General features: G+C 65.8%; 63 protein-coding genes (2 of these 63 running past the window's edge). 37 read left to right on the top strand and 26 right to left on the bottom strand.

Annotated elements, in window-relative coordinates:
* The 6 genes from GGR44_RS10275 to GGR44_RS10250 all read right to left on the bottom strand — a co-directional run.
* On the bottom strand, positions 1–190 hold the start of the coding sequence (locus GGR44_RS10275; protein WP_183955487.1) for a lysozyme family protein. 638 nt of this gene lie to the left of the window's left edge; 190 of the gene's 828 nt are visible here — the first part of the coding sequence; its start codon is at positions 188–190; the stop codon falls past the left edge of the window.
* A 90-nt stretch (positions 191–280) separates the two neighbouring features.
* Positions 281–589: a hypothetical protein gene (locus tag GGR44_RS10270; protein WP_183955486.1), complete on the bottom strand. Its 309-nt coding sequence runs from the start codon at positions 587–589 to the stop codon at positions 281–283.
* An 8-nt stretch (positions 590–597) separates the two neighbouring features.
* Positions 598–882: a flagellar biosynthesis anti-sigma factor FlgM gene (flgM, locus tag GGR44_RS10265; protein ID WP_183955485.1), complete on the bottom strand. Its 285-nt coding sequence runs from the start codon at positions 880–882 to the stop codon at positions 598–600.
* A gap of 47 nt (positions 883–929) precedes the next feature.
* Positions 930–1,481 (bottom strand): flagella basal body P-ring formation protein FlgA, encoded by a 552-nt coding sequence (locus GGR44_RS10260; RefSeq protein WP_183955484.1) that lies wholly within the window; start codon positions 1,479–1,481, stop codon positions 930–932.
* Between the two features lie 65 nt (positions 1,482–1,546).
* Entirely contained in the window at positions 1,547–2,032 is a 486-nt protein-coding gene (locus tag GGR44_RS10255; RefSeq protein ID WP_183955483.1) for a flagellar motor protein MotB, read from the bottom strand.
* On the bottom strand, positions 2,029–2,697 hold the full coding sequence (locus tag GGR44_RS10250) for a MotA/TolQ/ExbB proton channel family protein (protein WP_183955482.1): 669 nt from the start codon (positions 2,695–2,697) through the stop codon (positions 2,029–2,031). Before GGR44_RS10250 ends, GGR44_RS10255 begins: the two co-directional genes overlap by 4 nt.
* Positions 2,698–2,959: 262 nt before the next feature.
* Here GGR44_RS10250 and flgB point away from each other — a divergent pair, with 262 nt between their 5' ends.
* The 13 genes from flgB to GGR44_RS10185 all read left to right on the top strand — a co-directional run bounded on the left by flgB (position 2,960) and on the right by GGR44_RS10185 (position 13,211).
* Positions 2,960–3,322, top strand: coding sequence for a flagellar basal body rod protein FlgB (gene flgB / locus GGR44_RS10245; RefSeq protein WP_183955481.1), 363 nt, complete (start codon positions 2,960–2,962; stop codon positions 3,320–3,322).
* 2 nt (positions 3,323–3,324) lie between these two features.
* The gene (gene flgC / locus GGR44_RS10240) at positions 3,325–3,735 is read left to right on the top strand and encodes a flagellar basal body rod protein FlgC (RefSeq protein WP_183955480.1); all 411 of its coding nucleotides are present in this window, start codon (positions 3,325–3,327) and stop codon (positions 3,733–3,735) included.
* The gene (locus GGR44_RS10235; RefSeq protein WP_183955479.1) at positions 3,732–4,388 is read left to right on the top strand and encodes a flagellar hook assembly protein FlgD; all 657 of its coding nucleotides are present in this window, start codon (positions 3,732–3,734) and stop codon (positions 4,386–4,388) included. The genes flgC and GGR44_RS10235 overlap by 4 nt, the downstream gene beginning before the upstream one ends.
* A 33-nt stretch (positions 4,389–4,421) precedes the next feature.
* On the top strand, positions 4,422–5,258 hold the full coding sequence (locus tag GGR44_RS10230; RefSeq protein WP_183955478.1) for a flagellar hook-basal body complex protein: 837 nt from the start codon (positions 4,422–4,424) through the stop codon (positions 5,256–5,258).
* Between the two features lie 26 nt (positions 5,259–5,284).
* Positions 5,285–6,028 carry a flagellar basal body rod protein FlgF gene (locus GGR44_RS10225; RefSeq protein ID WP_183955477.1) on the top strand — a complete coding sequence of 248 codons (744 nt, stop codon included), beginning with the start codon at positions 5,285–5,287 and terminating at the stop codon, positions 6,026–6,028.
* Between the two features lie 16 nt (positions 6,029–6,044).
* Positions 6,045–6,833, top strand: a complete 789-nt coding sequence (gene flgG, locus GGR44_RS10220) for a flagellar basal-body rod protein FlgG (protein WP_183955476.1) — start codon at positions 6,045–6,047, stop codon at positions 6,831–6,833.
* Between the two features lie 8 nt (positions 6,834–6,841).
* Positions 6,842–7,522 (top strand): flagellar basal body L-ring protein FlgH, encoded by a 681-nt coding sequence (locus GGR44_RS10215; protein ID WP_183955621.1) that lies wholly within the window; start codon positions 6,842–6,844, stop codon positions 7,520–7,522.
* Complete coding sequence (locus GGR44_RS10210) at positions 7,522–8,646, top strand: flagellar basal body P-ring protein FlgI (RefSeq protein WP_183955475.1); 1,125 nt, start codon at positions 7,522–7,524, stop codon at positions 8,644–8,646. The genes GGR44_RS10215 and GGR44_RS10210 overlap by 1 nt, the downstream gene beginning before the upstream one ends.
* Positions 8,646–8,966 (top strand): rod-binding protein, encoded by a 321-nt coding sequence (locus tag GGR44_RS10205; RefSeq protein WP_183955474.1) that lies wholly within the window; start codon positions 8,646–8,648, stop codon positions 8,964–8,966. Before GGR44_RS10210 ends, GGR44_RS10205 begins: the two co-directional genes overlap by 1 nt.
* Entirely contained in the window at positions 8,963–10,297 is a 1,335-nt protein-coding gene (gene flgK, locus GGR44_RS10200; protein ID WP_183955473.1) for a flagellar hook-associated protein FlgK, read from the top strand. The genes GGR44_RS10205 and flgK overlap by 4 nt, the downstream gene beginning before the upstream one ends.
* 16 nt (positions 10,298–10,313) lie before the next feature.
* A complete protein-coding gene (locus GGR44_RS10195; protein ID WP_183955472.1) occupies positions 10,314–11,159 on the top strand; it encodes a flagellin in 846 nt (281 codons plus the stop codon).
* A gap of 132 nt (positions 11,160–11,291) precedes the next feature.
* On the top strand, positions 11,292–12,155 hold the full coding sequence (motA, locus tag GGR44_RS10190) for a flagellar motor stator protein MotA (protein WP_183955471.1): 864 nt from the start codon (positions 11,292–11,294) through the stop codon (positions 12,153–12,155).
* Positions 12,156–12,158: 3 nt separating this feature from the next.
* Complete coding sequence (locus tag GGR44_RS10185) at positions 12,159–13,211, top strand: flagellar motor protein MotB (protein ID WP_183955470.1); 1,053 nt, start codon at positions 12,159–12,161, stop codon at positions 13,209–13,211.
* 38 nt (positions 13,212–13,249) lie between these two features.
* Here GGR44_RS10185 and GGR44_RS10180 read toward each other — a convergent pair whose 3' ends face one another.
* The 4 genes from GGR44_RS10180 to GGR44_RS10165 form a co-directional block, all read right to left on the bottom strand.
* On the bottom strand, positions 13,250–13,633 hold the full coding sequence (locus GGR44_RS10180) for a hypothetical protein (protein WP_183955469.1): 384 nt from the start codon (positions 13,631–13,633) through the stop codon (positions 13,250–13,252).
* Positions 13,634–14,156: 523 nt separating this feature from the next.
* Entirely contained in the window at positions 14,157–15,497 is a 1,341-nt protein-coding gene (locus GGR44_RS10175) for an ATP-binding protein (RefSeq protein ID WP_183955468.1), read from the bottom strand.
* Positions 15,494–16,213 (bottom strand): response regulator, encoded by a 720-nt coding sequence (locus tag GGR44_RS10170; protein WP_183955467.1) that lies wholly within the window; start codon positions 16,211–16,213, stop codon positions 15,494–15,496. Before GGR44_RS10170 ends, GGR44_RS10175 begins: the two co-directional genes overlap by 4 nt.
* Before the next feature lie 123 nt (positions 16,214–16,336).
* Positions 16,337–16,975 carry an EF-hand domain-containing protein gene (locus GGR44_RS10165; RefSeq protein WP_183955466.1) on the bottom strand — a complete coding sequence of 213 codons (639 nt, stop codon included), beginning with the start codon at positions 16,973–16,975 and terminating at the stop codon, positions 16,337–16,339.
* Between the two features lie 232 nt (positions 16,976–17,207).
* Here GGR44_RS10165 and GGR44_RS10160 point away from each other — a divergent pair, with 232 nt between their 5' ends.
* Complete coding sequence (locus GGR44_RS10160) at positions 17,208–17,666, top strand: VOC family protein (RefSeq protein WP_183955465.1); 459 nt, start codon at positions 17,208–17,210, stop codon at positions 17,664–17,666.
* 6 nt (positions 17,667–17,672) lie between these two features.
* Here GGR44_RS10160 and hisA read toward each other — a convergent pair whose 3' ends face one another.
* The 3 genes from hisA to hisB are packed head-to-tail and all read right to left on the bottom strand — an operon-like array spanning position 17,673 to position 19,605.
* A complete protein-coding gene (gene hisA, locus GGR44_RS10155; RefSeq protein WP_183955464.1) occupies positions 17,673–18,410 on the bottom strand; it encodes a 1-(5-phosphoribosyl)-5-[(5-phosphoribosylamino)methylideneamino]imidazole-4-carboxamide isomerase in 738 nt (245 codons plus the stop codon).
* Positions 18,407–19,021: an imidazole glycerol phosphate synthase subunit HisH gene (gene hisH / locus GGR44_RS10150; RefSeq protein ID WP_183955463.1), complete on the bottom strand. Its 615-nt coding sequence runs from the start codon at positions 19,019–19,021 to the stop codon at positions 18,407–18,409. Before hisH ends, hisA begins: the two co-directional genes overlap by 4 nt.
* Positions 19,018–19,605: an imidazoleglycerol-phosphate dehydratase HisB gene (gene hisB / locus GGR44_RS10145; RefSeq protein WP_183955462.1), complete on the bottom strand. Its 588-nt coding sequence runs from the start codon at positions 19,603–19,605 to the stop codon at positions 19,018–19,020. The genes hisH and hisB overlap by 4 nt, the downstream gene beginning before the upstream one ends.
* Positions 19,606–19,691: 86 nt before the next feature.
* Between hisB and GGR44_RS10140 the strand changes: the two genes are divergently transcribed.
* Positions 19,692–20,171: an SspB family protein gene (locus tag GGR44_RS10140; protein WP_183955461.1), complete on the top strand. Its 480-nt coding sequence runs from the start codon at positions 19,692–19,694 to the stop codon at positions 20,169–20,171.
* A 280-nt stretch (positions 20,172–20,451) separates the two neighbouring features.
* On the opposite strand, the gene GGR44_RS10135 is transcribed toward GGR44_RS10140, so the two are convergent.
* Both GGR44_RS10135 and GGR44_RS10130 read right to left on the bottom strand, forming a co-directional pair.
* On the bottom strand, positions 20,452–20,766 hold the full coding sequence (locus tag GGR44_RS10135; RefSeq protein ID WP_183955460.1) for a type II toxin-antitoxin system mRNA interferase toxin, RelE/StbE family: 315 nt from the start codon (positions 20,764–20,766) through the stop codon (positions 20,452–20,454).
* A complete protein-coding gene (locus GGR44_RS10130; RefSeq protein WP_183955459.1) occupies positions 20,763–21,050 on the bottom strand; it encodes a CopG family ribbon-helix-helix protein in 288 nt (95 codons plus the stop codon). Before GGR44_RS10130 ends, GGR44_RS10135 begins: the two co-directional genes overlap by 4 nt.
* A 268-nt stretch (positions 21,051–21,318) precedes the next feature.
* Here GGR44_RS10130 and fumC point away from each other — a divergent pair, with 268 nt between their 5' ends.
* A complete protein-coding gene (gene fumC, locus GGR44_RS10125) occupies positions 21,319–22,704 on the top strand; it encodes a class II fumarate hydratase (protein ID WP_183955458.1) in 1,386 nt (461 codons plus the stop codon).
* Positions 22,705–22,743: 39 nt separating this feature from the next.
* Positions 22,744–23,100 (top strand): hypothetical protein, encoded by a 357-nt coding sequence (locus GGR44_RS10120; protein WP_246344529.1) that lies wholly within the window; start codon positions 22,744–22,746, stop codon positions 23,098–23,100.
* Positions 23,101–23,107: 7 nt separating this feature from the next.
* Here GGR44_RS10120 and GGR44_RS10115 read toward each other — a convergent pair whose 3' ends face one another.
* A complete protein-coding gene (locus tag GGR44_RS10115; protein WP_183955457.1) occupies positions 23,108–23,674 on the bottom strand; it encodes a DUF2585 domain-containing protein in 567 nt (188 codons plus the stop codon).
* Positions 23,675–23,719: 45 nt separating this feature from the next.
* Here GGR44_RS10115 and gmk point away from each other — a divergent pair, with 45 nt between their 5' ends.
* Both gmk and GGR44_RS10105 read left to right on the top strand, forming a co-directional pair.
* Positions 23,720–24,382: a guanylate kinase gene (gene gmk / locus GGR44_RS10110; RefSeq protein ID WP_183955619.1), complete on the top strand. Its 663-nt coding sequence runs from the start codon at positions 23,720–23,722 to the stop codon at positions 24,380–24,382.
* A 68-nt stretch (positions 24,383–24,450) separates the two neighbouring features.
* A complete protein-coding gene (locus GGR44_RS10105) occupies positions 24,451–25,017 on the top strand; it encodes a hypothetical protein (RefSeq protein WP_183955456.1) in 567 nt (188 codons plus the stop codon).
* On the opposite strand, the gene GGR44_RS10100 is transcribed toward GGR44_RS10105, so the two are convergent.
* Positions 25,011–25,913, bottom strand: a complete 903-nt coding sequence (locus GGR44_RS10100) for a histone deacetylase family protein (RefSeq protein WP_183955455.1) — start codon at positions 25,911–25,913, stop codon at positions 25,011–25,013. The two genes, GGR44_RS10105 and GGR44_RS10100, sit on opposite strands and share 7 nt — an antisense overlap.
* A gap of 58 nt (positions 25,914–25,971) precedes the next feature.
* Between GGR44_RS10100 and GGR44_RS10095 the strand changes: the two genes are divergently transcribed.
* The 3 genes from GGR44_RS10095 to GGR44_RS10085 are packed head-to-tail and all read left to right on the top strand — an operon-like array spanning position 25,972 to position 28,450.
* Positions 25,972–27,435: a L,D-transpeptidase family protein gene (locus GGR44_RS10095; RefSeq protein WP_183955454.1), complete on the top strand. Its 1,464-nt coding sequence runs from the start codon at positions 25,972–25,974 to the stop codon at positions 27,433–27,435.
* Between the two features lie 4 nt (positions 27,436–27,439).
* Positions 27,440–27,757, top strand: a complete 318-nt coding sequence (locus tag GGR44_RS10090; RefSeq protein ID WP_183955453.1) for a hypothetical protein — start codon at positions 27,440–27,442, stop codon at positions 27,755–27,757.
* A 45-nt stretch (positions 27,758–27,802) separates the two neighbouring features.
* A complete protein-coding gene (locus GGR44_RS10085) occupies positions 27,803–28,450 on the top strand; it encodes a murein L,D-transpeptidase catalytic domain family protein (RefSeq protein WP_183955452.1) in 648 nt (215 codons plus the stop codon).
* Here the strand turns inward: GGR44_RS10085 and GGR44_RS10080 are convergent.
* Genes GGR44_RS10080 through GGR44_RS10065 form a run of 4 tightly spaced genes read right to left on the bottom strand, consistent with a single transcriptional unit; the run spans position 28,408 to position 30,944 of the window.
* Positions 28,408–29,109: a winged helix-turn-helix domain-containing protein gene (locus tag GGR44_RS10080; RefSeq protein WP_246344528.1), complete on the bottom strand. Its 702-nt coding sequence runs from the start codon at positions 29,107–29,109 to the stop codon at positions 28,408–28,410. The genes GGR44_RS10085 and GGR44_RS10080 overlap by 43 nt on opposite strands.
* Entirely contained in the window at positions 29,096–29,998 is a 903-nt protein-coding gene (locus GGR44_RS10075; RefSeq protein ID WP_183955451.1) for a transposase, read from the bottom strand. The genes GGR44_RS10080 and GGR44_RS10075 overlap by 14 nt, the downstream gene beginning before the upstream one ends.
* The gene (locus tag GGR44_RS10070) at positions 29,986–30,810 is read right to left on the bottom strand and encodes a hypothetical protein (RefSeq protein ID WP_221214338.1); all 825 of its coding nucleotides are present in this window, start codon (positions 30,808–30,810) and stop codon (positions 29,986–29,988) included. The genes GGR44_RS10075 and GGR44_RS10070 overlap by 13 nt, the downstream gene beginning before the upstream one ends.
* Positions 30,807–30,944, bottom strand: a complete 138-nt coding sequence (locus GGR44_RS10065) for a hypothetical protein (protein WP_183955450.1) — start codon at positions 30,942–30,944, stop codon at positions 30,807–30,809. The genes GGR44_RS10070 and GGR44_RS10065 overlap by 4 nt, the downstream gene beginning before the upstream one ends.
* A 144-nt stretch (positions 30,945–31,088) precedes the next feature.
* On the opposite strand from GGR44_RS10065, the gene GGR44_RS10060 reads away from it, so the two are divergent.
* Complete coding sequence (locus GGR44_RS10060) at positions 31,089–31,694, top strand: response regulator (RefSeq protein ID WP_183955449.1); 606 nt, start codon at positions 31,089–31,091, stop codon at positions 31,692–31,694.
* Positions 31,695–31,710: 16 nt separating this feature from the next.
* Here the strand turns inward: GGR44_RS10060 and GGR44_RS10055 are convergent, their stop codons facing one another.
* Positions 31,711–32,604 carry an LOG family protein gene (locus GGR44_RS10055; protein ID WP_183955448.1) on the bottom strand — a complete coding sequence of 298 codons (894 nt, stop codon included), beginning with the start codon at positions 32,602–32,604 and terminating at the stop codon, positions 31,711–31,713.
* 55 nt (positions 32,605–32,659) lie between these two features.
* Positions 32,660–33,328, bottom strand: a complete 669-nt coding sequence (locus tag GGR44_RS10050; RefSeq protein ID WP_183955447.1) for an extensin family protein — start codon at positions 33,326–33,328, stop codon at positions 32,660–32,662.
* Positions 33,329–33,588: 260 nt separating this feature from the next.
* Between GGR44_RS10050 and GGR44_RS10045 the strand changes: the two genes are divergently transcribed.
* The 14 genes from GGR44_RS10045 (at position 33,589) to cobA (ending at position 51,974) form a co-directional block, all read left to right on the top strand.
* Positions 33,589–34,749, top strand: a complete 1,161-nt coding sequence (locus tag GGR44_RS10045) for a phosphoserine transaminase (protein WP_183955446.1) — start codon at positions 33,589–33,591, stop codon at positions 34,747–34,749.
* Positions 34,750–34,871: 122 nt separating this feature from the next.
* Positions 34,872–36,452, top strand: coding sequence for a phosphoglycerate dehydrogenase (gene serA / locus GGR44_RS10040; protein WP_183955445.1), 1,581 nt, complete (start codon positions 34,872–34,874; stop codon positions 36,450–36,452).
* Positions 36,453–36,551: 99 nt separating this feature from the next.
* Positions 36,552–36,902 carry an endonuclease domain-containing protein gene (locus tag GGR44_RS10035; RefSeq protein ID WP_183955444.1) on the top strand — a complete coding sequence of 117 codons (351 nt, stop codon included), beginning with the start codon at positions 36,552–36,554 and terminating at the stop codon, positions 36,900–36,902.
* Positions 36,902–38,038, top strand: coding sequence for an ATP phosphoribosyltransferase regulatory subunit (locus GGR44_RS10030; RefSeq protein ID WP_183955443.1), 1,137 nt, complete (start codon positions 36,902–36,904; stop codon positions 38,036–38,038). The genes GGR44_RS10035 and GGR44_RS10030 overlap by 1 nt, the downstream gene beginning before the upstream one ends.
* A gap of 90 nt (positions 38,039–38,128) precedes the next feature.
* On the top strand, positions 38,129–38,710 hold the full coding sequence (locus GGR44_RS10025; protein WP_183955616.1) for an ANTAR domain-containing protein: 582 nt from the start codon (positions 38,129–38,131) through the stop codon (positions 38,708–38,710).
* A gap of 2 nt (positions 38,711–38,712) precedes the next feature.
* Positions 38,713–39,912 (top strand): CmpA/NrtA family ABC transporter substrate-binding protein, encoded by a 1,200-nt coding sequence (locus GGR44_RS10020; protein ID WP_183955615.1) that lies wholly within the window; start codon positions 38,713–38,715, stop codon positions 39,910–39,912.
* A 313-nt stretch (positions 39,913–40,225) separates the two neighbouring features.
* On the top strand, positions 40,226–41,590 hold the full coding sequence (locus GGR44_RS10015) for a CmpA/NrtA family ABC transporter substrate-binding protein (protein WP_343052324.1): 1,365 nt from the start codon (positions 40,226–40,228) through the stop codon (positions 41,588–41,590).
* A gap of 142 nt (positions 41,591–41,732) precedes the next feature.
* On the top strand, positions 41,733–42,707 hold the full coding sequence (locus GGR44_RS10010; RefSeq protein ID WP_221214336.1) for an ABC transporter permease: 975 nt from the start codon (positions 41,733–41,735) through the stop codon (positions 42,705–42,707).
* A gap of 32 nt (positions 42,708–42,739) precedes the next feature.
* Positions 42,740–44,428: a nitrate ABC transporter ATP-binding protein gene (locus GGR44_RS10005; RefSeq protein ID WP_183955442.1), complete on the top strand. Its 1,689-nt coding sequence runs from the start codon at positions 42,740–42,742 to the stop codon at positions 44,426–44,428.
* Positions 44,429–44,488: 60 nt separating this feature from the next.
* Complete coding sequence (locus tag GGR44_RS10000; RefSeq protein WP_343052323.1) at positions 44,489–45,781, top strand: alginate export family protein; 1,293 nt, start codon at positions 44,489–44,491, stop codon at positions 45,779–45,781.
* An 11-nt stretch (positions 45,782–45,792) separates the two neighbouring features.
* Complete coding sequence (nirB, locus tag GGR44_RS09995) at positions 45,793–48,255, top strand: nitrite reductase large subunit NirB (protein WP_183955440.1); 2,463 nt, start codon at positions 45,793–45,795, stop codon at positions 48,253–48,255.
* A 5-nt stretch (positions 48,256–48,260) separates the two neighbouring features.
* Complete coding sequence (nirD, locus tag GGR44_RS09990) at positions 48,261–48,605, top strand: nitrite reductase small subunit NirD (RefSeq protein WP_183955439.1); 345 nt, start codon at positions 48,261–48,263, stop codon at positions 48,603–48,605.
* Positions 48,602–51,196 (top strand): nitrate reductase, encoded by a 2,595-nt coding sequence (locus GGR44_RS09985; RefSeq protein WP_183955438.1) that lies wholly within the window; start codon positions 48,602–48,604, stop codon positions 51,194–51,196. The genes nirD and GGR44_RS09985 overlap by 4 nt, the downstream gene beginning before the upstream one ends.
* Positions 51,183–51,974 (top strand): uroporphyrinogen-III C-methyltransferase, encoded by a 792-nt coding sequence (gene cobA / locus GGR44_RS09980; protein ID WP_183955437.1) that lies wholly within the window; start codon positions 51,183–51,185, stop codon positions 51,972–51,974. The genes GGR44_RS09985 and cobA overlap by 14 nt, the downstream gene beginning before the upstream one ends.
* Before the next feature lie 19 nt (positions 51,975–51,993).
* Here the strand turns inward: cobA and GGR44_RS09975 are convergent, their stop codons facing one another.
* The 3 genes in view from GGR44_RS09975 to GGR44_RS09965 are tightly spaced (at most 59 nt apart) and all read right to left on the bottom strand, a layout consistent with a single transcriptional unit that may run on beyond the window.
* Positions 51,994–52,893, bottom strand: a complete 900-nt coding sequence (locus GGR44_RS09975; protein ID WP_183955436.1) for a DMT family transporter — start codon at positions 52,891–52,893, stop codon at positions 51,994–51,996.
* Positions 52,890–53,906, bottom strand: coding sequence for a threonine aldolase family protein (locus tag GGR44_RS09970; protein ID WP_183955435.1), 1,017 nt, complete (start codon positions 53,904–53,906; stop codon positions 52,890–52,892). The genes GGR44_RS09975 and GGR44_RS09970 overlap by 4 nt, the downstream gene beginning before the upstream one ends.
* Positions 53,907–53,965: 59 nt before the next feature.
* Positions 53,966–54,342, bottom strand: partial view of an NADP-dependent malic enzyme gene (locus GGR44_RS09965; protein ID WP_183955434.1) — the 3' end only. The gene runs 1,885 nt beyond the window's last position; the window shows 377 of its 2,262 coding nt (coding positions 1,886–2,262); the start codon falls outside the window, past its right edge; the stop codon is at positions 53,966–53,968.

The following is a 54,342-nucleotide window of genomic DNA, read 5'->3' as shown; positions in this document are numbered from 1 at the left end:
AAAGGCCCGTCGCGGACGATGTCGACGCGCGGGCGGTGGGGTTGAGGCTGCTTTCGATCTTCGCCTGCCCCAGCAGATAGGCGAAATCGACGCCGGTTCGGCGACTCGCCATGGCGATCGCGTTGGTCACGCGATTGGCGGTGCCGCCGCTGCTCCCCAATGAAGCGATGTCCGCATATGAAGCCGACATGAAAATCTGTCCCCTGTGGTACCGGGGACGATTAGAGCGCGCGACGTGCCAATATTTGGTTAACGCCGGCGCAAGAAATGCGAATTGGTATTAACGCCCGTAGGTCAGCGGCGCGGTGGCGGCGCCATGGGCGGCGAGCAGCGACAGGCGCTGGGCGGCCTGATCCGACAGGATGCGGGTGCGGACGCGGGTCGAATCGAGAACGGCCGAGAGCGAACGCAAGGCGTCGCGGAGAGCGGGATCGGCGCGCCAGGCGCCCTGGGCGCGGGCCGTGCGGGTGGCGTGATCAAGGCGAATCGCGGCGGATTCGATGGCGGCGACGTCCTGGCTGTCGAGCGCGCGGCGCAACGCATCGGCCGCAACGGCCATGTCGTCGATCATCGCTGCGCCCTGAGTCATAAGGGCTGTCAGTTCGCGGCGGGCAGGTCGAGCGCCAGCATGCGATCGGCAATCGCGGCGGGATCGACCGGATAATTGCCCGACGCGATGGCCGCCTTGATCGCGGCGATGCGATCCATGTCGACCGGCGCGCCTTCGGCCGCCATGCGCGCGGCGGGACTGGCCGAGGTTTCCGAAGATGCCGTCACGGCGGATGCACCCGTCGCCGTGGAGGATGCACGGGTCTTGCCGCCTTCGCGCAAGCGTCCCGCCTCGATGGCGGCGCCGATATTCTGGCCGACTGACTTGATCATCACTGCATTCCTTCACTCGTCCCGCACCAGACTAAATACGGATGCGTTCAAAAATCCTTAAATCCGGGAATGCGAACAATTCCCATATCGACGACCTGCGCGAAAATCGGCGTCGATCTTTTGTCTTCGCGCACCCGGATGGTTTCGCCGATGGCGCCATCCTCATCCGCTATCATCACGCGCGACACTTCGAAACTGGAATTGCCGGCGGTCAACTGGACCGGATCGCCTTTCTTCACGACCGCTTCCTTCTGCGCCGGGCGCGCGGCGGCCGGCGCATAGCGCGCAACCGGGCCGGATGCGGCAGCGGCGGCCCCCGCGACCAGCGGCACGCGAATGCGCCAGCCCAGCGCCTCGCACTTCACCATCGCCGCGCCGAACACCGGCCCTTCGACCGAAGGCGTCGTCGGGCAGGCGGCCAGGCGCAGGCGGCGGTCCACCGGCGCGCGCGGCCCGCCCGGTTCGCCCAGATTGGCGCCGACGGTCATCGCGACGAGGCTGTCGATCCTGTCCAGATTCTCGAATTTCTGCTGCGCCAGCGCGGGCTGGGCAAGAAGGCCCAGCGCGGCGGCAAGGGCGATCGGCATGGTTCGGGTCATCGCTGGCTCCTGATAGGCGAAAGGCGTTTCCCCAAATTAAGCAAATATTGTGCCAATATGGCGCATCACTGCGCCCCGGAAGCCGGGGCGATGCGGATCACCTGCCCCTTTCCGCCCTGCCCGTCGCCCTGGTCCAGCCCGCGAATGACCAGCCGGTCGCCCGGCACGCCAGCCGCGCGCAAGGCCCGCGCCACCGACCCCAGACGGGCGGCGGCCAGATCCCAGTCATCGAACCGCTCCCGCGCGGCGTCGCTGCCATGGCTCTGCACTTCCGCGCCGTCGCGGCCGACCAGGGCGGCGATGCGCGCGATGCGGGCGCGCCCGGCGGGGGTCAGCATCGCTTCACCCGGCGCGAAGAGTTCGGCGGCGCGCACCTCCACCGCCCGCGCCATCGGCCGTCCGCCAAACTGGCGGCTGACCCCGGCCAGCAGGGCGTCGCGCCGCTGGCCGCTGGCGTAAAGCATCACGAAAAAGCCAAGCAGCAACAGCAGCAAATCGGCAAAGCTGATCGCCCATCGACTGCGGCGGCGGGAGGCGAGCGTGGCGCTCATGCCACTTCGCGGATCGCGGCGCGGCGCGCGGGCGCATTTTCGCGGCGGGCGATGGCCAGCATCCGCTCGATCACCTCCTGCTGCCAGGCCAGTTCGGCCTCCGAAAGGTCGGAAAGCCGCTGCGCGACGGGCGCGGCGAGGATGTTGGCGATGACCACGCCATAAAGGGTGGTGAGCAGGGCGAGCGCCATCGCCGGACCCATTTTCGCGGGATCATCCATGGCGGCGAACATGCCGATGAGGCCGACGATCGTGCCGATCATGCCGAGCGCAGGCGCGGCGTCGGCGATAGACAGCCAGACATTGCGCGCGGCGCCATGGCGCTGCGCCCGGTCGGCCAGGCTTTCGCGCGCCCAGAGTTCGAAATGCTCGATCCGGTCGCTGTTGGCGAGCTTGCGCGCCGCTTCGGCCAGGAAGGGATTGGCGGTCTTCACCCGGTCGGTGCAGGAGAGGCCCCGCAACTGCGCCACCTGGTCGATCTTCAGCATCGCCCGGCGCGCGGCGTCGCGGTCGCGCAGCGGATCGGCGGCGACCAGCGGGCGCAGCGCGGCGAGCGCGCGGCCCATGGCGGAAAATCCGTTCTGAAACAGGGCGACCAGCACCAGCCCCGCGATCATCACGCCCAACGTCAGGGGGTCGAACAATTGGCTGGCCATGGCGATCATGCGCATTCAGTCCCTTTTTTTCCGGCCCCTTGGCTGAGGCCCCTTGACCGGCAAGCGGTTGCCGCCGGACCGGCAAAATATTGCCGCCCTTGCCGCACCCGGCCGTCCAACCCGCCCTCGCGCGCCGTTTTCCCGCTTATCTGCGCCGCACACGAAAATTGGCACGGGTCTTGCGGATATCAGGCTGGATCACCCGCCGGGAACGCCATCAAGCGATAGAACGGCAGCGATCCGAGAGATTTTAGCGAGGGTTCGCAAAGAAATGTCGATGGAAGATGCTTTATTCGGTGTTCATGGAAAGGCGCTGGCGCTCCGCTCGCAGCGCCTGTCCCTGCTCGCGTCGAACATCGCCAACGCCTCGACCCCCGGTTACAAGGCGCGCGACATCGATTTCGAAAAGGCGCTGGCCGCCGCGACGCAGCAGGGCGGCGGCGCGACCGCCGAGACTGCGGCCGAGAGCGCCATGGGCTATCGCGTGCCGTTGCAGCCCAGCCTGGACGGCAACACCGTCGAACTGTCGACCGAACAGACGCTGTTTGCTGAAAACGCCGTCAAATATCGCACCACCCTCTCGTTCCTCGAAGGGCGGCTCAACACCATCACCCGCGCGCTGAAGGGAGAATGAGCATGAGCGGTTCCGGCCCCATGAACCTGTTCGACATCGCCGGGCGCGCCATGAGCGCGCAACTGGTGCGGTTGAACGCCACCGCATCCAACATGGCCAACGCCGGCAACGTGTCGGGCACGGCCGAAGGCGCCTATCGCGCGGTGAAGCCGGTCTTCACCAGCGTGACGCAAACGCCCGGCATCGCCACCGTCAAGGTTGACGACGTGGTGACCACCAGCGCCCAGCCCGCCAAAAGGCACGACCCCAACCATCCGCTGGCCGACGCCAATGGCGATGTGTGGGAGGCGGCCGTCGACACCAATGCGGAACTGATCGACATGGTCGAGACCGCCCGCATGTATCAGAATAATGTTCAGGTCCTCAACACCGCCAAGTCGTTGATGATGGAAACCATAAGGATCGGCAAATGACGACAACCACCGCCACTGACAGCGCGGGGCTGTCGGTCTACAACCCGGTCGCCAATGTCGGCGTCGGCAAGTCCGAAATGGGCCAGCAGGATTTCCTGCGCCTGCTGACCGCGCAGATGCAGACGCAAGATCCGTTCGAACCGGTCAACAACGCCGAACTGGTGTCGCAGATGGCGACCATCACCAATTCGTCGGGCATCGCGGAGATGAACGCGTCGCTGGCGGAGATCAAGCAATCGCTTTCGGGCACGCGCCTGGGCGATGCGGCGAGCTGGATCGGCCGGGCGATGCTGGTGCAGTCCAACATCGCCGCCCCCGACGCCGCCGGCCAATATGCGGGGCAGATCACGCTGGCCGAAGCGACCGACGACGCATCGATCCAGTTGCTCGACGGCGAGGGCAATGTCGTCAAGACGATCGACCTGGGCGCGCAGGATGCAGGCCCGCTCAGCTTCTACTGGGACGGCAAGGACGACAATGGCGAAACCGTCGCCTCGTCAGCCCTGCAGGTCAAGGTCGTCGGCGCGACCACCAGCCAGGTTGCGACCTGGGCCACCATCGCCGCCGTTCAATCGCCCGCCGACGGATCGTCGTCGAAACTCATTACCTCGATCGGGACGTTCAGCCCGACCGACGCCATCAGCCTCACCTGAACCCCACAACCATTTCCACGAGGGAGTAAAACCATGTCCTTCTATGTCTCGCTTTCCGGTCTCAAGGGCGCCCAGGCCAGCCTCGGCACCATTTCCAACAACGTCGCCAACGTCGATGCGACCGGCTTCAAGAAAAGCGTCGCCAATTTCGGCGACATCTTCTCGGCCGCGCCGATGCAGACGACCCGCCAGGTTTCGGGCCAGGGCGTGCGCGTCCAGTCGATCGCCCAGCAATATACGCAGGGCACGATCCAGACGACCGACAAGACGCTGGACCTCGCCATCACCGGCGAAGGCTTCTTCGCAGTGAAGCGCCCCGACGACGGCCAGATCAGCTACACCCGCAACGGCGCCTTCTCGGTCGACGAGGACCGCTATGTGCTCGACACCACCGGGTCGCGGCTGCAGATTCTGGCGGTCGATCCGGCCACCGGCGTTCCGACCGCCAACAGCACCACCGACAGCAGCGCGCTGACCGACCTTCAGATCCCGACCACGCTGGACAATGCCGGCGCGGTCCAACTGACCAGCGTCGCGGTCAATGAAAAGGGCATCGTTTCGGCCGTCTACGCCGATGGCACCACCCGCTATCTGGGCGCGGTCGCCATGGCCAGCTTCAACGCGCAGGACGGCCTGCGCCAGCGCGGCGACGCCCATTGGGTGTCGACCGTGGCCAGCGGCGACCCGACCTTTGGCGTGGGCAACCAGGGCCTGTTCGGCGCCGTCCGTTCGGGCGCGCTGGAACGCTCCAACGTCGACATCACCGAAGAACTGGTGTCGCTGATTTCGGCCCAGCGCAACTTCCAGGCCAACGCCAAGGCGATCGAGACGGCGAACACGCTGACCTCGACCATCGTCAACATCCGCTGATCCTGGCGGCGAAAGAGGGATAGCCCATGGACCGGCTCGTCAACACGGCACTCACCGCGATGCGCGGCGCGATGGCCCGGCAGGCGTCGATCGCGAACAACCTCGCGAACGTCAACACTGTCGGCTTTCGTTCCGAAATCGCCAATGCCGAGACGCGCTGGATCCAGGGCGACACCTTCAACACCCGCGCCCAGGCGTCGGAACAGGTGATCGCGGCCGACATGCAGGCGGGTGCGGTCACGCAGACCGGCAATATGCTGGACGTGGCGATGAACGGCGACGCGCTGCTCGCCGTGCAGGCCGCCGACGGGTCGGAAGCCTATACGCGGCGCGGCGACCTGAAGCTGACGGACAGCGGCTTGCTGACCACCGGCGACGGCCTGCCCGTGCTGGGCGAAGGCGGCCCCATCACCCTGCCCCCGGCCGACAGCGTGACCATTGCGCAGGACGGCGGCATCTGGATCGTGCCGCAGGGCGGCGACGCGGCCAATCCGCAGCGGGTCGACGGGCTGAAGCTCGTCAGCCCGGTGGGATCGTCCATCGCGAAAAGCACCGACGGCCTGTTCCGCGAAACCAACGGCGGCGCCTTGCCGCAGGATCCGCTCGCGACCGTGACAGCGGGCGCGCTGGAAGGGTCCAACGTCAACGCCACCGCCGCGCTGGTGCAGATGATCGAAGCCAGCCGCGCATTTGAAACCCAGGTCAAGCTGATCGACACCGCCAAGCAGATTGACGACGGCGGCGCGTCTTTGATGCGCCTCGACGCCTAATGGAGACTTGTAAGCCATGAGCAACGCCGCCCTTCACGTCGCCCGCACCGGCCTCGACGCGCAGAACACCAAGATGCGCGTGATCGCCAACAACCTGGCCAACGTCAACACGACCGGGTTCAAGAAGGATCGCGCCGATTTCGAAACGCTCGCCTATCAGCAGATGATCGCGGCGGGCGCCAATTCGGATTCGCAGAACAAGTTCGCCACCGGCCTCAACCTGGGGTCGGGCGTCGCGTTGCAGGGCACCAGCAAGCTCAACACGCAGGGCACGCTGAAGGACACCGGCAACGCGCTGGACATGGCGATCGAGGGATCGGGCTATTTCCAGGTGCAGCAGGCCGATGGCTCCATCGCCTATACCCGCGCGGGCAATTTCTCCGTTACCGCCGAAGGCACGGTCGTGAACAGCGACGGCCTGCCGCTGATCCCGCAGATCACCGTGCCGCAGGGCGCGACCAGCATCTCCATCGGCAATGACGGCACGGTGTCCGCGACGCTTCAGGGCGAATCGGAACCGTCGCAGCTCGGCCAGATCGAACTCGCCAGCTTCATGAACCCGTCGGGCCTGCAACCCGTTGGCGGCAACCTGCTGGTCGAAACGGCCGCGTCGGGCACCCCGCTGACCGGGGTCGCCGGCCTTGAGGGGCGCGGCGTCATCCGTTCGGGGGCGCTGGAAACATCCAACGTCAATGTCGTCGAGGAACTGGTCGACATGATCGAAACGCAGCGCGCCTATGAGGTGAGCAGCAAGATGATCAAGGCCACCGACGAAATGCTGCAATATGTGAACCAGCAACTGTGAGCCGGATGATGCGCCCCGTTTCCGCCTTGCTGATCGCCGCCTCGCTGATCGCGCTCGCCGCCTCGCCCGCCGATGCGCGCAAGAAGAAGCGCGAGGTCGAACGCGATTTCTATGCGCCGACCGTGGTCGCCCAGCCGCCGGCGCCGCCCGCCAACGGCTCCATTTTCCAGGCGTCGATGGGCTATACCCCGCTGACCAGCGGCGCGCGCGCCACCAGCGTGGGCGACATCATCACCATCGTGCTGGTCGAAAAGACGCAGGCGACCAAAACCAACAGCGCCGACACCAGCCGCAATGGCAATATCGGCCTGACTCCGCCAAGCACCGGCATCCTTTCGAAGCTGTTTTCAGCAAGCGATGTCGCCATGGGCGGCCAGAACGGCTTCACCGGCAAGGGCGGGGCGACCCAGTCCAACGCCCTGTCGGGCGAGATCACGGTCACCATCGCGGCGGTCTATCCCAACGGCACGATGCTGGTGAAGGGCGAAAAGGCGCTGACGCTCAATCGCGGCGACGAGTTCATTCAGATCAGCGGCCTTGTCCGTCAGGCCGACATCAGCCCGGACAACCGCATCGCCTCCACCCGCGTGGCCGACGCCAAGATCATCTATACCGGCAAGGGCGAAATCGCCCGCGCCAGCCGTCAGGGCTGGTTGCAACGCTTCTTCTCGATGGTCAGCCCCTTCTGATGGAGACCGGAAAAGCCATGACCCGCCTGCTCCGCCTGTTGCTGTCGTCCCTGGCGCTGCTGACCCTGTTCGCCGCCCCGGCCCATGCCGAACGGATCAAGGATCTGGGCACGTTCCAGGGCGTGCGCCCCAACCAGTTGACCGGCTATGGCATCGTCGTCGGCCTCGCGGGCACGGGCGACGATAGTCTGGATTATGCGACGCAGGGTATGAAGGGCATGGTGTCGCGCTTTGGCCTGACCCTGCCGCAGGGCGTCAATCCCGCGCTCAAAAATGCCGCGGCCGTGCTGGTCACCGCCGACCTGCCGGCCTTCGCCAAGCCGGGTCAACGGCTGGACGTCACCGTGTCGGCGCTGGGCAAGGCCAAGTCGCTGCGCGGCGGCACGCTGATCCTGACCGCCCTACGCGGCGCGGACAACGAGATTTACGGCATGGCGCAGGGCAATCTGGCCGTCGGGGGCCTCGGCGTATCCGGCGCGGACGGCAGCCAGGTGTCGGTCAACATTCCGTCTGCCGGACGCATTCCGGGCGGCGCGACCGTGGAACGCGCGGTCGCCACCGGTTTCGACACCGCGCCGACGCTGACCTTCAACCTCGCCGAAGCGGACCTGACCACCGCGCTGCGCGTGGCGGACGGCATCAACCGCACCTTCGGCGACCGCCGCGCCCGCGCGATGGACGCCGTTTCGGTCGCCATCGACGCCGAACCGGGCGCCGAACAGCGCATTTTGATGATGGGCATGATCGAGAATATCGAGGTCGCCCCTGCCGACGCCCCGGCGAAGGTCATCGTCAACGCCCGTACCGGCACCGTCGTCATCAACGGCGCGGTGCGCATCCATCCGGCCGCCGTCGCCCATGGCAAATTGACCGTCAGCGTCAACGAAAGCCCGCGCGTCGTGCAGCCCGCGCCTTTCTCTCGCGGCGAGACGGCGGTCGAACAGTCGAGCGCCATCCAGGTGACCGAGGAAAAGAAACCGTTGATAAATTTTAAAGGCGGGGCGTCGCTGACCGATATAGTCAAAGCGGTCAACGCCATCGGCGCATCGCCGGCCGACATGGTCGCCATATTGGAAGCGCTGAAACAGGCTGGCGCGATGAAAGCGGAACTGGTGGTGCTGTAATGCAGATTTCCTCATCCTTCCCGACCGCGCAGGCCACACCCGGCAGCGGGCGGGACAAAGCCGCGCTCAAGCAGGCGGCGCAGGCTTTCGAGGCGATTTTCGTGCGCCAGATGATCGGCGCCATGCGATCGGCCAGTCTCGCCGAAGGCATCGCCGATTCGAGCGCGACCGAGCAGTTCCGCGACATGGCCGACGCCCAGACGGCGCAGTCGCTTGCGACATCGGGCAGCCTGGGCATCGCCGACCTGTTGTTGCAGCAGTTCGGCGCAACCCTGACCAAACCGGCCACGGCAACGACCGACACGGATAAGGCCGCATGAGCGACCTGTTCATCATCGGCGCGTCGGCCAGCCGGGCCTATCGCACGTCGATGGCGGCGATTGCGGAAAATATCGCCAACGCCAGCACCGAAGGCTATGCCCGGCGGTCGGTGACGATGGCCGAATCCGGCGCGTCGAGCCAGACCATGGCGCTGTATGTCGCGCGCGCCAATTTCGGCGGGGTCGAGGCGCGCAGCATCGACCGGGCGGCCGACCCCTATCTCGACGCGGCGGTGCGGCTAACGGCACAGGGGCTCGCCAGCGCCGACGCGCGCCAGCGCTGGCTGTCCGACACCGAAACGGCGATGAACGACACTGCGACCGGCATCGGCCAGTTGATGAGCGGCATGTATGGCCAGATCGAAAGGCTGGCCGCCAGCCCCAATGACACATCGCTGCGCGTCACCACGCTGGACAGCATCAACCGCGTCGCCGAGGCGTTCCAGCGCACGGCCCGCGACCTTTCGGAGATTTCCGACGGCATCGCCGACGAAGCGACCGACACGGTCAGCACGCTGAACCACACCATGGCGGCGCTGGCCGACATCAACGGCAGCCTGCTGCGCGCATCGCCGGGCACGTCCGCCTATGCCCAGTTGCTCGACAGCCGCGACGCCGCCCTGCAATCCATGTCCGAAACGCTCAACGTCGACATCGGCTTTGGCGCCAACGGCACGGCCATCGTCAGCTATGCCGGGCAGGATCTGGTGCGCGGGACGACCAGCTCCAGCCTGACGATGACCGCCAGTGCGGATGGAACGCTGGCATTGTCGAACGCGGCGGGGCCACTGACGGCCCCGGCCAGCGGCCAGTTGGGCGGCCTGTTTTCGGCGGCGCAGACGGTTTCGGCCCGACGCGCCAGCCTCGACAGCCTGGCCGAACAATTTGTGACCGATGTCAACGCCTGGCACGCTCAGGGGCTGACCGATGCGGGAACGGCGGGCGGCGCGCTGCTCAGCTATGGCGGGTCGGCCGCGACCATGGCGGCGCTCATCACCGATCCGGCGGACCTCGCCACCCGATCGGCCGACGGCACGCTCAACGGCAATCTGCTGACCGCCTATTCCGTTTTGCGCGGCAATGGCAGCGTCGAGGACGGCTGGACGGCGTTGATCGCCACCCACGCCAACCTGCTGGGCGCGGTGAAACTGGAATATACGACCGCGCTGGAGCGGACCGATCAGGCCGTCGCCGCACGCGAGGCGGTGAGCGGCGTCGACCTCGATATGGAGGCGGCCGACCTGCTGCGCGTGCAACAGGCCTATTCCGCCAGCGCCAAGGTGTTGCAGATCGCCAAGGAAACGATCGATTCGATCCTGCGGATCATTTGAAGATAGGAACTGACCGATGGTAGGGATCACCGCCAAGACCATGGCCACCGAAATCCGGCGACAGCAGCAGCTTTCGCAACAGATTGTCGCGGGGCAGACGGCGGTGTCGACCGGCATCAGCCTGACCAAGCCGTCGGACAATTCGCTGGCCTGGGTCCAGGTGTCCGATGTCGGCCGCGCCCAGGCGCAGCAGGCCGCATGGCAGACCAATATCGCCTATGGCAAGGCGCGTGCGGGCAATGCCGAATCCAATCTGGGTGAAATCACCAACCTGCTGACGCGCGCGCAGGATCTGGCCATTTCCGCGCGCAACGGATCGCTGAACGACACCAGCCGCGCGGCCATCGTCGAGGAAATGAACACCATCCACACGACGATCACCGAATTGCTCAACGAAAAGGATTATCAGGGCACGCCCGTGTTCGACGATGGGACCAGCACATTGGTGCCGGTCAGCCGCGGCCTCAATCTGGCCGTGGTCGGCACGCGCCAGGATGTGTCGGAAGGCATTGACGTCAACGGCGCGGCGATGACCATGGACGATATCTTCACCAGCGTGCTCGCCGCCGTCCAGAGCGGCGACGACGCCACCGTTGCGGGCGCGGTCGACTCGATCCAGTCGGCGATCAGCCATGTCGTCGTCGAACAGGCGAAACAGGGCGTGCGCGGCGACCGGCTGGAGACGATCGGGGAGCGGCTGACCGACGTTGATCTTGACCTGACCGAACGGCGGGCGTCCCTCGAATCGACCGATCTGACCAAGGTGATTTCGGATGTGTCGGCCAAGCTGTTGCAACTGGAAGCGGCGCAATCGGCCTTTGCCCGCATCACCAAGCAGACCCTGTTCGACCTGATCGGCTGAACCCCGCAAAAAAGCGCTTCGTCCTAAACCCCGCGCTAACCAGTCCGTATTTAAGAGGGAATGGCTCCGTCCGGCGACGGCGCCCTCCATTATCAGGGGTTCGTCCGCGAACCCGCGCATTCGGGGATCAGCATGTTCGCAGTCATCGGTCTTGTCGTCCTCATCGTCATGGTGTTCGGCGGCTTCATCTTCACCGGCGGCGACATCGGCCCGGTGCTCCACGCCCTGCCCCATGAAATGCTGATCATCGGCGGCGCCGCGGTCGGCGCGCTCATCATCGGCAACAGCGGCGCGGACCTCAAGGCGCTCGGCGGCGGCCTGGGCAAGGTGTTCAAGGGGCCGGCCTACAAGAAACAGGATTTCCTCGACTGCATCTTCCTCGTCAGCAAGCTGATGAAGACGCTGCGCGTCGAAGGGCCGGTGGCGCTCGAACCCCATATCGAGGATCCGGGCAGCTCCACCATCTTCAGCGAATATCCGCGCCTGATGAAGGACAAGACGCTGATCCACCTGATCAGCGACACGCTGCGCCTGGTCGTCGTCTCCTCCGGCACGCTCGATCCGCATGCGGTGGAAGAGGTGATGGACAACAGCCTGAAGACCCATCATCACGAGGCGCTCAAACCCGCCGACAATCTTCAGGGGCTGGCCGACGCATTGCCCGCTTTGGGCATCGTCGCGGCGGTGCTGGGCGTGGTGAAGACCATGGGCTCCATCGACCAGCCGCCCGCCATTTTGGGCGCGATGATCGGTTCGGCGCTGGTCGGCACCTTTCTGGGCGTGCTGCTCGCCTATGGCATGGTCAATCCCTTCGCCAATCGCTGCCGCAGCGTGATCGAGGCGGACGGGGCGATGTACCATGTGGTCAAGCAGATCATCGTCGCATCGCTCCATGGCCATCCGCAGCCCTTGGTGATCGAAGCCGCGCGCTCCAGCCTGACCCACGCCAACCAGCCGGCCTTTGCCGAAGTGTTCGACGGCATGCGGGGCAAATAAGCCATGGCGGAGAAGAAACGCGGGGCGAACGAGCCGGAACCCCGGCCGATCATCGTCAAGAAGATCATCGTCGAAGGCCATGGCGGCCATCATGGCGGCGCGTGGAAGGTCGCCTATGCCGACTTCGTGACGGCGATGATGGCGTTCTTCCTGCTGATGTGGCTGCTGGGCGCGACGACCGAGAAACAGCGCAAGGCGCTGGCCGACTATTTCACGCCGACGCTGGTCGAGTTGAAGGCCGCCTCCGCCGGATCGACCGGCCTGCTGGGCGGCGACAGCATCATGGGCAAGGAAAATTATCCGACCACCGGGGGTCAGGGCAATTTGTCCATCACCATCCCGCGCGACGCCAGCGGCACCAAGGAACAGGGTGGCAAGAACATGAAAGCCGCCGACCGCGCCAAGTTCGAATCGATCAAGAAGGAACTGGAAGCGCGGATGAACCGCCGCGGCATGGGCAAGCTGCGCAAGAATGTGCGCTTCACCGAAACCCGCGAGGGGCTGCGCATCGACCTGATCGACGAGGCGGATTTCGCCATGTTCGCCATGGCCACCGACCGGCTGTTGCCCGCCGCCCGCACGCTGATCGGCGAAGTGGCGCAGGTATTGGAGACGATGCCCAACGACGTCATCGTGCGCGGCCATACCGACGGCCTGCCCTATGCCAATGGGCGGACCATGAACAACTGGATGCTGTCATCCGCCCGCGCCGAAGCGACCCGCAAGGCGCTGAGCGAGAGCGGCATCGGCAACGAACGCTTTGCCCGGATCGAGGGCGTCGCCGACCGCGACCCCTATATCAAGGGCGACGCCTATGACCCGCGCAACCGGCGCATGTCGATCATCCTGGCGTGGAGCCGCAACGGCGCGAAGGACGCCGAGGACGACGGGCTGGACGAGGAAACCAGGGCGGCGGTCGCCGAGCGCGACGATCCCATGCGGCTGGCCAAGGCGCAGGCGACCCGGCTGGACATGGGCGGCACCGCCCTGCCGCAAGGCGTCAAGCTGATGAACCCGACCGCGCCAGGCACGGAAAACAAGCCGGGCAAGCATTGAGCAGGGCGGGGTGACGAGAAGGGGTGGATTGACGACCGTCAGGTTTCGGGAGCAGGCGGAAACAAAACGACTTGCTCCAAAGCCATTGACGATCCCCCCATGCGCTTTTGCGCGCAGTCGAAATGGGCGTAGATTATTTGTGTCGGCGGCTCGTCACATTGATCGGACCAGAGATCGCTAAGACCAATCGCTAACGCCTGACGACCATGTTGCTCGATTCCTTCGCCACAAAACCAACATACATAGCCTGAACCAAGTAGGCTGTCGGCTATTCCGTGAGGATTGTCGACCTCAACTGAGCCGAGTAGTTCGACGACCCTCGCCCTATTATTATCGTCGATTGCTGCATCGAACTCATCAAGGATACCCGCTGTAAACAAGCGTTCGTTCAACGTCATACCCAAATAGTTGGTTTTGGCCATGCCGCATCCTTAGCAGATCTTTGCGAGGTCGGCTATCGGGCTTGGCTTCGGTAACTATGGACGACTGCAAATCGTCGTTGGCGGACGCCCCCTCCTACCCCTCTCCCTGAGGGAGAGGGCTGCGCAGACTTGGCTGCTTGCAGCCTAGTCGTAGCTGGGTGAGGGTGTGATGACCTCCTGCAATCGCGCACGACCAGCGTCGGACCCCCTCATCCAGCTCCGCCTGACCGCTGCGCGGTAAGGCTCCATATCCTTCTCCCTCCAAGGGAGAAGGAATGACTTACCTTGTTCGCTACCCGCCATATCGCTCCTGCCGTCATCCTGACGAAAGTCAGGATCCATTGGCTCAACTTTTCGCAGGATCGTGACCGTTGCGCAAATGGATCCCGGATCAAGTCCGGGATGACGATGGAGAGATGCCGGTTCTGGGATCGACCGTTGCGCTGGTGATCGACCGGTTCTGATCGCTGGCGGATGCCCCGCCTATCCCTCCCCACCGGATAGAACGAACGTCGGCCCATGATCAGCCCGGCAGGACCAGACTGGCCTCCAGCCCGCCTTCGGGGCGGTTGGCGAGGCGCAACTGGCCATGATGTTCGGCCATGATCGCGCGGACCAGCGCCAGGCCAAGGCCCGCGCCGCCGGTTTCGCGGTTGCGTGATCCTTCCATCCGGGTGAAGGGCTCCAGCATCTCGTCCATCCGGTCCTCGGCTATGCCCGGCCCTTCGTCGGCCACCGTCAGGCGGATCATGTCGCCCTCGCGCGCCACCGTCACATGGGCGCGGTCGCCATAGACGATGGCGTTTTCGATGAGGTTGCGCAGCGCCCGGCGAATCTGCTGCGGGCGGACGAGCGCCACCGCCCGGTCGCTGTCGGCCATGTCGACGGGCGATCCCAGTTCGACGAAATCCTCCACCACCGCGTCGGCGAGCGAGGCAAGGTCGACCTTCTGCGGCTCCTCCGTGCTGCGCCCGGCGCGGGCGAGCGACAATATGTCCTCCAGCATCCGGTTCATTTCGTCGATGGTTTGCGACATGCGCGTGCGCTCGCCCTCATCCTCCACCGATTCGGCGCGGACCCGCAGCGAGGCGAGCGGCGTGCGCAGGTCATGGCCGATGGCGCCCAGCATCCTGTCCTTTTCATCCAGCATGGCGATGATCCGCGCGCGCATGGCGTTGAACGCGGTGGTCAGGTCGCGCACATCGCCCGGCCCGCCTTCGTCGACCGGGTCGGCCGCGCCCGTGCGCGCGAACTGCCGCGCCGCGCCGGTCAGTTGCCGCAACGGCCGCGCGAGCCGACGCCCGACCCACAGCAGGGGCAGCAGGACGATGATATAGAGGATCAGCGTCTGCCCGATCAGCCAGCCGCCAAAACGCGGCGGCGGCCCGGCCAGCCGCGCTTCGGCGATGACCCATCGGCCTTTTTCATATTCGGCGGCGAGCATGATGGAACCGCCGCGCCGCGGGTTTTCATGGGTTCCGGTGGCGCGCATACGGATTTTTTCCCACCGCCGCAGCGGCAGGACGCGCCGATGCTCGACCGCGCGAACGCTATGGATGGCGAGGCCGATGTCGCTGAACATCGTCGTCGCTCGGCGGGCGATGTCGGGCCGCTCCTCTCCCTCCAGAGTCGGCGCGCCCTCGACAAAGCGTGCGCGACGCGGTTCGTCCTCCCGCTCGCCGCGCGCATCCAGCGCATCGACGATGCGATAGACGGCGGGCGCGGTCTGGCCGGTGAGTTGCAGGCGATTGCGTTCCTGCAGCAGCAGCGCGAAATTGATCGCCTGCGCCACGAACAGGGCCAGCGCGACCAGCAGGATCACCTGTCCGACCAGCGTTCGGGGAAGGGGGCGCGGCAATGTCACAGCTTGCGCACGTCAGCGGACAAGGTGTAGCCGCCGCCCCAGACGGTCTTGATAAGGGTCGGGTTTTTCGGGTCCGGCTCGATCTTCTTGCGCAGGCGGCTGATCTGGTTGTCGATCGCCCGGTCGAAGGCGTTGGCCTCCCGCCCCTGGGTGATGTCGAGCAACTGGTCGCGGCTCAGCACCTGGTTGGGCCGCGTGGCGAAGGCGAGCATGAGGTTATATTCGGCGGTCGACAGCGGCAGCGACACGCCCTCGCTGTCCACCAGCGTGCGCTCCTGCGTCTTCAGCAGCCAGTCGGCAAAGGCGTATGTCGCGCCATCGGGCGCGGTCACCCGCTGGCCGCCGGTCGCGACCCGGCGAAAGATCACCTTGATCCGGGCGACCAGTTCGCGCGGGGAAAAGGGTTTGAGCACATAATCGTCGGCGCCCATCTCAAGCCCGACGATACGGTCGGTCTCTTCCGACTTCGCCGTCAGCAGGATCACCGGAATCTCGCTGGTTTCGCGGATATGGCGGCACAGCGACAGCCCGTCCTCGCCCGGCATCATGATGTCGAGCACGACCAGGTCGATGGCGTTCGCCTTCAGCCGCAACCGCGCCTCCGCCGCATTGTCGACCGCCGTCACGCGAAAGCCGTTGCGGGAGAGATATTGGGCCAGCGGTTCGCGGATCGACCGTTCATCGTCGACCAGCAGCAAATGGGGGCGTTCGCTCATGCCTGTCTCATGTCACGGGTTGGAATGGGTGGAAAGGGCGAAGGCGGTGTTGGCCTTCGCCCTTTCCCGCTGCGGACGGCGATGCGACGCAAGGGGGCGCGCGCCGCATCCCGCCCGCCGCCATCAGTTCTGCGCGGGCGGCGGGGGCGGGCCGCGACGGTCCTTGGCCGCGCCGCGCATCGCTTCGAACGCGGCCTTGCGTTCATCGGCGGTGACGGCGCCGTCCTTGTTCGCGTCGGCCTTGTCGAACATGGCCACCGGCCCGGCCATGAATTCGGCGCGGGTCAGCACGCCGTCCTTGTCGGCGTCGGCGCGACCGCCCATCATGCCCATCATCGGACCGCCATGGCCGCGATGGCCGCGCATCCTGTGGCCGGGGCCGTGCTGGCCATCGGCTTGCGGACCGCGTCCGCCCATGCGGGCTTCATGCGCGGCGGCAAATTCCGCCTTGCTGATCTGGCCATTGCCGTCGCCGTCCATCTTGGCGAAGCGTTCGTCGAAACGCGCCTGGCGCATCGCCGCGCGTTCTTCCTTCGTCACTTTGCCATCGCCGTTCGCGTCCATCGTCTTGAAGCGGGCGTCGAGCGCGGCGGTCAGTTCCGCCTTGGTCAGATTGCCGTCCTTGTTCGCGTCGGCCATCGCCATCGGGCCGCCGCGCATGCCGCCGGGGCCTTCGGGCTGGGCGAAGGCGAGGTGGGTGGCGGCCAGACCGCCGACCGCCAGCGAACCGACCGCCACCGTCATGAAAAATTTGCGCAACATGATCCGTTTGTCCTTTCGGGGTCTCATCCAGGGGAGACAAGGCCCGTCGCCCTGTCCATGAGGGCCTTTTCCGCCATGACTGTCCCGACTTTATGTCACAACGGGCCTGTTTTTGTCGCAAATTGTATTCGCCAATAGCGCCCCATGCATTCCACACCTGCCAGAGTCGTCAGGTCGCCTGATCCGCCGCAAGCGCCTAAAAGGATCGCCAAACGGGATGAGGAGCCGCTGCATGATCAACCTTTCGCGCATCTATCACACCGGCATGGCCGTGGCCGACATCGACGCCGCCTGCGCCAGCGTCGGCGCGTCGCTGGGCCTCCGCTGGGCGCCGATCCGGGAGTTCGACCCGCTGCCCTTCTGGACGCCCGAAGAGGGAAGCCATGAAGTGCGCGTGCGCGCGACCTATTCGGTGGGGTCTCCGGTCGCGATGGAAATCGTGCAGGGCACCGGCGGTTTCTATGACCCGCGCCGTGCGCCCGACGCCCGCCATATCGGCCTGTGGGTCGACGACCTGCGCGCCGAAGCCGACGCGCTGGTGGCGCAGGGCTGGACCGTGCGCGCTGCCAACGCCGCGCCGCAGGACGGCTATGGCATGATCGCCTATCTGGAAGCGCCGATGGGCGGCATGCTGATCGAACTGGTGTTGATGGACCTCAAGCCCGCCATCGACGAATGGATGGCCGGCTGACGCCGTTCAGGCCGCCGCCCGCGCCACCGCCAGCGCGGCCCGAAGGTCGAGACGGCCGTCGTAAAGCGCGCGGCCGGTGATGACGCCTTCGATGCCCTCGTCCGCGTGCAGGCTGAGGATGCGAATGTCGGCGATGCCCGCCACGCCGCCGCTGGCGATCACGGGGATCGCGGTGGCGCGGGCGAGGTCGACGGTCGCGTCGATATTGCAGCCCTTGAGCAGCCCGTCGCGACCGACATCGGTGAAGAGCAGGCTGGCGACGCCCGCATCCTCGAACCGGCGGGCGAGGTCGACGACGGGCATGTCGGATTTTTCCGCCCAGCCGTCGGTCGCGACGAAACCGTCGCGCGCATCGACCGCGACGACGATGCCGCCGGGAAAGTCGCGCGCCGCCGCCTTGACGAAGGTGGGATCCTTGAGCGCCGCCGTGCCGATGACGATGCGCGACACGCCCAGGTCGAACCAGCGTTCCACCGCTTCCCGGTTGCGTATGCCGCCGCCCAGTTGAACATGGCCGGGAAAGGCGGCGACGATGGCTTCCACCGCTGCGGCATTGACCGCATGGCCCGCAAAGCTGCCGTCCAGATCGACGACATGCAGATGCTGCGCGCCCGCGTCGGCGAAGAGCAGCGCCTGGGCGGCGGGATCGTCGCCATAGACGGTGGCGCGGTTCATGTCGCCTTCGGCCAGACGGACGACCTGGCCGCCTTTCAGGTCGATGGCGGGAAAGACGATCAGGCTCATGGACGCCACTCCAGAAAACGGGACAGGAAGGAAAGGCCATAGCCCTGGCTCTTTTCCGGGTGAAACTGGCAACCGATGATGGTGTCGCGGGCGACCGCGGCGACCAGCGGCCCGCCATGGTCGGTCACCGCCGCGACATGGGCTTCGTCGTCGGCGACAAAATGATAGCTGTGCAGAAAATAGGCCTCGCCCGGCTCCAGCAGCGGCGGCGCGCCGATCAGGCGGACATCGTTCCACCCCATATGCGGCACCTTGACCGCCGGGTCGGCCGGTTCGATCAGCCGCACCGTGCCGGGAATCCAGCCCAGCCCCTGATGGCGGCCAAACTCCTCGCCCGCGTCGGCCAGCAACTGCATCCCGACGCACACGCCGAGGAAGGGGACGCCGCGCGCGCCCACCGCCTCGTTCATCGCCTCCACCATGCCGGGGATCGCGACCAGCGCGTCGCGACAGGCGCGAAACGCCCCCACGCCCGGCAGCACGATGCGGTCGGCGGCGCGCACGACATCGGGATCGGCGGTGATGCGCGCGTCGGTCGCCCCCGCCCTGTTCAGCGCATTATGGACCGAATGAAGATTGCCCGCGCCATAATCGATGAGCGCGGTGGTCACAGCATCCCCTTGGTCGACGGGATCGCGTCGGCCTTGCGCGGGTCGATCTCCACCGCCTGGCGCAGCGCGCGGGCCAGCCCCTTGAAACAGCTTTCGACGATATGGTGGTTGTTGCCGCCATAGAGATTTTCGACATGCAGGGTGATGCCCGCCGCCTGCGCGAAGCTGTGGAACCAGTGTTCGATCAGCTCGGTATCCCATTCGCCCAGCCGCGCGACCGTGAAGGGCGCCTTGAACACCAGCCAGGGACGGCCCGAAATGTCGAGCGACACGCGGGTCAGCGTCTCGTCCATCGGGGCATAGGCGGTGCCGTAACGGCTGATGCCGCGCTTGTCGCCCAGCGCCTTGGCCACGGCTTCGCCAATGGCGATGGCGGTATCCTCGGTCGTGTGATGCTGGTCGACATGAAGGTCGCCCACCGTCTTCACATCCATGTCGATCAGCGAATGGCGCGACAATTGTTCGATCATATGATCGAGAAAGCCGATGCCGGTCGACACGGCATAATGCCCCGCGCCGTCCAGATTGACGGTAACGTCGATCCGCGTTTCCGCGGTGTTGCGGTGGATTTCAGCCTTGCGCATGGCTGCGCCCTATAACGTGTCGCGCGCGCCATGCAATGCGCCCCGCGCACTTGACCCGCCGCATCGCCGCGTTAGGACAGGGCGTCATGAGCGACGACCTGCCCGACAGCCTGATTCCCTATGACGAAATCGTGCAGGAGGCCCTGCGCGCTGTGGTCGGCCGGGTATTGGGCGAAGTGGAGCGGACCGGCGGCCTGCCGGGCAGCCACCATTTCTACATCACGTTCAAGACTCAGGCGGCGGGCGTCGACATCCCCCGGCGCCTGATCGAGCGTTTTCCCGACGAAATGACGATCGTGCTGCAGAATAAATTCTGGGACTTGAAGGTCAGCGACGACCAGTTTCAGGTCAGCCTGACCTTCAATCAGGTCGCCGCGCTGCTGACCATCCCCTTCGCCGCGATCACCGCCTTCGTCGACCCGGCGGTCAATTTCGCGCTGCAATTCCAGGCCCAGGCCGACGACGAAGCGCCCGAACCCCATGACGAGGCCGAAAACGACGCGCCGCAGGTGACCAGCGAAGATGGCTCCAACGTCGTGACGGTGGATTTCGGCAAGAAGAAGTGATGCCCCCCTCCCGCGATTGGGGAGGGTTTCTGCTGCGCTGGACGGTCGCCGCGTTGCTTGGCTTGCCGATATCGTTCTTCTTGTGGATGTCGCCACTCGGCATCGGTTTCTCGCCAGTCTGGTCTCAATCCGGGGGGACTGCCGCCCTTTTGCGAACACTGGCTCTCGCTGCTGTTGTGTTCCCTTTGATCTTCTGGCTGGGCATGTTCTTGGCTTTGCCGCTATATTGGTGGCTGAAGCGACGCTGGGTCATGGCCACGCCATTTTGGCTGCTGGTGGCTCAGCTATCGCTACTTTGTGCGGTCGTGGCGAGCTTCTGAGACGGCGGCCACTGACGGCGCGCATGCAGTATGCGCAGGATGCGTATATTGTCTCCGGTGACATCATAGATAAGCAAATAGTTGCGATGGACGGTCAACTCGCGCGTATCGACTACCCGTCCAGGGCGGCCCATCGCAGGGTGATCGATCAAAGTTCGCGCCCTCTGCGAGAAGATTTCGTCCATCATGATGGCGGCCGCCGGATTTTCCTTCGCGATATGCTCGCCAATATCCCTGCGGTCCTGACGCGCGTCCAGCGTCCAGAGCAGCTTCACACCGGACCGGCCATCCTGTGGCGCAGGTCGTCCCGCCATGCCTGCGCATCGGCCTCAACCTCATCGTCGGATACAAGATGGCCGGCATTGGCGGAATCCAGGCCTGCCTGAACCTGACTGCGAAACCAGATGTCATGCTCGGCAACGGTGCGCTGCCCGGCAACATAATCCCGCATGAAATCCCGGATCAATTGCGCGCCCGTGCGATCATGGGCCTTGGCCGCGTCGGCAAAGGCCCTCTTTAACGCATTATCGACTCGTATCGTGAAGGTCGCTTCACCCATGCCGCATCTCCCGTGTTACACAAGATGTGCATGGTAACACGAGCATCTTATGCTTTGAAGGGCTAATGTAATTCCCGCTGTCCTACACTGCCCCCCAGCGCTAACTCTCCATATGCGACATGGGCGAACTTAATGAAGTTTCACACGCCATCCCCTCCAACCAGCCCGCCCCGGTCACCGCTCTCCGCACAACCCCTTGGATTTCCTTCTTCTCACCCTAAATCAGCCCCAAACTTGCGAACGATTCTTAACTGAAAGGCGCCCTCCAATGCCCGCAACCCGCACCGAAACCGACAGCATCGGCGCGATCGAAGTGCCCGCCAGCGCCTATTGGGGGGCGCAGACGCAGCGGAGCATCGAGAATTTTCCGTTCGGCGCGATGGAGCGCATGCCCATCGGCATCATCCATGCGCTCGCCATCGTGAAACAGGCCGCCGCGCGAGTGAACCGCCATCATGGGTTGGACGCAACCCAGGCCGACGCGATCGAAACCGCCGCCGCTGCGGTGGCGGCTGGCCATCATGACGACCAGTTCCCCCTCGTCATCTGGCAGACCGGCAGCGGCACCCAGACCAATATGAACGTCAATGAAGTGATTGCCGGGATCGCCAATGAAGCGCTCACCGGCATGCGTGGCGGCAAGCATCCGGTGCATCCCAATGACGGTGTGAACTTTGGTCAGTCGTCCAATGACAGCTTCCCCACCGCGCTCCATATCGCGGCGGCTCTGGCGGTCACCAAAGGCCTGTTTCCCGCGCTCGACCGGCTCCATGCCGCGCTGGACGCCAAGGCAAAGGCGTGGGATCCTATCGTCAAGATCGGCCGCACCCATTTGCAGGATGCGACCCCGCTGACGCTGGGGCAGGAATTTTCCGGCTATGCCCATCAGGTCTATCGCAGCCGCAAGCGGATCGAGCCTGCGGTGATGCACGGCATGATGGCGCTGGCGCAGGGGGGCACGGCGGTCGGCACGGGTCTCAATGCGCCGGACGGCTTCGATGTCGCGGTCGCGGCGGAAATCGCCGCCATCACCGGCCTGCCGTTCCGCACCGCCGACAATAAGTTTGAGGCGCTGGCGTCCAACGATCCGCTCGTCCACCTATCCTCGACCCTCGCCACGCTGGCCGTCGCGCTCACCAAGATCGCCAACGACATCCGCCTGCTGGGCAGCGGGCCGCGTTCGGGGCTGGGCGAGCTGGACCTGCCCGCCAACGAACCGGGCAGTTCGATCATGCCGGGCAAGGTCAACCCGACGCAATGCGAGATGATGACCATGGTCGCCGCCCAGGTGATCGGCAATCATCAGGCGGTGACCGCTGGCGGCATGCAGGGGCATCTGGAACTCAACGTGTTCAAGCCGATGATCGGCGCGGCGGTGCTGCGCTCCATCCATTTGCTGAGCGTGGGCATGGATAGCTTTGCGGAGCGGTGCGTTGAGGGGCTGGAGGCCAATGAGGCGCGCATCGCCGAACTGGTCGACCGGTCGCTGATGCTGGTGACGGCGCTGGCGCCTGCCATCGGTTATGACAATGCCGCGAAGATCGCCAAGCACGCCCACGCCACCGGCGCGACGCTGCGCGAGGCGGGGCTGGCGCTGGGGCTGGTCGACGCGGCGACGTTCGACGCGCTGGTGCGGCCCGAAACCATGGTATGACGGTGGCGGGCTTCGACCCGTTGCTGTATAGGAGAGGGCATGAGGACGAAGAAACAGATCGCCGCCGAAGCGCCCCCCGCCGCCAAGCCGGCAAAAGCGAAGGACCATGGCCTGCTCCGCAAGGCGGCCGGCATCGGCGCGACCGTCATCGCCGCGCGCGTCGCGGCGGAAACGGGGAAGAAGGGAGTCATCGGCCTGATCGCCGGCATGGGCGCCAAGCAACTGATCCGGCGGCATCCGGTCGGCGCGATGGTGGTGACCGGCGCCTATCTGGCCGGGCGGCTTTACGAAGCCAAGCGTGAACTGGACCAACGCAAGGCGAAGGCTCTGCCCGCTCCGGCCAAGCCCATATTGATCGCCGAGGCGCGCGCGCGCAAACAGGGCGGGCAGGGCTGAAGGCGCGTCAGCCGCCCGCCTGCCAGGCCTTGATGGCGTCGACCGGAAAGCTCAGCATCAGCACATTGAGCGTCAGATTGTCGCGGATCACCCACAGCGTCAGCCATTCCATGGCGACGGCCAGCGCCAGCGTCACCCGCCAGTCCATCCGCGCCGCTAACCAGAAACCGATGCTCATCATCGCCAGGTCGCTCATCGAATTGAGGATGCTGTCGCCGCTATAGCCAAGCGCCATGGTGGCGGTGCGGTAACGGTCGATGATGACCGGCGAGTTTTCGAGGATTTCCCAGGAACCCTCTATCCCGACCGCCAGCGCATAGCGCCAGGCGAGCGGCGCGCGGCGCAGCAGCCACCAGCCCGCCGCGAAGAACAGGAAGCCGTGGATCACATGGCTGGGGCTGTACCAGTCGGCGATATGCTGGCTGTTGCCGCTGTCGATCGCGCCATGCCATAATTCCACCGCGCCGCAGGTGCAGATGGGCGGCCGACCCATGATGAGCAGCATGACGAGGGTCGCCAGCGCCAGCAATCCCGCGACGATCCAGCCTTGCCTATCCCGCGCCCCCGCCTTCATTCCCGCCCCCCTTGCAAAACGCCGTGCATGACGGCACTAGCGGCCATGGCCCACAGCACCCTGACCGATCCCCATGGTTTCCGCCGCCGCGGCGTGCTCTTCGTCCTGTCATCGCCTTCGGGCGCGGGCAAGTCCACCATCGCGCGCAAATTGCTGGAGGCCGAACCCGATCTGGCCATGTCGGTGTCCGCCACCACCCGCCCCATTCGCCCCGGCGAGGTCGACGGCAAGGATTATCATTTCGTCGATCTGGAGCAATTCCGGGCGATGGCGAACAATCACGAGTTTCTCGAATGGGCGCATGTCTTCGGCAATCGCTACGGCACGCCGCGCGCGCCGGTGGATGCGGACCTCGACGCCGGGCGCGACGTGTTGTTCGACATCGACTGGCAGGGCGCGCAGCAATTGCACCAGATTGCCGGGGGCGACGTGGTGCGCGTGTTCATCCTGCCGCCGTCGATGGAGGAACTGGAGCGCCGCCTGCGCGGCCGCGCCACCGACAGCGAAGCGGTGATCGTCGGCCGCATGAGCCGCGCCGCCAGCGAAATCGCCCACTGGGACGGTTATGACTATGTGCTGGTCAACGACGATGCCGACGCCTGTTTCGAAAAGGTCCGCACGATCCTGCACGCCGAACGGATGAAGCGCAGCCGCCAGACCGGCCTTATCGGCTTCATCCGCCGCATGAGCCGTTATGGCGAGGAATAGGCGCGGATAATATTGGACTCCCGCGCGTTGTGCCTGCACCTTTATAGCTGGCGAAACGGGGAGTGACGATGATGGGCAAGACGATTTTGGGGGGTCTGCTGGGCGGTTTCGCGCTCTATCTGGTGGGCTTCATCTTCTGGGGCACGCCGCTCAGCAACCTCGCCTTTTCCAGCGCCGATCCCGCCGCCGCCGCGCAATTGCAGGCGGCGATGGCGCAGGCGCTGAACGCCGGAGGCACCGGCGTCTACATCATCCCCGACCCGTCGACGGCGCAAGGGACGATCTTGTTCGGGCGCGGGCCGATCGCGCAGGTATTCTATAACAGCAATGGCTATCCGGTGACCGATGGCGGCGCGCTGGCGGGCGGCTTCATCCTGTCGCTGCTGGTCGGCGTGCTGATCGCTCTGGCCCTGCGCTGGGCGGCGGGCGACATGGCGGCGCGGGCGCGGCTGGGCATCGTCTTTGCGGGCGCGGCGGTGCTGTGGATGCATGTCGGCCAGGCGATCTTCAACCATGCGCCCTGGGGCTATATCCTCTACCTCGCCTTCTCCGATTTTGCCGGGCTGGCCGCCGCCGTGCTGATCGCCGCCAAAATCATGCCAGACGCCTTTCCAGGCGAGCCGACGCTTCACTGATCCGCATTCTCGCTGGCCAGCGCGATCATGCTGGCGGCGTGGCGGCGCGCGACGGCCATGCGATCCTGTCCATAGCCGCCGCCCAATGTGCTGGCGAGCGGGATGCCGCGAATCCGCGCCTGCCGCATGACGAAGCGGTCGCGCGCCTCCAGCCCTGCATCGCTGAGCGCCAGCCGCCCCAGCCGGTCGTCGCGATGCGGGTCGACGCCGGCCTGATAGAGGATGATGTCGGGCGCGAAATCGTCGAGCAGGCGCGGCAGGGTTTCGGCCAGCAACGCCAGATAGGCGTCGTCCTCCACCCCGTCGGGCAGGCCGATGTCCAGCGACGAGCGCGCCTTGCGCGCGGGGAAATTGCGTTCGGCATGGATGGACAGGGTGAAGATGTCGGCCCGCCCTGCGGTCAGCGCCGCCGTGCCGTCGCCCTGATGCACGTCGAGGTCGACGATCATCACCCGCCGCGCGTCGCCCTCCGCGATCAGCCGGTGGGCGGCGATGGCAAGGTCGTTGAACACGCAATAGCCCGCGCCTGTATCAGCCAGCGCATGATGGCTGCCCCCCGCCGCATTGGCGGCATGGCCGTGCGCCATCGCCAGCCGCGCCGCCAGCCATGTGCCGCCGGGCGTCAATTGCGCCCGGCGCGCCCCCCGGTCGGTCACCGCAAAGCCGATCCGCCGTTCCTTGTGCGCGGGCACGGTCTGCGTCAGCACCTGTGCGACATATTCGGGATCGTGCACCGCCTCCAGCCAGGGACGCGGCATGGGGTCGGGGCGATGGATCGTCATTGCGACGCCCCTTTCCTCCAGCGCCAGCATGACAAGCCCATATTTGTCATAGAGCCAGGGACCGGGCGCCGTGGCGGGAAAGACATAGTCGGGATGATGAACGACGTGCAGCATCGACCAATAGTCAGTCTACCAGTTTGATCGGGAGTCAAGTTGCGCTATCTGCTGGCCCATGGTCCATCTTTCCCCGCTTCGTCAGGCCGGTCAGGCTGTGCTCCTTTCGCTCGCCCCCGTTACGGCTCTCGCGCAGACGCCGCCCCCAGCCGAACCTGCGCCGCAACTGCAACTCGATCTGCCTTCAACGACAGGAGAAGTCGCACCCCCGCCCGCCAATCTGAACCCGCCGCCCATCCCCATTCCGGCGATGAGCCCAGCGCAGCAGGGCTATCTGAACGACTGGCTGAAACAGGGCGCGCAACAGGGGCTGTCGTCGCGCAACCGGGCGACGCGCGCGCTGTCCGGCGACGCGCTGGTCAGCGCCGTGCTCGACCGCGCCCGCGCGCTGACCCGCGGGCGCGTCGACACCGCCGATTTCCTGGAGGTGTGGGCGCTGCGCCCGGCGGCGTTCGATCCGCGCCCTGGTTTGGCCGCCGCCATCACCGCCGACCGGCTGCCGCAATGGGTGGCGGGGCTGACGCCGCCCTATGCCGGTTATGAGGGGTTGCGAAAGGGGCTGGTCGCCTATGAGCAGATTCGCGACGCGGGCGGTTGGCCCAGCCTGACCGCCCAGTCGGACGCCGCCACCGTGCGCCGGCGCCTCGCCATGGAGGACAAGGAGATCAGCGCGGCCGAGCCCGTGTCCGCCGCGATCCAGCGGGCGCAGCGCCGCTATGGCCTCAACCCCACGGGACAGCTCGACGCGCGCACGCTCGCCTCGCTCAATGTGCAGGTGGCCGACCGGATCGGCGCGATCATGGCCAATATGGAACGGTGGCGCTGGCTGCCCCGGCAATTGCCCGAAAACAGGGTTCAGGTAAACATCGCCGCCGCTGTCCTCACCATGTTCGAAGGGGACCAGCCGGTCAAATCCATGCGCGCCGTCACCGGCAGCCCCAGCAACGCGACGCCGATGCTGGCGTCCAGCATCCGGTCGATCGTGGTCAACCCGCCCTGGAATGTGCCGACATCCATCGCCAAACGGGAACTATGGCCCAAGGGGCGCGGCACGCTGATCGCGCAGGGATACAAGATATTGAAAACGCCCGAAGGCGGCGAACGGATCGTCCAGCCCGCCGGACCCAACAGCGCGCTGGGGCGGTTGAAGTTCGATTTCGACAATCCCTTTGCCGTCTACCTGCACGACACGCCCGCGCGCGGCAAGTTCAGCAGCTATGACCGGCTGGCCAGCCATGGCTGCGTACGGCTGGAAAAGCCGGTGGCGCTCGCTGAAATGATGGTGCAGGGCGATCCGGAACTCGAAGGCCAGATTCAGGCGCTGATCGACCAGGGCAAGACCCAGCGCGTGTCGCTGCCCCGCGAGGTCGCCGTCTATCTACTGTACTGGACGGCCTTTGCCGGCAGCAACGGCGCGATGAATTTCCGCGAAGACCCCTATGGCTGGGACAAGCTGCTCGCCCAGAAGATCGAGGCGTCGAGCGAACGCGCCGCCGCCGCTACTCTCGCATCGAAGGATTGAACCCATGCGCCGTTCCGCCCTTGCCGCCATCGCCCTGATCAGTGTCGCCGCCCTGTCCGCCTGCGATCGCAAGGCGGAGAAGGAAGCGCCCGTCGTCAATAATCTGGTCGAACCGCCGGTGATGGACGACCCGGAAAATGTCGCCCCGCCCGCCCCCGCGCCGGTGGAGAACAAGGTCGCGCCCATCCCCGCGCCCGATGTCGACGCCGACCAGCAGATGCTGGACGATGCCGCCGCCGTCGGCATGACCGCGCGCATCCCGCCCGCCGAACAGGTCGCGCCCGTCGACGAATCGAGCAACCAGACGGCATCGGACGACTGACGACGATATTGGAGGGCGCAGGCAAAATCGCTATAGTGGCGGTCAATGGATCGCCGCAGCTTTACAAGAAACGCCCTCACCGGCCTTGGCCTCGCCCTGTTTCAGCCCCTGGCTGCGCGCGCCGCGATGGCGGCTGTAACCCCGCCAGCCTTTGCCCATATGCCCTGGTCGGGGCTACTCGACCGAGCGAAGGCGGCGCTGGACCAGCATCAGGGCCAGTTCGAACTGCGCGACCGGATCGCCATCGCCGATTTCACGCAGGCGTCTAAGGATATGCGTTTTCACATCGTCGACCTGGTGAGCGGGCAGAGCCACAGCTATCTGGTCGCCCATGGGCGCGGGTCGGACCCGGCCCATTCGGGCTGGCTGCAACGCTTTTCCAATGAACCCAATTCGCTGGCCAGTTGCGCGGGCGCGTTCAAGACGGGCGAAATCTATGATGGCCAGCATGGCGCGGCGATGCGCCTGCACGGCCTCGACGCCCAGAACAGCAACGCCGAAAGCCGCGCCATCGTGATCCACGGCGCCGATTATGTCGGCGAAAACCAGATCGCGGCCTGGGGCAAGCTGGGCCGCAGCGAAGGCTGCTTCGCACTGGCGCCGCACATGCTGCCGCAGGTGCTGGGGATGCTCGGCCCCGGCCGGATGCTCTACGCCGACAAGATGCCGTCGGCGCTGACGCAGAGCGCATAGCCCCGCCCCTTCACCGTGTGAAGCAATGGCCGGGGGAAACCGCGATCAATCTTGGCGCGCAGGCGCGACATGTGCACCTCAACCCGGTTGGTGCCGGGATCGAAATCCAGCCGCCATACATCGCGCAGCAATTCCATCCGGCTGACCGTGCGGCCCGGCCGCCGGGCGAGGCAGAGCAGCAGCGCATATTCGCGCGCCAGCAGGTCGATGGGACGCCCGGATCGCGCCACCGCCCGGTCGATCAACCCGATGGTCAGGTCGCCGCAATGAATATGCGCGTCACCGCTGGTCCGGTTTCGCGCCCTGATTCGTTCGATCAGGCGGATGATTCGCGCGGCGGCCTCGCCCACGTCCATCCATGGCCCCACCACCTCGTCGGCGCCATCGTCGAACGCCGCCGCCCGCATCGACGGATCGTCGTCGCGCTGCCACAGGATGTGCAGCCCGTCGAGACGCAGGGCCGAGGCCATATCCTGTGAGGGCGACACCGGGTTGACGGCAAATCCCCGGAGGCCCAGCGCATGGGCCAGCGGCGCGAATTCCGCCCCCAGCCCCCATCCGTCCAGCATTTTCTGGCCCAAGCCCGCCCAACTCCACCATCGCTGCCGCCGATATTGCACCGCAAAACAATGCGGCGAGGCAAGGTCAACCCGGTCCATTTTCGATCAGTTTCAAAGCCTTGGCGCTGGCCGCGCGAACGAGCGCGCTGCCGTTGCGCGCGCCTTCCTCCCAATGGTCGGCGGCTGCATCGGGCGCATCCGGGGCCAGCGCCCGCCAAGCCGTCAGCCGCATGGCGTCGTCCGGGTGAAGGCGCGCAAAGTGTCGGGCAAGGTCGATTCCTTCGGCCATGCCGGTTTCGACCGCCAGTTCCAGCAGCATCTGCGCGCTGGAGATGGTCATGCACTCGGCGACGCAGCCATTCTCCAGATCGAACCGATATTGCCGTCGCCAGCCCTGATCGGGCAGGCTGGTGAGGATATTGAGCGAAATCGACATCCGGGCGGGCGGGCGCTGGACATGGATGTCGCGGTGCGCGCGATAGAGCAGCACGCGCCCTTCGCATAGGGCGCTGCTTTCGACATGCCGCAGCGCCGCCTTCTCGCCCGGCAGGCCCAGCAAAGTCCCGTCATGCTCATAATAATCGGACCAATAGCCCGGCCCCAGATAGCCGACCGTCAGGAAATCGAAGCCATGGTCGTGCGGCACATGATAGAGGAAGGCGGCTGCCCCCTTGGCGCGCATCACATGGTCGCGCGCCGATGGCCAGAAGGCGGCGCGCAGTACATATTTGCCGCGCGGCGGGCGCAACAGCATGACCTGAGCCGAATAGGGATTGTCGCGCCGCTGCCCGGCGCAGCGGGTCTTGAGTTCCGCCATAGCCATGTCGGCCAGAAAATGACGGTTGGCCGCCAGCGCGCGGAGCATGGGGGCGGCGGCGGCCAGGCTCTCGCGATCGCGGGGGTCGAAGGCGGCCGATTCGCAATGGTCGACCAGCGCATCGACGTCGACGGGCGCGGCGGGCGGCGGCCCTGCGATCAGGCGGGGCATGGCTGCGCGCGGTCCAGCGTCTGCCGCGCAACATCGCGCACCGCCGCGTCGGCATCGCCGTCGGCCATGGCGGCAAGGTCCGGCAGCGCGGCGGCGGTGTCGAGCGCCAGCCATTCGCGCATCGCCGCCCATCGCTGCAACCCCGATGGCGCATCCAGCGCGGCGCGGAAAAGGGCCGCGGCATCGGTTCGCCCCTGCATCCGCAGCAACGACAACATCATCATCGCCCGGTCATGTTCCTCGTCGGCAAGGATGGAGGAGAGGCGCGCGCCATCCGCGCCGTCATGTCGGTGGATCGACACCGGGCCGGGCCCAGCGATGTGCGCGCGCAGCAGGACGACGGGGCGGCGCGCAGGCATGAAGCGCCAGGCGAAACGGCTTTCGTCGAGGGCATGGACCTTGTCGGGCGACAAAGCGATCATGTCGCGCGACGCCGCCTGGCCGTCCGCCAGCTCGTAGAGCATCGCTGGCGCCGCCGCACCGCCGAGCGGGCGGCAAAGGAGACGTCGACCGACAAAGGCGACCGGTTCGAGGGCCTTGCCGGGTTCCATCGGGTCGATGATGGCCAGGGTCGCCACAATCCGTTCCGACCGCGCAAGCAGCAACTGCCGCGCGCCACCCGAACGCGATGCGCGCAGCGGCCAAAGGCTCAAGGCATCGGCCGCCATGGCCCTGCAACCATCGCGCAGCAGTGCGTCAAGCCAGCCGGTATCGGCCAGGAACGGCATGATGCGATCAACCGCGGCCGCCACATCATCGCTCGCCTGTGCAGCGGCGACCGCCTGCGCCAGCGCCGCCACGCCCGCGCTCAACGGTTGACGATGATTGCGATCACCACGTCCATCAGGCTGATCGACAGGCCGTCGTCGCCCGCCGTCCCGTTCACGCCTTCGGCCAGATCGGCTATGTCATCGATGTCGAATTGCACGATGTTGGTGGAAGTCATGATCTTTCTCCCCCTGGCGGCAGGCTTGCCGATGGAGGAAGGCTATGGCGACTGACGGGGCGATCCTAATTAAATTCCTGTAATCCGTTAACCATTTTTTCGCGCTCTTTTCCTAGGCTCGACTCACCATTCGGGGACGAGATCATGCAGATTTTCCATCGCGCCGACGATCTGGACGACAGTTTCGAGGCCGGCCTGCGCCGCCGTTTGCGATTGCTGGTGGTCGATGAAAATCCCACCGCGCGCACGGTGATGGCGCGCCGCCTGTCCCATCTCGACTATGATGTGTCGCTCGCGGAAAACGGCGTCGCGGCGATTAGCATGCTGTCCGGGCGGCCGTTCGACGTGATCCTGATCGACATGGGCATGGCGATGATGTCCGGCATCGAAACGATGAAACGCATCCGATCGGCCGGGGTCGCGCCCGACAGTTCGATCGTGATGATCACCAGCCGGTCCGACAGCCTGGCCGTGGTGGAGGCGCTGCGCGCCGGGGCCGACGATCATGTGGCCAAGCCGCTGGATTTCGACGCGCTCGACGCACGGCTGCGCCACGCCAGCGACCGGGCGCGGCGTATCGGCGCGCTGAGCCGCCGCAATGTGGAACTGGACGCGCGCGTCGCCCGCCGCGCCATGGAACTGGGCGAAACCCGCGACGCGCTGGAACAGTTGCAGAGCGACCGGGCGCGGCTGGTCGCATCGATCCAGGCCCTGCATGACGAAGTCGAGCGGCTGAGCGCGCGCGACTGAGGCGGGACGCCCGCATTCAGGCGCAGGGCAGCTCCTCGTCGCAGCCCGGCACGGCGTCGCCATAAAAATCCTGGACCGCGGCCCAGCCTTCCTCGGCGCTTTCCACCCAGGTGATGAGGTCCAGATCCCTGTGCGCGATTACGCCTTCATCGGCCAGCGCCTCGAAATCGACCACCCGGTTCCAGAATTCACGGCCGAACAGCAGCACCGGAATCCGCTTCATCTTGCCGGTCTGGATCAAAGTCAGCAGCTCGAAAAACTCGTCGAACGTGCCAAAGCCGCCGGGGAACACGGCCAGCGCCCGTGCGCGCAGCAGGAAATGCATCTTGCGCAGCGCGAAATAGTGAAACTGGAAGCTCAATTCCGGCGTGACATAGGGATTGGGCGCCTGCTCGTGCGGCAGGACGATATTCATGCCGATGGTCTGCGCGCCCACGTCGACCGCGCCGCGATTGGCCGCCTCCATGATCGAAGGGCCGCCGCCCGAACAGACGACGAAATGGCGGCATCCCGCCGCATTGGGCGGATAGGCGGCGGCGATGGCGGCCAGTTTGCGCGCTTCGTCATAATAGCGCGCCTTTTTCGCCAGATTTTCGGCGATACGCCGCTGTTCGGGCGTGGCCGCTGCATCGATGCGCGCCTGCGCCTGATCGGGCCGGGGAATACGGGCCGAGCCGTAGAAGACGAAGGTCGATTCGATTCGCGCTTCGTCCATCAGCAATTGGGGCTTGAGCAGTTCCAACTGGAAGCGCACGGGCCGCAAATCCTCGCGCAGCAGGAATTCGGCATCCTGAAAGGCGAGCTTGTATGCGGCGCTCTGCGTCTGGGGGGTGCCCGTTTGCTTGCGGGCTTCGACGGCCTCTTCGCGGGCCGGGCGGAACTTGCGTTCTTCAATGTCTTTTTTCGTCATTTGCGCCAGTTTAATGCGCGCCCGGCGCAAAACCAAGCCCGCATCGGACCAGCGCCTAACGACAAAAGCCGCCGCCCCCGCCCATGTCGAAATGAAGATGGTCCTGATGCGCGGCGTTGTAATTGGGGCCAAGCACGGTGCTGAAACGCTTGCAGGCGCTGGCATGGACCACGGTCAGAAACTGGCGCGTGCGCCGGGCGCCATTCCATCCGTCCTTCACGGTGATGCGTCGGCCATCGGTCAGGACGAAGGCGGAAACGTCCACCGCGTTGCCGTGCGCATGTTCGGACAATCTGGCGCTGCCCGCGATCGGGCGGCAATTATAGGTGCCGAATGTTTCGATCCGGGCGATTTCTCCACCCAGCAGCAACCGCGCGGCCGGTTCCACGCCATAGCGGGCCCAGGCGACGAAATTGGCCGCCAGCGGGCAGGTCATGGCGCCCAGGTTGGTTGCGGGCACCCCGATGTCGAGCAGGCGCACAGTGCCGATCGATGTGCATCCGCCGCCATAGCGTTGATCCGGCAAGGGGGTGAAGCGCACGTCGATGGCGGCCAGATTGGCCATGCACTGGCGGGCCGCCGGGTCGGGCTCAGCGGGCCGGGGCGCGGAGACGACGGCTCGGCCCGGTCGTCCTTCGGGAATGCCGCAGGCGGCGAGCGGCATCGTCGCCGCCAGCGCCAGCGCCCAGCCCCGTTTCGGTCCCATGTCCCATAAGCTGCGCATGGACCCTGCCTATGCCCGGTTGGTAAATTTTCCGATAAGTGTGCGGCGAACGGTGGGCCGTTCGCCCGCCATCGCGCCCGTTTCAGCCAAACGGCGACGGATTCCCGGGCCGGGTTGAAGATTCGGCAGGCCGACGTTGGTCGGCCAGCGGGCCGACCCCGACCTTCAATCCGCTTGACAGCTGCGCCGATTTCTCTAGGGCGGCCGACGGGCCACGCGGTCCCAACGCCGCGCGTGCTCTCTGCAAGGAGACGCATAACATGACTGATCTGACTGCCGTTGACGCCACTATTGCGCCTGCTGAAAAGCCCGCCACCCGTCCGGCCCGCCCCTTTTTCTCTTCCGGTCCCTGCGCCAAGCCTCCGGGCTGGAGCGCCGACAAGCTGGCCACCGACTCGCTCGGCCGCTCGCACCGCGCCAAGATCGGCAAGACCCGCCTCGCCTATTGCATCGACCTGATGCGCGAGCTGCTGAACCTGCCCGATACGCACCGCATCGGCATCGTCCCCGGCTCCGACACCGGCGCCTTTGAAATGGCGATGTGGACGATGCTGGGCGCTCGCCCTGTCACGACGCTGGCCTGGGAAAGCTTCGGCGAAGGCTGGGTGACGGACGCCGCCAAGCAGCTGAAGCTCGACCCGACCGTGATCCGCGCCGATTATGGCCAGTTGCCCGACCTTTCGACCGTCGATTTCAGCAACGACGTTCTGTTCACCTGGAACGGCACGACTTCGGGCGTGCGCGTGCCCAATGCCGACTGGATCCCCGCCGACCGGCAAGGGCTGACCTTCGCCGACGCGACCAGCGCCGTGTTCGCCTATGACATCGACTGGGCCAAGATCGACGTCGCCACCTTCTCCTGGCAGAAGGTGCTGGGCGGCGAAGGCGGCCATGGCGTGCTGATCCTCGGCCCGCGCGCCGTCGAGCGCCTGGAAACCCACACGCCGGCCTGGCCGTTGCCCAAGGTGTTCCGCCTGATGGCCAAGGGCAAGCTCGCCGAAGGCGTGTTCAAGGGCGAGACGATCAACACCCCGTCGATGCTGGCCGTGGAAGACGCGATCTTCGCGCTGGAATGGGGCAAGTCGCTGGGTGGCCTTTCCGCCCTGATCGCGCGCAGCAACGCCAATGCGGCGGCGCTGAACAGCATCGTCGAGGAACGCGACTGGCTGGGCCATCTCGCCGCCGATCCCGCCTCGCGGTCGACCACCAGCGTCTGCCTGACGGTCGAGGGCGCGGACGAAGCCTTCATCAAGGCGTTTGCCGGCCTGCTCGAAAAGGAAGGCGCCGCTTATGATGTCGCGGGCTATCGCGACGCTCCGGCGGGCCTGCGCATCTGGTGCGGCGGGACCGTCGAAACGGCGGATATCGTGGCGCTCGGCCCCTGGCTCGACTGGGCCTATGCCCAGACCAAGGCTGCTTAACACTCTCCCCATTTTCTCGTCATCCCAGCGAAGGCTGGGATCTCGGGCCTTCAGGTTCAGCCTGGCCGCCTGAGATCCTGACTTTCGTCAGGATGACGAATTGCAAAGAAAGGCAATTCGTCATGCCCAAAGTCCTTATTTCCGACAAGATGGACCCCCGCGCCGCCGCGATCTTCCGGGAGCGGGGCGTCGAAGTCGACGTCATCACCGGCAAGACCCCGGAAGAACTGGCGGCGATGATCGGCGATTATGACGGCCTCGCCATCCGTTCATCGACCAAGGTGACGAAGGACATACTCGACGCCGCCACCAATTTGAAGGTCATCGGCCGCGCCGGCATCGGCGTCGACAATGTCGACATTCCCTATGCCAGCGCGCGCGGCGTCGTGGTGATGAACACGCCCTTCGGCAACTCCATCACCACCGCCGAGCACGCCATCGCCCTGATGTTCGCCCTGGCCCGCCAGATTCCCGAAGCCAATGCGCAGACGCAGGCGGGTCTGTGGCCGAAAAACGGTTTCATGGGCGTCGAAGTCACCGGCAAGACGCTGGGCCTGATCGGCGCCGGCAATATCGGTTCGATCGTCGCTGCCCGCGCGCTCGGCCTCAAGATGAAGGTCGTCGCCTTCGACCCGTTCCTGACGCCCGAACGGGCCATCGAAATGGGCGTGGAGAAGGCCGATCTCGACACGCTGCTGGCGCGCGCCGACTTCATCACGCTGCACACCCCGTTGACCGACCAGACCCGCAATATCCTGAGCCGCGAAAACCTCGCCAAGACCAAGAAGGGCGTGCGGATCATCAACTGCGCGCGCGGCGGCCTGATCGACGAGGCGGCGCTCAAGGATGCGCTCGATTCAGGGCACGTCGCGGGGGCGGCGCTCGACGTGTTCCAGACCGAACCGGCCAAGGAATCGCCGCTGTTCGGCACGCCGAACTTCATCTGCACCCCGCATCTGGGCGCGTCGACCGACGAGGCGCAGGTCAATGTCGCGTTGCAGGTGGCGGAGCAGCTATCCGACTATCTGCTCGACGGCGGCGTCACCAATGCGCTCAACGTGCCCTCGCTCAGCGCCGAGGAAGCGCCCAAGCTGCGGCCCTATATGGCGCTGGCGGAAAAGCTGGGATCGCTGGTCGGCCAGTTGGAAGGCGACGCCATCACCGGCGTTGCGGTCGAAGTGGAGGGCCATGCCGCCGAACTGAACCAGAAGCCGATCACGGCGGCGGTTCTGGCGGGCCTGATGCGCGTCTATTCCGACACGGTGAACATGGTCAACGCCCCCTTCCTGGCGAAGGAACGCGGCCTGGACGTGCGCGAAGTGCGCCATGACCGCGAAGGCGATTATCAAACTCTGGTGCGTGTCACCGTTTCCACCGAAAATGGCGACAAGTCGGTTGCCGGCACGCTGTTCGGCAACGCCCAGCCGCGCCTTGTCGAACTGTTCGGCATCAAGGTCGAGGCCGATCTGGGCGGCACCATGCTCTATATCGTCAATCAGGACGCGCCCGGCTTCATCGGTCGCCTGGGGTCGAAGCTGGGCGAAGCGGACGTCAACATCGGCACCTTCCACCTGGGCCGTCGCAACCAGGGCGGCGAAGCCGTCCTGCTGCTGTCGGTCGACGGCACCGTCACCGAACCGCTGCGCTGGGAAATATGCAACCTGGATGGCGTGAAAATGGTGAAGCCGCTGCGCTTCGCCTGAACAGGGCGCTGAAAAGCCCTCTCCCCACCGGGGAGAGGGTTGGGAGAGGGGGAGGCACTATTGCGTCTGGACCCAGCGCTTAAAGATCGCGCCCGGCATATGCGCGCCAACCCCACACCCGCAGAACAAAAGCTGTGGCTCGCCCTGCGCGCCAATCGGTTCGAAAATCGGCAATTTACCCGCCAGACAGTGATCGCACCCTATATCGTCGATTTCGCGTCGAAAGCCGCCCGCCTCATCATCGAGGTTGATGGGGATACACATTCTGCTCAGGATCGCTATGAGGCCCAGCGAACAGAATTTCTGGAATCGCTGGGGTATCGCGTGATCCGTTTTGGCAATCCCGATGTGATGGGAAATATGGAAGGCGTGCTGGACGCGATTGCGCAAGCCTTGCGCGAGCCCCCCTCTCTCCAACCCTCCCCCCAAGGGGGGAGGGAGCAAAGGTAATGACCATGATCCCGCCTGGCCTGTTGCCCGAAGGACTTTCCGACCGCCTGCCGCCGCAGGCGGAGGCGTCCGCACGCGTCACGCGCACCGTGCTCGACACCGTGGCGCGGCATGGGTTCGAACGCGTCATGCCGCCGCTGGCCGAATTTGAGGAAACGCTGGCGTCGCGCCTCAAATCGGCGCAGCCGCAGGATCTGTTGCGGGTGATCGACCCGGTGTCGCAGCGCACGCTCGCCCTGCGGCCCGACATGACCGCGCAGGTCGGACGGATCGCCGCCACCCGCATGGCCAACGCCGCCCGGCCGCTCCGCCTGTCCTATGCCGGATCGGTCATCCGCCTGAAGGCCAGCCAGTTGCGCCCCGAACGGGAACGGATGCAGGTGGGCGCCGAACTGATCGGCGCCGACAGCGTCGCCGCCGCCACCGAAATCGTGACCGTCACGATCGAGGCGCTGCAGGCCGCCGGGGTCAAGGGCATCACCATTGATTTCACCCTGCCCGACCTGATCGACACGCTGGCCGCCGGCCATATGCCGCTCAGCGACACGGAAAAGGAAGCGGTGCGCACCGAACTGGACGCCAAGGATGCCGGCGCGCTGGCCGCGCTGGGCGAGCGCGCCGCCGCCTATCTCCCGCTCATCGAAGCGACCGGTCCCTTTCATGCCGCGATGGACCGGCTGGAAGCATGGAGCGCGGCCCATGGCGGCGCGCTGGACGACCGGCTGAAGGGCCTGCGCGCCATCGCCAAACCGATCGACTGGGATATTCGCCTGACCCTCGACCCCACCGAACGGCACGGCTTTGAATATCAGAGCTGGTTCGGCTTTTCGGTCTTTGCCGACGGCTTCATCGGCGAAATCGGGCGCGGCGGCAGCTATGCCATCATGCGCGCCGATGGGTCGGAGGAAGCGGCGACAGGCTTTTCGCTTTATCCCGACCCGCTGGTCGACGCCGGTTTCGGCATGGTCGAACCACGCCGCCTGTTCCTGCCGCTGGGCCATGACGCCGCGCGCGCCGCCGCCCTGCGTGGCGAAGGCTGGCAGAGCGTCGCCGCCCTGTCGGACAGCGACGATGGCTCGGCCCTGCGCTGCACCCACTGGCTCGACGGGCCGGAGCCGCGCCCCTATGGATGCTGACGCCGGGCGCGTTCCTTGACCCCCGGCCTGTGATTGACAAATACCGACTGCGGCGCAATCAGATTGCATTGCAGCAGAATGCAGGACGCTGTGCGCATAGCCATCGTAGATGAAAGCGCGGCCCGCGCGGCCGTCATTGAAGAAGGGTTGCGCGAAGCAGGCCTTACGGACCTGCACGTCTTTGTCGAACGTCATGGACTGGCCGCCCGGATCGAGGCTTTTGCGGCCGACGTGGTTTTGATGAACCTGGAGAACCCCAGCCGCGACATGCTGGAGGAAAGCTTCTCGCTGTCGCGGGCGCTGGCGCGGCCAATCGCGATGTTTGTCGATCAGTCCGATGAGGAAGCGATAGCCGAAGCCGTCGATGCGGGCATTTCCGCCTATGTCGTCGACGGGCTGCGCAAGGAGAGGATCAAACCGGTGCTCGATTTGGCGGTGCGGCGGTTTCAGGCCTTTGCCCGGCTTCAGGGCGAGTTGGCGGAGGCCAGATCGAAACTGGCCGACAGGGATACGATCGACAAGGCGAAAGCGATATTGATGAAAAGGCGCGGACTTTCGGAACCCGATGCCTACAAGATGCTGCGCGATCATGCGATGCAAAGCAATCGCCGCATCGCCGATGTGGCGGACGCGGTGATAACGGCGGAAAAGGTCATGGGAGGCGGATTGTGACGATGGACCATTTTCGCATCGGTTTCCTGCCTCTGGTCGACGCCGCCCTGCCGATCCTGGCCCGCGAATTGGGCTTTGCCGAGGACGAGGGCATCGCGCTCGACCTGATCCGCGACTCCAGTTGGGCCACGGTGCGCGACCGGCTCGTCTATGGCCGGAGCGATGCGGCGCATCTTCTGGCGCCGCTGGCGATCGCGACGACGCTGGGCCTTAATCGCCCGGCTTTCCCCCTCTCCGTGCCTTTCGTGCTGGGCCTCAATGGCAACGCGATCACGCTCGCGCCGTCGCTGGCCGCCGCCGTGTGCGCGGAAGGCGTGCTGGAAGACGCGGTGACGACGGGGCGCAAGCTGGCCATGCTGATCCGCGCCCGCGCCGACGAAGGCGCGCGCCTGCGGCTGGGCGTCGTGCATCGCTATTCCAGTCATAATTACATGCTGCAATATTGGTTGCGGGGAAGCGGCGTGAACGTGGCCGAGGACGTCGAGATCCTGACCATCGCGCCCCCGCTGGCGGCCGATGCGCTCGCGACCGGAGAGATTGACGGCATCTGCGTGGGCGAGCCGTGGAACAGCGTCGCGGTGGAGCGGGGCGTCGGCGTCATCATCAACGTGACGTCGCGGATCTGGCTGCGCGGCGTCGAAAAGGTGCTCGCGCTCCCGACGGCGCGCGCCGCGGCGGAACCCGAATTGATCCAGCGGCTGGTCCGGGCGCTCTATGCGGCGGGTCGGGCCTTTGTCGATCCGGCGCTCTATGCCAGCAATGCCGCGATTCTCGCGCGATCCGAATATCTGGACGGGTCGGCCGAACTGATCGAGCGGGCGATTGCCGACCGGATCAAGCTGGCCAGCGGCCACGCCCCCGTCGACATCCCCGACTTCATGTTCCAGCACCGCGAAGCGGCCAACTTCCCTTGGGTAAGCCAGGCCGCCTGGCTCTATGCCCAGATGGTGAAGGCCGGCCATGTCGCCCAGTCGGCGGAAGGCTATGAGGCCGCGAAAGCGGTGTTCCGGCCCGATATCTACCGGGCCGCTTTTGCCGGCACGGATGTGCCGCTGCCCTCGGCCAGTGCAAAGCTGGAGGGCGGGATCGACGCGCCGCTGGCGGTCGGTTCCATGCAGGGCCGCCTGCTGTTGGGGCCGGACCGTTTCTTCGACGGCCGCGCCTTCGATCCCGATGCGCTCGACGACTATCTGACGCAATGATTTTGCCGCACTGCGAAAAATGGGCTTGTCGACGCCCTGCGAATCTGTCATTCGATTCTCAACGAGCAATGGCGTTCGTTGACATATTCCGTCATCGTCCATCGGGGGGCGGTGCTCAGGTTGGCACTCCATCTGGATAAGCCGAAGGCAAAGAAGCCGCCCCGAGGATTGCAACAGGCCGTCCGTTGTGGGCGGCCTTTTTTGTTTCCGCTGTTCCTTGGATTGCCCACTTTTCCAAGAGGGGGCTTTGGCTATGTGGGATAAGCGTTCAGTTCTGAAAAATGGCGCCGCGCTGTTTGCGTCGGCCTGTGTCGTGGCAAGCCTGGGCGGTTGCGGCAGCAAGCCCAGCGACAATGCGGTGGCGCCGGTCGACATCGCCGGGGGCGCCGTCGAAAAGCCCAATCTGAAGCTGGGCTTCATCAAGCTGACCGACATGGCCCCTCTCGCAATTGCGAAAGAAAAGGGCTTTTTCGCCGAGGAAGGGCTGAACGTCACGCTCGAACCCCAGGCCAACTGGAAAGTGCTGCTGGACGGCGTGATCGGCAGCCAGCTTGATGGCGCGCACATGCTGGCCGGCCAGCCGATCGCGGCGACCATCGGCCTTGGCACCAAGGCGGATCTGGTCGCGCCGATCAGCCTCGACCTCAACGGCAACGCCATCACCCTGTCGAACAAGGTGTGGGGCATGATCGCCCCCTCCCTGCCCAAGGGGCCGGACGGCAAGCCCGTCCACCCGATTTCGGCCGCGGCGCTCAAGCCCGTCGTCGACAGCTTCAAGGCGCAGGGCAAGCCCTTCAAGATGGGCATGGTCTTCCCGGTTTCGACGCATAATTACGAACTGCGTTACTGGCTGGCCGCAGGCGGCCTGAACCCCGGCTACTACATGCCCGGCGATGTTGGCGGCACCACCAGCGCCGACGTTCAGTTGTCGGTCACCCCGCCGCCGCAGATGCCCGCGACGATGGAAGCGGGCACGATCGAAGGCTATTGCGTCGGCGAACCCTGGAACCAGGCCGCCGTGCAGAAGAAGATCGGCGTTCCCGTCATCACCGACGACGAAATCTGGCGCCTGAACCCCGAAAAGGTGTTTGGCCTGCGCAAGGATTTTGTCGAGAAGAACCCCAAGACCACCGCCGCCCTGATCCGCGCCATCATCAAGGCGCAGCAGTGGCTGGACGCGGAAAATGGCAAGAACCGCGCGGAAGCGGTGAAGATCCTGTCGCAGCCCAATTATGTCGGTGCCGACGCCAAGGTGATCGCCGCCTCGATGACCGGCCGCTTCACCTTCGAACAGGGCGACAGCCGCCCGGCCGCCGATTTCAACATCTTCTTCAACCACTTCGCCGGCTATCCCTATTATTCCGACGCCATCTGGTACATGACCCAGATGCGCCGCTGGGGCCAGATTGCCGACCAGAAGCCGGACCAGTGGTATTTCGACATGGCCAAGGCCGTCTATCGTCCCGACCTGTATCTGGGCGCGGCCAAGGCGCTGGTCGCCAAGGGCGTGATCCCCGCCGACAGCGTGCCGGACACCGACGGTTTCAAGCCCGCCGACAACAAGTTCATCGACGGCAAGACCTATGACGGCCGCAAGCCCAACGCCTATCTCGACCAGTTCGCGATCGGCCTGAAGGGCAAGGCGACCGTCACCGCCGCCGGCGTCAAAGCCAACTGATCCTATCATCACAGGAGACAGCATCATGAACAGGATGACAGCGGTTCAGGTCGGAAACGACCCTGTTGCAGAACAACTGGCGTTGGTTGATGATGCCGTCTCCGCCATCCCAGCCGCTTCGGCGGCGCCGGAGGAGGCTCCCATGAATACCAAAACTCCTCCGGCATGGATGGCGCGTTACATCCCCTCGGGCCCGCAAATCGTCAAAGCCGCAAAGGGCCTGGTCGCGCCGCTCGCCGGCATCGTCATCTTCCTGACGCTGTGGGCGGTGCTGGCGCCGCAGGTGCAAACCTCGCTGGGCGCGCTGCCAGGGCCGGGGGCCGTCGCCGAACAGGCTGTCGCGCTTTATGGCGACTATCAGGCGACCGAGCAGGCGAAGGCGGATTTCTACGCCCAGCAGGATGCCCGCAACGCCGCGCTGGAAGCAGCGGGCCGCGGCGCGGAGGCGCAGAATTTCCCCTATAGCGGCGCGCCGACCTTCCTCGACCAGATTGTCACGTCGCTCGAAACGGTGGCGCTCGGCTTCATCATCGCCACGCTGATCGCGGTGCCGCTGGGCCTGGTGTGCGGCCTGTCGAAGCGGGTCAATGCCGCCATCAACCCGCTGATCCAGATTTTCAAGCCGGTCAGCCCGCTCGCCTGGCTGCCCATCGTCACCATGGTCATTTCCGCAACGATGACCAGCCCCGATCCGACGCTGCCCAAAAGCTTCGTGATTTCGGCGCTGGTCGTGACGCTCTGCTCGCTCTGGCCCACGCTCATCAACACATCGGTCGGCGCCGCCTCCATCGACAAGGATCTGCTGAATGTCGGCAAGGTGCTGCGTCTGGGCTTCGCCGCCCGCTTGACCAAGCTGATCCTGCCGTCGTCCCTGCCCTATATCTTCACGGGCATGCGCCTGTCGCTGGGGGTGGGCTGGATGGTGCTGATCGCGGCCGAAATGCTCGCGCAAAATCCCGGCCTCGGCAAGTTCGTGTGGGATGAATTCCAGAACGGTTCCAGCCAGTCGCTCGCCCGCATCATGCTCGCCGTTCTGGTGATCGGCTTCATCGGCTTCGCCCTCGACCGCATCATGGGTGCGCTCCAGGCTCTGGCAAGCCGCAACCACAAGGCCTGACGGCCCGCATTTTCGGAAAAGGAGGTAGGCAAATGACGCCCGTATTGCGCCTGCAGAATCTGTCGAAATCCTATGTGGACGGCGCCGGCGCCCGCACCGAAGTGCTCAACGGCATCAATCTGGACGTGGCCGAAGGCGAGTTCATCGCCATCCTGGGCTTCTCCGGATCGGGCAAGACCACGCTGATTTCCGCGATCGCCGGCCTGATCGAGCCGGACAGCGGCGCCATCGAGGTAAAAGGCGTACCCTGCACCGGGCCGGGCGCCGACCGGGGCCTGGTGTTCCAGAGCTACTCGCTCTTCCCCTGGCTGACGGTGGAGGGCAATGTCCGGCTGGCGGTGGAGGCGGTGCACAAGTCGCTGTCGAAGGCGGAACAGACCGCCCTCGTCCACGAAAAGGTCAGGCTGGTCGGCCTCGGCCACGCCATGGACCGCAAGCCATCGCAATTGTCGGGCGGGATGCGCCAGCGCGTGGCGGTCGCCCGTGCGCTCGCCATGAAGCCCGAAATCCTGTTGCTGGATGAACCGCTGTCGGCGCTCGACGCCCTAACCCGCGCCAAGTTGCAGGACGAGATCGACCGCATCCGCGCCGAGGAAAAGCGGACCATCCTCCTCATCACCAACGATGTGGACGAGGCGCTGCTGCTGGCGGACCGGGTCGCCGTGCTCGAACCCGCGCCCCGCGCGAAGATCGGCCGCATCTTCGACGTTGGCATCGCCCGTCCGCGCGAGCGGACCGCGCTGAACCATGACGCCGCCTATCAGGCGTTGCGCAACGAGATCGTGCAATATCTGGGCGGCCTCAATGCGCAGCAGAAGGCCGGGACCAAGGCCGAGGATCGCGCCAACCTGCCCGACGTGACGCCGATCAGCCTGCTCGCCGAGCCGCCTCAGGCCTATCGTGACGCCGCAAAGACGAGGACGCAGCGCCGTTTCCTTGAATTCTTCAACCTGCAGAAGGTCTATCCCACGCCCAAGGGGCCGCTGACCGTCGTCACCGATTTCAACCTGCTGATGAACAAAGGCGAGTTCATCTCGCTGATCGGCCATTCGGGCTGCGGCAAGTCGACCGTGCTGTCCATGGCGGCGGGCCTCAACGGCATCAGCGGCGGCGGCATCATCCTCGACGGCCGCGAAGTCGATGTCGCCGGGCCCGACAAGGCGGTGGTGTTCCAGGCGCCCAGCCTGATGCCCTGGCTGACGGCGCGGCAGAATGTGTCGATCGGCGTGGAGCGGGTCTACCCGCACGCCAGCAAGGCGGAACGCGCCGACATCGTCGAATATTATCTGAGCCGCGTCGGCCTGGGCGACAGCATCGACAAGCTGGCAGCCGATATGTCCAACGGGATGCGCCAGCGCGTCGGCATCGCCCGCGCCTTTGCGCTGAGCCCCAAGCTGCTGCTGCTCGACGAGCCCTTCGGCATGCTCGACAGCCTGACCCGCTGGGATTTGCAGGACGTGCTGATGGAGGTGTGGGATCGCACCAAGGTGACCGCCGTCTGCGTCACCCACGATGTCGATGAGGCCATATTGCTGGCAGACAAGGTGGTGATGATGACCAATGGCCCCATGGCCACCATCGGCAAGGTGCTGGAGGTCGACCTGCCCCGTCCGCGCGACCGCAAGGCGCTGCTCAAGCATCCCAAATTCTACGCCTACCGCGAGGAAGTGCTGCAATTCCTCGCCGACTACGAACATGGCCTGAAGGCCGACGCAGCCTGACGGAAGGCCGGGGGGCCGCCGTTTTCAAATGAAAAAGGGGGATTTGACATGCGGAATGATGTGAAAGCTGTTTTAGGGGGAGCGCTGTTTCTGGCGATGGCGTCGACGGCCTCCGCTGCGCAGGCGGCGGCGGGCGATCCGGCGCCGTTCGGCGCGGGCCTGACCTTCGACCCGATCATCGACGCGCGCCTGCGTTACGAGGGCGTCGACCAGACGGCGACCAACGCCGACGCGGTGACGGTGCGGATGCGTTCCGGCTTCGAGATCAAAAGCAAGAGCGGCTTTTCCTTCCTGGCTGAGGCCGAAGGCACGCTGGCGCTCGACAATGGCTATAACGCCTTCCCCTTCGCGGTCGGCAGCAACCAGCGCCGCACCGCCTATTCGGTCGTGCCCGACGCGGAAAATATCGACCTCAACCGGCTCCAGCTTCAATATAAGGGCAAGGGCTTCACGCTCACCGGCGGCCGCCAGCGCATCAATCTGGACGATCAGCGCTTCGTCGGTTCCGTCGCCTGGCGCCAGAACGAACAGACGTTCGACGCCGTGCGCGCCGAAGCCAAAATTGGCCCGGTCAGCCTGGACGGCGCCTATAGCTGGTCGCAGCGCACGATCTTCGGCTTCGACGCCGGTCCGCGCCAGGCCTATGGCGGCGACTTCATCTTCCTGAGCGCAGGCGCAAAGGCCGGCCCGGTGGCGCTGAAGGGCTTTGCCTATCTGCTCGACTATTCGGCCCGCAAGGAAGCCTTTTTCCGCGCCAACAGCTCGCAAACCTATGGCGTGCGCGCGTCGACCAGCTTGCCGCTGGCCAAGACGGTCAAGCTCGACCTGCTGGCCAGCTATGCCAACCAGAGCGACTATGGCTCCAACCCCAACAGCTACAAGGCCGACTTTGCCCTGGCCGAAGCCAGTCTGGCGGTCGCCAGCTTCAAGCTGACCGCCGGTTACGAATTGCTCGGTTCGGACGGTTCGGCCAGCGTCAAGGCGAGCGGCGCGGCGACCGCCTTCGGGTTCCAAACGCCGATGGCGACGCTGCACAAGTTCAATGGCTGGGCCGACCTGTTCCTGAATACGCCGGTGACGGGTCTTCAGGACTATTATGGCGGCATCGGCTGGACTGGCCCCAAGGTCGGCAAGGCGGGACCGATCACCGCTGTCGTGACGTTCCACAGATTCCGTTCGGACCGCCTCGGCATCCATTATGGCGACGAATGGGACGCCCAGATCGGCATGAAGCTGACCAAACAGGCCTCCGTGCTCGCCAAGTTCGCCCAATATGAGCGCAAGGGCATCGCCAGCTTCAACGGCGACCAGGACACGAAGAAGTTCTGGCTCGAATTCGACTATTCCATCTGAGGACAGCAGCAATGACCGACAAGCCCCATCTGATCGTGATCGGCAACGGCATGGCCGGGTGCCGCGCCGTCGAGGAGATACTCGCACGCGACCCCGCCCGATACCGGATCACGATCTTTGGGGCGGAACCGCGCGTCAATTACAACCGCATCATGCTGTCGCCGGTTCTGGCCGGCGAAAAGAGCTTTGAAGAGATCGTCATCAACGGGCAGGACTGGTACGACGCCAACGGCATCGCGCTGGTTTCGGGCGACCCTGTCGTCGCCATCGACCGTTCGGCAAAGACGGTGACCGCCCGTTCGGGCAATGTCACCCCCTATGACAAGCTGATGATCGCCACCGGATCGGACCCGTTCATCATCCCGGTGCCGGGCAAGGACCTGCCCGGCGTGGTGACGTTCCGCGATCTCGACGATGTGGACAAGATGTTGACCGCCGCAAAGCTGGGGGGCAATGCGGTGGTCATCGGCGGTGGCCTGCTTGGCCTTGAAGCGGCCCATGGACTGGCGCTTCGGGGTATGCAGGTCACCGTCCTCCACCTGATGCCGACGCTGATGGAGCGTCAGCTCGACGAGGCGGCCGGGTGGCTGCTCAAGACCGCGCTGGAGGCGCGTGGCCAGACGATCATCACCGGCGCCGACACGGCGGAGATCCTGGGCAACGGCAAGGTGGAAGCCGTGCGCCTGAAGGACGGGCGCGAAATCCCCGCCGACATCGTCGTCATGGCGGTCGGCATCCGGCCCAGCACCGGCCTCGCCCGCGACGCGGGTCTGGCGGTCGGGCGCGGCATCCAGGTCGACGATCATATGGTGACGTCCGACCCTGACATATTGGCCGTGGGCGAATGCGTCGAACATAATGGCATGGTCTATGGCCTGGTGGCGCCGCTCTTTGAAATGGGCCGCGCGCTGGCCGACGGGCTGGTCGCGCAGCCCACCGGCTATCCGGGGTCGGTCACATCGACCAAGCTGAAGGTCGCCGGGCTGGACGTGTTTTCGGCGGGCGATTTTTCCGGCGGCGAAGGGTGCGAGGACATTGTGCTGCGCGATGCGACGCGCGGCGTCTACAAGCGCGTGATCGTCAAGGAAGACAAGATCGTCGGCGCCGTTCTCTATGGCGACACCGCCGACGGCAACTGGTATTTCGACATGCTGCGCCGGGGCGAGGACATTGCCGACATCCGCGACGCGCTGATCTTCGGTCAGGCTTTCGCCAGCGGCGGGGGGGCCTCGGCAAACCCTATTGATGCCGTTGCGGCGCTTTCCGACGATGCGGAAATCTGCGGCTGCAACGGCGTCAACAAGGGCAAGGTCATGGCCTGCATCGGCGGCGGCGCACATACGCTCGATGCGGTGCGTTCGGGCTGCAAGGCGTCGGCGAGCTGCGGGTCGTGCACCGGCCTTGTCGAAAATCTGCTGGCGCTCGCGCTGGGCGACGAATTTGCCGGCGAACGCGACAACAAGCCAATGTGCAAATGCACCAGCTTCACCCATGAGGATGTCCGCGCGGCGATCCGGGAGAAGGCGCTGAAGGAAATCCCGGCGGTGATGCAGGCGCTGAGCTGGAGCACGCCCGACGGCTGTTCCTCCTGCCGCCCCGCGCTCAACTATTATCTGCTGTGCGCGTGGCCCGCCGAGCATCAGGAAGACCCGCAGAGCCGCTTCGTCAACGAACGGATGCACGCCAATATCCAGAAGGACGGCACCTATTCAGTGGTGCCGCGCATGTGGGGCGGCCTCACCAACCCGCGCGAGTTGCGCGCCATCGCCGATGTGGTCGAGAAATATCATGCGCCGATGGTCAAGGTGACCGGCGGCCAGCGGCTCGACATCTTCGGCATCAGGAAGGAAGACCTGCCCGCCGTCTGGGCCGACCTCAACGCCGCAGGCATGGTTTCGGGCCACGCCTATGGCAAGGCGCTGCGCACGGTGAAGACCTGCGTGGGGAGCGAATGGTGCCGCTTTGGCACGCAGGACAGCACGGGCCTGGGCGTCAAGATCGAACATATGACCTGGGGTTCGTGGATGCCCCACAAGTTCAAGATCGCCGTGTCGGGCTGCCCGCGCAACTGCGCAGAAGCGACGATCAAGGATTTTGGCGTGATCTGCGTCGACAGCGGGTATGAACTGCATATCGGCGGCAATGGCGGCATCCACCTGCGCGGCACGGACCTGCTGTGCAAGGTTTCGACCGAGCAGGAGGCGATGGATTATTGCGCAGCATTTATCCAGCTCTACCGCGAGGAAGCCCGCTATCTCGACCGCACGGCGCCCTGGGTGGAGCGCGTCGGCCTCGACTATGTCAAGCAGCGGATCGTCGAGGATGCGGCCGGACGCGAAGCGCTGCGCGCCCGCTTCCTCTATGCCCAGAGCTTCCTTCAGGTCGACCCCTGGGCCGAACGCGCTGCGGGCAAGGAAGCGCATCTTCATCAGCATCTGGCCGAAATCCGGCCCTTCGCAGTCGTGGGAGGCTAAAAGCCATGCCGCATACCGCACTCTGGCTCGATGTCGGCCCCGTGGAACAGCTCCCGGCGCTTGGCGCGCGCACACTGCCCGTTCAGGGCGGGCAGGAAATCGCCATTTTCCGCACCGCCAACGGCGACGTCTATGCGCTCCAGAACAAATGTCCGCACAAGCAGGGGCCGTTGTCACAAGGCATCGTCCACGACACCACCGTCACCTGCCCGCTGCACAACTGGCGCATCAGCCTGATTTCGGGGCAGGCGCTGGGCGATGACGAAGGCTGCGTGCCGACCATCCCGGTGAAGATCGACGGCGGCCGCATCCTGATCGGGCGCAAGGAAGCATTGGCGGGCGCCGCATGAACGCCATCCGCACGACCTGCGCCTATTGCGGCGTCGGCTGCGGAATTTCTGCCGTTCCTACCGGCGAACGCACGGTCGCGATCACCGGTGACGCGACGCATCCCGCCAATTTCGGGCGGCTTTGTTCCAAGGGGACGCATCTGGGCGAGACGGTCGGACTGGAAGGGCGGCTGCTGCACCCCATGATCGGCGAGGAGCGCGTCGACTGGGATGAGGCGCTGAACCTGGTCGCCGGAAGATTCGCGCAGACCATCCGCAATCATGGCCCGGACAGCGTCGCCTTTTACGTCTCCGGCCAATTGCTGACCGAAGATTATTATGTCGCCAACAAGCTGATGAAGGGCTTCATCGGTTCCGGCAATATCGACACCAATTCGCGGCTGTGCATGTCGAGCGCGGTCGCGGCGCACAACCGGGCCTTCGGCGAGGATGTCGTGCCCTGTTCCTATGCCGATCTGGAAGAGGCGGACCTCATCCTGCTTGTCGGCTCCAACACCGCCTGGTGCCATCCGGTGATCTGGCAGCGGATTGAGGCGGCGCGCGAGGCGCGGGGCGCGAAGCTGGTGGTGATCGACCCCCGCCGCACCGAAACGGCCGAGCGGGCCGACCTGCATGTCGCGCTGCGCCCCGATGGCGACGTCGCGCTGTTCAACGGCCTGCTGGCGGCGATGCGCGACCGGGGTGGATTCGACGCCGCCTATATCGCGCAGCATGTCGACATGCCGGAGGATTTCATCGCCTCGCTGGCCATCGACCTGCCCGGCATCGGCATCGACGCCGCCGCCTTCGATGCGCTCGCCGACATGGTGGCGGCGACGCCCCGCATGGTCACGCTGTTCAGCCAGGGGGCAAACCAGTCGTCGAGCGGGACCGACAAGGGCAACGCCATCATCAACCTGCATCTTGCCACCGGCCGCATCGGCCGGGCGGGCATGGGGCCGTTCAGCATCACCGGCCAGCCCAACGCCATGGGCGGGCGCGAGGTCGGCGGCCTCGCCAACATGCTGGCCGCGCATATGGGCTTTTCCGATGCCGAATGCGCTGCGGCGCAGGATTTCTGGCAGAGCCCCACGATAGCGCGCGCGCCCGGCCTCAAAGCCGTCGACCTGTTCCGCGCGGTGCACGAAGGCAAGGTCAAGGCGCTGTGGATCATGGCGACGAACCCGGCCGTGTCCATGCCCGACGCCGGTTTCGTGCGCGAGGCGCTGGCACGCTGCGACTTCGTCGTCGCGTCGGAGGTGATCGCGGAAACCGACAGCGCGCGCTTCGCCCATGTCCGCCTGCCCGCGCTGGGCTGGGGCGAAAAGGACGGCACGGTCACCAATTCGGAACGGATCGTCAGCCGCCAGCGCGCGCTGCTTGCCGCGCCGGGCGACGTGCGGGCCGATTGGGACATTGTCAGCGACGTGGCCCGCCGCATGGGCTTTGGCGCTGGCTTCGGCTATCGGCGGGCCGCCGACATTTTTCGCGAATATTGCGCCCAGACCGGCTTTCGCAACGATGGCGCGCGCATGCTCGACCTGTCGCAATGGGCCGGGATCAGCGACGCGGACTATGACGGTTGGGCGCCCTGGCAATGGGGCGGGGTTTCGCCATTTGCTTCAGGACGGTTTTCGACGCCGGACGGGCGCGCGCGCATCGTCGCGGTGGACGCGCCCGCCGCGCCCGCCGCCGACCCCGCCTTTCCCTTCCGCCTCAACACCGGCCGCTATCGCGATCAGTGGCACACGATGACGCGCACCGGCCTGTCGCCCAAATTGTCCCGCCATCGCCGCGAGCCGCTGGTCGAGGTTCATGCCCATGACGCCGCCCGGCTGGGCCTGACCGAAGGCAGCATCGCGCGGGTTGCGACATTGCAGGGCGAGAGCCGCTATCGCGTGTCGTTGAGCGATGGCCAGCGGCCGGGCGAGTTGTTCGTGCCGATTCACTGGACCGACACGCTGTCGAGCGGCGGCCGCACGGGCCGTCTGCCCGCCCCCGTCACTGATCCGGTTTCCGGGCAGCCCGCCTTCAAGAACACCGCAGCGAGCATCGAGCCATTCGAAAGCGACTGGCGCGGGTTCATGGTTTCAGCGGAACCGGTGGCGATCGCCATCGACTGTTACTGGACGCGGGCGCGCGGCGAGCATGGCTGGCTGACCGAGCTGGTCGGGCAGGGCGCGATCGACATCGACGCGCTGCTGCCCCATGGCCAGCGGATCGAGGCGCAGGACGGCGCGCGCGGCACGATCAGGGTGGCGGTGCGCGATGACGACGGCCGCCTGCGCGCCGCCCTGTTCCTGACACGATCCGGGCTGCTGCCGTCGCGCGACTGGATTCTGGGTCAGTTGGGCGCACCGGAAGGGGCCAGCGGGTCGGAACTGCTCGCGGGTCGTTCGGCCGATCCCGCGCCCGACAATGGCCCGACCCTGTGCGTCTGCTTCGACGTCGGCATGTTCGCCATCACCCGCGCGATTCGCGAACAATCGCTGACCAGCGTGGAGACGGTCGGCGCCGCTATCCGCGCGGGGACCAATTGCGGCAGTTGCCGCCCCGCCATTTCCCGCCTGATCGCGCAAACCGCGAAGGAGGACGCCTGTGTCAACGCATGAAAACCCCATCGGTCCCGGTGAAGTCTGGCTCGTCGGCGCCGGACCGGGCGACCCCGACCTGTTGACGCGCAAGGCGGAAAAGCTGATCCGCGCCGCCAGCATCGTCTTCTACGATGCGCTGGTCGGCCCCGGCGTGCTGGACCTCATTCCGGCGGGCACGAAGCGCATATCGGTCGGCAAAAGATCGGGCCGCCATTCGAAGGATCAGGACAGCATCAACGACCTGCTGGTCAGGGCCGCTCTGGCGGGCGAGCGGGTGGTCCGGCTGAAGGGCGGCGATCCGTCGATCTTTGGCCGGTCGGCGGAGGAAATGGCCAGTTGCGCCGACCATGGCGTCGCCGTGCGCATCTGTCCGGGGGTGACGGCGGCATCGGCGGCGGCGGCGAGCGCGGGGGCCTCGCTCACCCTGCGCGGCCTCGCCCGCAAGTTGACCTTCGTCACCGCCCATGCCCGCGCGGGCGAGGCGCTGGAGCTGGACTGGGCGGCGCTCGCCGATCCGGCGGCGACGATCGCCATCTATATGGGCAAGGCGGCGGCCAGGGAAATGTCGGCCCGGCTGATCGCCCATGGGCTGGCGGGCGATACGCCGGTGCTGCTGGCGGCCAACGCCAGCCTGCCCGACGAACAGTTGCTGCGCACCCGGCTCGACCTGCTGCCGGTCGCCGCCGCCGTCATCGCCGACGACGCCGCCGTCATCATGCTGGTCGGGGCGGCGGTTGCCGGCTCCGGCGCATCGACCACGCGGCAGGCCGCGGCCAGGGCTGACGCGGAGGCATGAACAGCGAGGGGGTTCGCTCCTACCCCTGTTTTGATCGCAGCGCGATGGCCATGCCGATAATCGCCAACGCCGCGCCGCCCACCGCCAGCGGGGTCCAGCGATAGCCTTCCCACATAGTGGAAATGAGCATGGCGATCACCGGGATCAGCACGCTGGTATAGGCGGCGCGGCCCGCGCCGATGCGCTGTATCAGGGTGAAATAGAGCGGGAAGGTGACGACCGATCCGGCAATCCCCAGCCACGCGACGCCCAGCAGATAGCCCGGCCGCCAGTCCATCACCGGGCCACCCACCGTGGCCCAGGCATAGATCGCATCCATCGCGCTGCCCAGCAGCATCGCCCAGGTCAGCACCGTCATCATCGGCAGGCGGCGAGCCATGTCCATGCCCTGCATCACATTGGCCGCCGACGCGCTGAGCAGCCCGGCGACGCTCAACCCCACGCCAAGCAATACTGCGTCGGGCGCAACGGCGGCCATGCGATATTCGCGCAGCAGCAGCATGGAAATGCCCGCCACCGCCACCACCGACCCGGCGATGAAGGCGCGGCTGACCGGCTGGCGAAAGATGATCCAGGCCATGATGCTGTTGGGGATGAGCAACAGGGCATAGACGATGGCGACAACGCCGGAGGTCAGATAATGTTCGGCGCGATAGACAAAGTTGAAATTGAGCACGAACTGGGCAAGGCCGAGCATCGTCGCGAACATGATTCCGCGCGGCGGCAGGCGCAGCGGAACCCCGCGAAAGAGAGCGAAGAGGCCCATGCCGACCCCGGCGAGCAGGAAACGGTAGCTGACCGACCAGCTGGGCGGCACGGCGGCGAGCTGGTCGCGGATGACGATCCAGGTGGAGCTCCAGATCAGCGTGACGATGATGAAGGGCAGGACGACGCCGCCTTTCGCCTGATCCTGGCTCATCCGGGGAGCGACCGGAGCGCCATCGCGAGCGGCGCGACGGCGGCGGCATCGTGCGACCAGTTGGTGACGAGACGCGCGGCCCCATCGCCCCAGTCGTAAAAGTCGAAGCCCTGCGCGCGCAGCGCCGCCGCCTCCACCGCGCTCAGGCGGATGAACAGCTCGTTCGCCTGCACCGGGTGCATCAGCCGGTCGGGCACGGCGCCCGCCAGCGCCTGCGCCGCCGCATTGGCCGCGCGGGCATTGGCCAGCCACAGGTCGCCCTCCACCATCGCCAGCAATTGCGCGGCGAGATAGCGGCCTTTGGAAAACAGGTGACCGGACCGTTTGCGCCAGCGCGCCGCCTCCGCAAAGCGCGCATCCGCCTGCGCGCCGAAAAACAGCAGCGCCTCACCCATCATGCCGCCATTCTTGACGCAGCCGAAAGACAATATGTCGACCCCGGCGCGCCAGGTGACGTCGGCGGGATGAAAGCCATGATAGGCAACCGCATTGGCGAAGCGGGCGCCGTCCATGTGCAAGCCAAGGCCATGGGCGCGGGCTAAGTCGCCCAGCGCGGCGACCTCATCGGGCGTGTAGGACAGGCCATATTCGGTGGCGTTGGTGATGCTGATCGCGCTGGCGGGAACCTGATGCACGTCGGGGCGGATCGCCTTCAGTCGCTCCGCTACGCTATCGGGCGACAATTTCGCGCCGTCGCCGGGCAGCGTCATCAGGCTGGCGCCATGGGTGAAGAAACCGGGGGCGCCACATTCGTCGACCACGACATGCGCCTCTTCATGGCAGATGATGCCGCCATAGGGCGGGCACAGGCAAGCGAGCGCAATGCTGTTCGCCGCCGTGCCGCTGGCCACCCACATCGCCCGCACCGGCGCATCGAACAGCGCGGAAAAGGCGCTGTCCAGCCGGGCGCTCCAGGCGTCGCCGTCATAACCATGATCGGCGACGTCGGCGGCCTGAATGGCGGCCATGACGGCGGGGCAGACGGGCGTCGCGTTATCGGAAAAATAGTGCATCGCCCGGCGTTACCGGGACAGCGCAAAGACGCCAAGGGCCTGTCTGCGCCGACTGGCCGTCAGATCGCGATGCCGCTGGCCGCCAGCACCGCCAGCGTCAGCACTTCCGACGCGTTGGAGGCCATGGTGGTGATCTGCACCGATTTTTCCATGCCGACCAGCATCGGCCCGATCATCGACGTGCCGCCCAGTTCGCGCAGCAGCTTGGCCGAGATATTGGCCGATTGCAGGCCGGGCATGACCAGGATGTTGGCCGGGCCCGACAGGCGGCTGAACGGGTAATTTTTCATCACCGTGGGGTTGAGCGCGACGTCGGCGGCCATTTCGCCTTCATATTCGAAATCGACCCCGCGTTCGTCGAGGATCGACACCGCGCCGCGCAGATTTTCCAGATAACTGCCCGGCGGGTTGCCGAAGCTGGAATAGGAGAGGAAGG

This window comes from Sphingobium fontiphilum, assembly GCF_014196635.1.
Taxonomy (GTDB): Bacteria; Pseudomonadota; Alphaproteobacteria; order Sphingomonadales; family Sphingomonadaceae; genus Sphingobium; species Sphingobium fontiphilum.
Note: the sequence above shows the minus strand (reverse complement) of the source record. Positions and strands in the feature narration are given on the sequence as shown.

Bases quoted from the DNA above. Each gene is read 5' to 3' on its own strand.
- GGR44_RS10270 (WP_183955486.1), bottom strand. From the start codon at position 589: ATGACTCAGGGCGCAGCGATGATCGACGACATGGCCGTTGCGGCCGAT.
- GGR44_RS10215 (WP_183955621.1), top strand. From the start codon at position 6,842: ATGCGCCCCGTTTCCGCCTTGCTGATCGCCGCCTCGCTGATCGCGCTC.
- GGR44_RS10035 (WP_183955444.1), top strand. From the start codon at position 36,552: ATGCGCGCCAACCCCACACCCGCAGAACAAAAGCTGTGGCTCGCCCTG.
- GGR44_RS10090 (WP_183955453.1), top strand. From the start codon at position 27,440: ATGCGCCGTTCCGCCCTTGCCGCCATCGCCCTGATCAGTGTCGCCGCC.
- GGR44_RS10225 (WP_183955477.1), top strand. From the start codon at position 5,285: ATGGACCGGCTCGTCAACACGGCACTCACCGCGATGCGCGGCGCGATG.
- flgK (WP_183955473.1), top strand. From the start codon at position 8,963: ATGAGCGACCTGTTCATCATCGGCGCGTCGGCCAGCCGGGCCTATCGC.
- GGR44_RS10060 (WP_183955449.1), top strand. From the start codon at position 31,089: ATGCAGATTTTCCATCGCGCCGACGATCTGGACGACAGTTTCGAGGCC.
- GGR44_RS10120 (WP_246344529.1), top strand. From the start codon at position 22,744: ATGAGGACGAAGAAACAGATCGCCGCCGAAGCGCCCCCCGCCGCCAAG.
- GGR44_RS09970 (WP_183955435.1), bottom strand. From the start codon at position 53,906: ATGCACTATTTTTCCGATAACGCGACGCCCGTCTGCCCCGCCGTCATG.
- GGR44_RS10195 (WP_183955472.1), top strand. From the start codon at position 10,314: ATGGTAGGGATCACCGCCAAGACCATGGCCACCGAAATCCGGCGACAG.
- fumC (WP_183955458.1), top strand. From the start codon at position 21,319: ATGCCCGCAACCCGCACCGAAACCGACAGCATCGGCGCGATCGAAGTG.
- GGR44_RS10005 (WP_183955442.1), top strand. From the start codon at position 42,740: ATGACGCCCGTATTGCGCCTGCAGAATCTGTCGAAATCCTATGTGGAC.
- GGR44_RS10085 (WP_183955452.1), top strand. From the start codon at position 27,803: ATGGATCGCCGCAGCTTTACAAGAAACGCCCTCACCGGCCTTGGCCTC.
- GGR44_RS10050 (WP_183955447.1), bottom strand. From the start codon at position 33,328: ATGCGCAGCTTATGGGACATGGGACCGAAACGGGGCTGGGCGCTGGCG.
- motA (WP_183955471.1), top strand. From the start codon at position 11,292: ATGTTCGCAGTCATCGGTCTTGTCGTCCTCATCGTCATGGTGTTCGGC.
- GGR44_RS09975 (WP_183955436.1), bottom strand. From the start codon at position 52,893: ATGAGCCAGGATCAGGCGAAAGGCGGCGTCGTCCTGCCCTTCATCATC.
- GGR44_RS10170 (WP_183955467.1), bottom strand. From the start codon at position 16,213: ATGAGCGAACGCCCCCATTTGCTGCTGGTCGACGATGAACGGTCGATC.
- GGR44_RS10045 (WP_183955446.1), top strand. From the start codon at position 33,589: ATGACTGATCTGACTGCCGTTGACGCCACTATTGCGCCTGCTGAAAAG.
- nirB (WP_183955440.1), top strand. From the start codon at position 45,793: ATGACCGACAAGCCCCATCTGATCGTGATCGGCAACGGCATGGCCGGG.
- hisA (WP_183955464.1), bottom strand. From the start codon at position 18,410: ATGAGCCTGATCGTCTTTCCCGCCATCGACCTGAAAGGCGGCCAGGTC.
- nirD (WP_183955439.1), top strand. From the start codon at position 48,261: ATGCCGCATACCGCACTCTGGCTCGATGTCGGCCCCGTGGAACAGCTC.
- GGR44_RS10075 (WP_183955451.1), bottom strand. From the start codon at position 29,998: ATGCCCCGCCTGATCGCAGGGCCGCCGCCCGCCGCGCCCGTCGACGTC.
- serA (WP_183955445.1), top strand. From the start codon at position 34,872: ATGCCCAAAGTCCTTATTTCCGACAAGATGGACCCCCGCGCCGCCGCG.
- gmk (WP_183955619.1), top strand. From the start codon at position 23,720: ATGGCCCACAGCACCCTGACCGATCCCCATGGTTTCCGCCGCCGCGGC.
- GGR44_RS10205 (WP_183955474.1), top strand. From the start codon at position 8,646: ATGCAGATTTCCTCATCCTTCCCGACCGCGCAGGCCACACCCGGCAGC.
- hisB (WP_183955462.1), bottom strand. From the start codon at position 19,605: ATGCGCAAGGCTGAAATCCACCGCAACACCGCGGAAACGCGGATCGAC.
- flgB (WP_183955481.1), top strand. From the start codon at position 2,960: ATGTCGATGGAAGATGCTTTATTCGGTGTTCATGGAAAGGCGCTGGCG.
- GGR44_RS10180 (WP_183955469.1), bottom strand. From the start codon at position 13,633: ATGGCCAAAACCAACTATTTGGGTATGACGTTGAACGAACGCTTGTTT.
- GGR44_RS10255 (WP_183955483.1), bottom strand. From the start codon at position 2,032: ATGAGCGCCACGCTCGCCTCCCGCCGCCGCAGTCGATGGGCGATCAGC.
- GGR44_RS10030 (WP_183955443.1), top strand. From the start codon at position 36,902: ATGACCATGATCCCGCCTGGCCTGTTGCCCGAAGGACTTTCCGACCGC.
- GGR44_RS10260 (WP_183955484.1), bottom strand. From the start codon at position 1,481: ATGACCCGAACCATGCCGATCGCCCTTGCCGCCGCGCTGGGCCTTCTT.
- GGR44_RS10160 (WP_183955465.1), top strand. From the start codon at position 17,208: ATGATCAACCTTTCGCGCATCTATCACACCGGCATGGCCGTGGCCGAC.
- GGR44_RS10115 (WP_183955457.1), bottom strand. From the start codon at position 23,674: ATGAAGGCGGGGGCGCGGGATAGGCAAGGCTGGATCGTCGCGGGATTG.
- GGR44_RS10140 (WP_183955461.1), top strand. From the start codon at position 19,692: ATGAGCGACGACCTGCCCGACAGCCTGATTCCCTATGACGAAATCGTG.
- GGR44_RS10210 (WP_183955475.1), top strand. From the start codon at position 7,522: ATGGAGACCGGAAAAGCCATGACCCGCCTGCTCCGCCTGTTGCTGTCG.
- GGR44_RS10080 (WP_246344528.1), bottom strand. From the start codon at position 29,109: ATGGACCGGGTTGACCTTGCCTCGCCGCATTGTTTTGCGGTGCAATAT.
- GGR44_RS10185 (WP_183955470.1), top strand. From the start codon at position 12,159: ATGGCGGAGAAGAAACGCGGGGCGAACGAGCCGGAACCCCGGCCGATC.
- GGR44_RS10165 (WP_183955466.1), bottom strand. From the start codon at position 16,975: ATGTTGCGCAAATTTTTCATGACGGTGGCGGTCGGTTCGCTGGCGGTC.
- GGR44_RS10065 (WP_183955450.1), bottom strand. From the start codon at position 30,944: ATGACTTCCACCAACATCGTGCAATTCGACATCGATGACATAGCCGAT.
- GGR44_RS10105 (WP_183955456.1), top strand. From the start codon at position 24,451: ATGATGGGCAAGACGATTTTGGGGGGTCTGCTGGGCGGTTTCGCGCTC.
- GGR44_RS10235 (WP_183955479.1), top strand. From the start codon at position 3,732: ATGACGACAACCACCGCCACTGACAGCGCGGGGCTGTCGGTCTACAAC.
- GGR44_RS10010 (WP_221214336.1), top strand. From the start codon at position 41,733: ATGAATACCAAAACTCCTCCGGCATGGATGGCGCGTTACATCCCCTCG.
- GGR44_RS10100 (WP_183955455.1), bottom strand. From the start codon at position 25,913: ATGCTGCACGTCGTTCATCATCCCGACTATGTCTTTCCCGCCACGGCG.
- GGR44_RS09985 (WP_183955438.1), top strand. From the start codon at position 48,602: ATGAACGCCATCCGCACGACCTGCGCCTATTGCGGCGTCGGCTGCGGA.
- flgM (WP_183955485.1), bottom strand. From the start codon at position 882: ATGATCAAGTCAGTCGGCCAGAATATCGGCGCCGCCATCGAGGCGGGA.
- GGR44_RS10130 (WP_183955459.1), bottom strand. From the start codon at position 21,050: ATGGGTGAAGCGACCTTCACGATACGAGTCGATAATGCGTTAAAGAGG.
- flgC (WP_183955480.1), top strand. From the start codon at position 3,325: ATGAGCGGTTCCGGCCCCATGAACCTGTTCGACATCGCCGGGCGCGCC.
- GGR44_RS10095 (WP_183955454.1), top strand. From the start codon at position 25,972: ATGGTCCATCTTTCCCCGCTTCGTCAGGCCGGTCAGGCTGTGCTCCTT.
- GGR44_RS10230 (WP_183955478.1), top strand. From the start codon at position 4,422: ATGTCCTTCTATGTCTCGCTTTCCGGTCTCAAGGGCGCCCAGGCCAGC.
- GGR44_RS10020 (WP_183955615.1), top strand. From the start codon at position 38,713: ATGGACCATTTTCGCATCGGTTTCCTGCCTCTGGTCGACGCCGCCCTG.
- GGR44_RS10250 (WP_183955482.1), bottom strand. From the start codon at position 2,697: ATGATCGCCATGGCCAGCCAATTGTTCGACCCCCTGACGTTGGGCGTG.
- flgG (WP_183955476.1), top strand. From the start codon at position 6,045: ATGAGCAACGCCGCCCTTCACGTCGCCCGCACCGGCCTCGACGCGCAG.
- GGR44_RS10055 (WP_183955448.1), bottom strand. From the start codon at position 32,604: ATGACGAAAAAAGACATTGAAGAACGCAAGTTCCGCCCGGCCCGCGAA.